Origin of the sequence: Thalassotalea sp. Y01 (assembly GCF_012932945.1) — a bacterium.
Taxonomy (GTDB): Bacteria; Pseudomonadota; Gammaproteobacteria; order Enterobacterales; family Alteromonadaceae; genus Thalassotalea_A.
The window spans coordinates 1-57,671 of the sequence record NZ_JABBXG010000005.1 but is presented as its reverse complement, the minus strand read 5'-3'; the positions used below and the strand labels follow the sequence as shown (position 1 = coordinate 57,671).

Annotated in this window: 44 protein-coding genes and 1 tRNA gene (1 of these 45 running past the window's edge); 16 read left to right on the top strand and 29 right to left on the bottom strand. The window is 42.7% G+C overall.

Features of this window, described 5'->3' with window-relative positions; genetic code table 11:
* Positions 1 to 527, top strand: the 3' portion of a protein-coding gene (locus HII16_RS08570; protein WP_169129301.1) for a succinylglutamate desuccinylase/aspartoacylase family protein. The gene continues 520 nt to the left of window position 1, outside the view; the window shows 527 of its 1,047 coding nt (coding positions 521-1,047); the start codon falls outside the window, past its left edge; its stop codon occupies positions 525 to 527.
* A 76-nt stretch (positions 528 to 603) separates the two neighbouring features.
* Here HII16_RS08570 and HII16_RS08565 read toward each other — a convergent pair whose 3' ends face one another.
* From HII16_RS08565 to HII16_RS08540, 6 genes are all read right to left on the bottom strand, one after another.
* The gene (locus tag HII16_RS08565) at positions 604 to 1,524 is read right to left on the bottom strand and encodes a prenyltransferase (protein ID WP_169129299.1); all 921 of its coding nucleotides are present in this window, start codon (positions 1,522 to 1,524) and stop codon (positions 604 to 606) included.
* Between the two features lie 129 nt (positions 1,525 to 1,653).
* Entirely contained in the window at positions 1,654 to 2,082 is a 429-nt protein-coding gene (locus HII16_RS08560; protein ID WP_169129749.1) for a potassium channel family protein, read from the bottom strand.
* Positions 2,083 to 2,124: 42 nt separating this feature from the next.
* On the bottom strand, positions 2,125 to 3,600 hold the full coding sequence (locus HII16_RS08555) for a HAMP domain-containing sensor histidine kinase (protein ID WP_169129297.1): 1,476 nt from the start codon (positions 3,598 to 3,600) through the stop codon (positions 2,125 to 2,127).
* Positions 3,597 to 4,316, bottom strand: a complete 720-nt coding sequence (locus HII16_RS08550; RefSeq protein ID WP_135437502.1) for a response regulator transcription factor — start codon at positions 4,314 to 4,316, stop codon at positions 3,597 to 3,599. Before HII16_RS08550 ends, HII16_RS08555 begins: the two co-directional genes overlap by 4 nt.
* 43 nt (positions 4,317 to 4,359) lie before the next feature.
* Complete coding sequence (locus HII16_RS08545; RefSeq protein WP_169129295.1) at positions 4,360 to 5,070, bottom strand: spondin domain-containing protein; 711 nt, start codon at positions 5,068 to 5,070, stop codon at positions 4,360 to 4,362.
* A gap of 12 nt (positions 5,071 to 5,082) precedes the next feature.
* The gene (locus HII16_RS08540; RefSeq protein ID WP_169129294.1) at positions 5,083 to 5,790 is read right to left on the bottom strand and encodes a spondin domain-containing protein; all 708 of its coding nucleotides are present in this window, start codon (positions 5,788 to 5,790) and stop codon (positions 5,083 to 5,085) included.
* Between the two features lie 285 nt (positions 5,791 to 6,075).
* Here HII16_RS08540 and HII16_RS08535 point away from each other — a divergent pair, with 285 nt between their 5' ends.
* On the top strand, positions 6,076 to 7,071 hold the full coding sequence (locus tag HII16_RS08535; protein ID WP_169129292.1) for a YhdH/YhfP family quinone oxidoreductase: 996 nt from the start codon (positions 6,076 to 6,078) through the stop codon (positions 7,069 to 7,071).
* Between the two features lie 148 nt (positions 7,072 to 7,219).
* Positions 7,220 to 9,523 (top strand): zinc-dependent metalloprotease family protein, encoded by a 2,304-nt coding sequence (locus HII16_RS08530; RefSeq protein ID WP_169129290.1) that lies wholly within the window; start codon positions 7,220 to 7,222, stop codon positions 9,521 to 9,523.
* Positions 9,524 to 9,636: 113 nt separating this feature from the next.
* Here the strand turns inward: HII16_RS08530 and HII16_RS08525 are convergent, their stop codons facing one another.
* The 8 genes from HII16_RS08525 to HII16_RS08490 form a co-directional block, all read right to left on the bottom strand.
* On the bottom strand, positions 9,637 to 9,864 hold the full coding sequence (locus HII16_RS08525) for a glutaredoxin family protein (RefSeq protein WP_169129288.1): 228 nt from the start codon (positions 9,862 to 9,864) through the stop codon (positions 9,637 to 9,639).
* 90 nt (positions 9,865 to 9,954) lie between these two features.
* Positions 9,955 to 10,164: a TIGR02450 family Trp-rich protein gene (locus HII16_RS08520; protein ID WP_169129286.1), complete on the bottom strand. Its 210-nt coding sequence runs from the start codon at positions 10,162 to 10,164 to the stop codon at positions 9,955 to 9,957.
* Positions 10,165 to 10,236: 72 nt separating this feature from the next.
* Positions 10,237 to 10,833 carry a protein-disulfide isomerase gene (locus HII16_RS08515; RefSeq protein ID WP_169129284.1) on the bottom strand — a complete coding sequence of 199 codons (597 nt, stop codon included), beginning with the start codon at positions 10,831 to 10,833 and terminating at the stop codon, positions 10,237 to 10,239.
* A gap of 353 nt (positions 10,834 to 11,186) precedes the next feature.
* Positions 11,187 to 12,617 carry an ADP-ribosylglycohydrolase family protein gene (locus tag HII16_RS08510; RefSeq protein ID WP_248289559.1) on the bottom strand — a complete coding sequence of 477 codons (1,431 nt, stop codon included), beginning with the start codon at positions 12,615 to 12,617 and terminating at the stop codon, positions 11,187 to 11,189.
* Between the two features lie 37 nt (positions 12,618 to 12,654).
* Positions 12,655 to 15,306, bottom strand: coding sequence for a glycoside hydrolase family 3 C-terminal domain-containing protein (locus HII16_RS08505; RefSeq protein ID WP_169129282.1), 2,652 nt, complete (start codon positions 15,304 to 15,306; stop codon positions 12,655 to 12,657).
* A gap of 8 nt (positions 15,307 to 15,314) precedes the next feature.
* Positions 15,315 to 16,100, bottom strand: coding sequence for a CBM9 family sugar-binding protein (locus HII16_RS08500; RefSeq protein WP_169129280.1), 786 nt, complete (start codon positions 16,098 to 16,100; stop codon positions 15,315 to 15,317).
* 48 nt (positions 16,101 to 16,148) lie between these two features.
* The gene (locus tag HII16_RS08495) at positions 16,149 to 18,533 is read right to left on the bottom strand and encodes an NdvB protein (RefSeq protein WP_169129278.1); all 2,385 of its coding nucleotides are present in this window, start codon (positions 18,531 to 18,533) and stop codon (positions 16,149 to 16,151) included.
* On the bottom strand, positions 18,526 to 19,935 hold the full coding sequence (locus HII16_RS08490; RefSeq protein WP_169129276.1) for an MFS transporter: 1,410 nt from the start codon (positions 19,933 to 19,935) through the stop codon (positions 18,526 to 18,528). The genes HII16_RS08495 and HII16_RS08490 overlap by 8 nt, the downstream gene beginning before the upstream one ends.
* Positions 19,936 to 20,501: 566 nt before the next feature.
* Between HII16_RS08490 and HII16_RS08485 the strand changes: the two genes are divergently transcribed.
* From HII16_RS08485 to HII16_RS08460, 6 genes are all read left to right on the top strand, one after another.
* Positions 20,502 to 23,531 (top strand): TonB-dependent receptor, encoded by a 3,030-nt coding sequence (locus HII16_RS08485; protein WP_169129274.1) that lies wholly within the window; start codon positions 20,502 to 20,504, stop codon positions 23,529 to 23,531.
* A 232-nt stretch (positions 23,532 to 23,763) separates the two neighbouring features.
* Complete coding sequence (locus HII16_RS08480; RefSeq protein ID WP_169129273.1) at positions 23,764 to 25,317, top strand: tryptophan halogenase family protein; 1,554 nt, start codon at positions 23,764 to 23,766, stop codon at positions 25,315 to 25,317.
* Between the two features lie 37 nt (positions 25,318 to 25,354).
* Positions 25,355 to 26,092: a SapC family protein gene (locus HII16_RS08475; protein WP_169129272.1), complete on the top strand. Its 738-nt coding sequence runs from the start codon at positions 25,355 to 25,357 to the stop codon at positions 26,090 to 26,092.
* Between the two features lie 27 nt (positions 26,093 to 26,119).
* A complete protein-coding gene (locus HII16_RS08470) occupies positions 26,120 to 27,136 on the top strand; it encodes a cupin-like domain-containing protein (RefSeq protein ID WP_169129271.1) in 1,017 nt (338 codons plus the stop codon).
* Positions 27,133 to 28,653 (top strand): tryptophan halogenase family protein, encoded by a 1,521-nt coding sequence (locus tag HII16_RS08465; protein WP_169129270.1) that lies wholly within the window; start codon positions 27,133 to 27,135, stop codon positions 28,651 to 28,653. The genes HII16_RS08470 and HII16_RS08465 overlap by 4 nt, the downstream gene beginning before the upstream one ends.
* Positions 28,654 to 28,693: 40 nt before the next feature.
* On the top strand, positions 28,694 to 29,404 hold the full coding sequence (locus HII16_RS08460; RefSeq protein ID WP_169129269.1) for a DUF6445 family protein: 711 nt from the start codon (positions 28,694 to 28,696) through the stop codon (positions 29,402 to 29,404).
* Between the two features lie 240 nt (positions 29,405 to 29,644).
* Here HII16_RS08460 and HII16_RS08455 read toward each other — a convergent pair whose 3' ends face one another.
* From HII16_RS08455 to HII16_RS08440, 4 genes are all read right to left on the bottom strand, one after another.
* Positions 29,645 to 32,527, bottom strand: coding sequence for a family 16 glycosylhydrolase (locus HII16_RS08455; RefSeq protein WP_169129268.1), 2,883 nt, complete (start codon positions 32,525 to 32,527; stop codon positions 29,645 to 29,647).
* 404 nt (positions 32,528 to 32,931) lie between these two features.
* Positions 32,932 to 34,002, bottom strand: a complete 1,071-nt coding sequence (locus HII16_RS08450) for a glycoside hydrolase family 16 protein (RefSeq protein ID WP_169129267.1) — start codon at positions 34,000 to 34,002, stop codon at positions 32,932 to 32,934.
* Positions 34,003 to 34,147: 145 nt separating this feature from the next.
* On the bottom strand, positions 34,148 to 36,736 hold the full coding sequence (locus HII16_RS08445) for an exo 1,3/1,4-beta-D-glucan glucohydrolase (protein WP_169129266.1): 2,589 nt from the start codon (positions 36,734 to 36,736) through the stop codon (positions 34,148 to 34,150).
* Between the two features lie 31 nt (positions 36,737 to 36,767).
* Entirely contained in the window at positions 36,768 to 38,024 is a 1,257-nt protein-coding gene (locus HII16_RS08440) for a sugar MFS transporter (RefSeq protein WP_169129265.1), read from the bottom strand.
* 233 nt (positions 38,025 to 38,257) lie between these two features.
* Between HII16_RS08440 and HII16_RS08435 the strand changes: the two genes are divergently transcribed.
* The 3 genes from HII16_RS08435 to HII16_RS08425 are packed head-to-tail and all read left to right on the top strand — an operon-like array spanning position 38,258 to position 42,024.
* Positions 38,258 to 39,586 (top strand): GH1 family beta-glucosidase, encoded by a 1,329-nt coding sequence (locus tag HII16_RS08435; protein ID WP_169129264.1) that lies wholly within the window; start codon positions 38,258 to 38,260, stop codon positions 39,584 to 39,586.
* A gap of 56 nt (positions 39,587 to 39,642) precedes the next feature.
* Entirely contained in the window at positions 39,643 to 40,968 is a 1,326-nt protein-coding gene (locus HII16_RS08430) for a glycoside-pentoside-hexuronide (GPH):cation symporter (RefSeq protein WP_169129263.1), read from the top strand.
* Positions 40,969 to 41,022: 54 nt separating this feature from the next.
* Positions 41,023 to 42,024 carry a LacI family DNA-binding transcriptional regulator gene (locus HII16_RS08425; protein ID WP_169129262.1) on the top strand — a complete coding sequence of 334 codons (1,002 nt, stop codon included), beginning with the start codon at positions 41,023 to 41,025 and terminating at the stop codon, positions 42,022 to 42,024.
* On the opposite strand, the gene HII16_RS08420 is transcribed toward HII16_RS08425, so the two are convergent.
* The 5 genes from HII16_RS08420 to HII16_RS08400 all read right to left on the bottom strand — a co-directional run bounded on the left by HII16_RS08420 (position 42,021) and on the right by HII16_RS08400 (position 47,427).
* Positions 42,021 to 42,515, bottom strand: coding sequence for a hypothetical protein (locus HII16_RS08420; RefSeq protein ID WP_169129261.1), 495 nt, complete (start codon positions 42,513 to 42,515; stop codon positions 42,021 to 42,023). The two genes, HII16_RS08425 and HII16_RS08420, sit on opposite strands and share 4 nt — an antisense overlap.
* Positions 42,516 to 42,787: 272 nt before the next feature.
* Positions 42,788 to 43,495: a GMP synthase gene (locus tag HII16_RS08415; RefSeq protein WP_169129260.1), complete on the bottom strand. Its 708-nt coding sequence runs from the start codon at positions 43,493 to 43,495 to the stop codon at positions 42,788 to 42,790.
* Entirely contained in the window at positions 43,495 to 44,649 is a 1,155-nt protein-coding gene (locus HII16_RS08410) for an iron-containing alcohol dehydrogenase (RefSeq protein WP_169129259.1), read from the bottom strand. The genes HII16_RS08415 and HII16_RS08410 overlap by 1 nt, the downstream gene beginning before the upstream one ends.
* Before the next feature lie 17 nt (positions 44,650 to 44,666).
* Complete coding sequence (locus HII16_RS08405) at positions 44,667 to 46,037, bottom strand: glutamine synthetase family protein (RefSeq protein WP_169129258.1); 1,371 nt, start codon at positions 46,035 to 46,037, stop codon at positions 44,667 to 44,669.
* Between the two features lie 10 nt (positions 46,038 to 46,047).
* Positions 46,048 to 47,427 carry an aldehyde dehydrogenase family protein gene (locus tag HII16_RS08400; RefSeq protein WP_169129257.1) on the bottom strand — a complete coding sequence of 460 codons (1,380 nt, stop codon included), beginning with the start codon at positions 47,425 to 47,427 and terminating at the stop codon, positions 46,048 to 46,050.
* A 174-nt stretch (positions 47,428 to 47,601) separates the two neighbouring features.
* On the opposite strand from HII16_RS08400, the gene HII16_RS08395 reads away from it, so the two are divergent.
* Positions 47,602 to 47,823: a hypothetical protein gene (locus HII16_RS08395; protein ID WP_135437535.1), complete on the top strand. Its 222-nt coding sequence runs from the start codon at positions 47,602 to 47,604 to the stop codon at positions 47,821 to 47,823.
* A gap of 109 nt (positions 47,824 to 47,932) precedes the next feature.
* On the opposite strand, the gene HII16_RS08390 is transcribed toward HII16_RS08395, so the two are convergent.
* From HII16_RS08390 to HII16_RS08375, 4 genes are all read right to left on the bottom strand, one after another.
* Entirely contained in the window at positions 47,933 to 49,300 is a 1,368-nt protein-coding gene (locus HII16_RS08390) for a S8 family serine peptidase (protein WP_169129256.1), read from the bottom strand.
* An 800-nt stretch (positions 49,301 to 50,100) separates the two neighbouring features.
* Positions 50,101 to 51,408 (bottom strand): MFS transporter, encoded by a 1,308-nt coding sequence (locus HII16_RS08385; RefSeq protein WP_248289574.1) that lies wholly within the window; start codon positions 51,406 to 51,408, stop codon positions 50,101 to 50,103.
* Positions 51,409 to 51,846: 438 nt separating this feature from the next.
* Complete coding sequence (locus HII16_RS08380) at positions 51,847 to 53,376, bottom strand: tetratricopeptide repeat protein (RefSeq protein WP_169129252.1); 1,530 nt, start codon at positions 53,374 to 53,376, stop codon at positions 51,847 to 51,849.
* On the bottom strand, positions 53,369 to 55,108 hold the full coding sequence (locus HII16_RS08375) for a hypothetical protein (RefSeq protein WP_169129250.1): 1,740 nt from the start codon (positions 55,106 to 55,108) through the stop codon (positions 53,369 to 53,371). The genes HII16_RS08380 and HII16_RS08375 overlap by 8 nt, the downstream gene beginning before the upstream one ends.
* A 318-nt stretch (positions 55,109 to 55,426) precedes the next feature.
* On the opposite strand from HII16_RS08375, the gene HII16_RS08370 reads away from it, so the two are divergent.
* From HII16_RS08370 to HII16_RS08360, 3 genes are read left to right on the top strand one after another with little or no spacing between them, the layout of a single operon-like run.
* A complete protein-coding gene (locus HII16_RS08370; RefSeq protein ID WP_169129248.1) occupies positions 55,427 to 55,837 on the top strand; it encodes a hypothetical protein in 411 nt (136 codons plus the stop codon).
* Positions 55,838 to 55,839: 2 nt separating this feature from the next.
* Complete coding sequence (locus tag HII16_RS08365) at positions 55,840 to 56,352, top strand: hypothetical protein (protein WP_169129246.1); 513 nt, start codon at positions 55,840 to 55,842, stop codon at positions 56,350 to 56,352.
* 16 nt (positions 56,353 to 56,368) lie between these two features.
* The gene (locus HII16_RS08360; RefSeq protein WP_169129244.1) at positions 56,369 to 56,641 is read left to right on the top strand and encodes a hypothetical protein; all 273 of its coding nucleotides are present in this window, start codon (positions 56,369 to 56,371) and stop codon (positions 56,639 to 56,641) included.
* A gap of 68 nt (positions 56,642 to 56,709) precedes the next feature.
* Here HII16_RS08360 and HII16_RS08355 read toward each other — a convergent pair whose 3' ends face one another.
* Both HII16_RS08355 and HII16_RS08350 read right to left on the bottom strand, forming a co-directional pair.
* Positions 56,710 to 56,991, bottom strand: a complete 282-nt coding sequence (locus HII16_RS08355; protein WP_169129242.1) for a hypothetical protein — start codon at positions 56,989 to 56,991, stop codon at positions 56,710 to 56,712.
* A 518-nt stretch (positions 56,992 to 57,509) separates the two neighbouring features.
* Positions 57,510 to 57,597: transfer RNA gene (locus HII16_RS08350), tRNA-Ser, on the bottom strand.
* Positions 57,598 to 57,671: the final 74 nt, after the last annotated feature.

Here is a 57,671-nt window from a genome sequence, read left to right as displayed (position 1 = left end):
TGGTTTTATCACAAATTCGTTTAGGCGCATTAATGGAGCAAGACTTTGGTTGTGAAGCCATCACCATTGAATGCGGTGGCGGTAAAGACAGTCAATCCCATGAAGTGGCCTATCTGGGTTTGTTAAAACTCGCCAATATCGACGATTTAAGTCAACAGCACCTACAAAATAATGTCACCACCTATTTAAACCCAATGCGCTTGCAGGTTAATGGTGATATCGAACTAAACTATGCGCAACACGATCTCGGCTTACCTGGAGTGACCTTGTGTGAGCACATTGAACAACACAATTTTGGGCAAATATTTCCTGAACAAATGTTAGGTTGGCTCGACAATAACGGTCTGGAAAATTTACGACTTCTGGATGCCAACGGTGTCAATGTGGTTGATAAGTATTTTCAATTACGCGGCAACCAACTATTACCCAAAACGTCTATTCACTTGTTCATGGCAACCAGAAATGAACGCATCGCACGCAATGATTGTTTGTTCTATTTGGTTACTCATGATAACCAATTAGCCTAAACTGGAAAGTTGTTAGAATTCGCAATAAGAACCGCTAGCAATAAATAGTAATAGACAGATAGGCTGACAGAAATGCTCAAGCAGGCGGCTTGGCCAACAACAAGCAAATCGCCAACATTAATGGCGTGACATTGGCAACTACCACATTTAAGCCTAAGGCTTTATCTAATGCCCGAGTATTGGCGCGCTCAATCACATAGCGGCGTAAATGACGCAGACATTCAACACCTGCCAGCAATGGTAACAAGGCAAGCAAGGTCATCCTTGGCAACCAAAGTTGGCGTGTCGCCCAGCAAATAAGGGCGGCAACGAAAACAATGAACAGCGCATAAATAATTACAGCCTTTTTAACACCAAAAGCAATGACCGCATGATGACGACCAAAGCGTTTATCAACACTGGCATCAGGTATTTGATTAACTAGTAATAAATTTGAGACCAGTAACGCGGTGACTATTGCTACAACCATACTCGCCGCATTGAGTTGTTGTGTTAAAGCCCAAAATGAGCCGCCCACCATCAGCAAACCAAAACCAATGCCCGGTGCCAGCAAGCATATTATCGGCAATTTATTAATGTATTTGGTATAGCTAATGATAATAATTAATCCGATTAGCCCAGGTATCAGTAATTGCCAGCCCAAGATGATGACGAAATACAACCCAATGGCGGCGCATAAGGTTAAATTAAACAGCGCTAATTTAAAAACAGCTGGTGCGGCGTCAGGACAGGCAGGTAAGGCACCACTGCCACCACTAAATGGCGTGCGCTCGGTATGTAAGTCGAGGCCGGATTGAAAATCTTGATATTCATTTAAGGTATTGACACTGATATGAGCTGCAAGAGCTGCAAGTAACACTAGGGCTAAATGCACATAGTGAATCTCGATTTGCTGCCAATAGCTAACAGCGTATGCCAGCAGCACACAAAACAAGGTGAGTGTTAAAAATGCAGGTCTGCAAGATTGCCATACGGCATAGATAATAGGTTGTCGCATGTGCAGTGAATGACCTTAATTAAAATATCTAATTTAAGATCTAATTTAAGATCTAAATTTACAAATCTAACTTTACAAACTTAAAAGTCACAGCTTAGCTATATTGGCGAAGCCCCCTAATCGATACTACTATGACTCAGTTTGCCAATAACGCTGCATCTCCAAAAATAAAAAGGATGCCGTCCAGGTAATCAATAATAGACCCGTTAATGATTCTACACCGGTATAAAATCGTATCGCCCCGTGAGGTTCGATATCACCAAAGCCGACGGTACTAAATGTGGTAAAAGAAAAGTATGTGCAGTCGAGCAAACTGCCATTAAAATTGCCTTTTAACGTACCAAAGGTCTCATCTTGCATCATAAAATAATAACCCAAGGCAAAAATCCATACTTGTACGCAATGGGCGAGCAGCGCACCAACCACGCCGACAACAATTTGATATTTATTGTTATAGTGCAAATAAGGCAATCGGCGAGATAATGACCTAAGCGCCTCATAATGCAATACGACGCAAGTAGCAACAACCACAGTCGTGACCAGTGACAGTACGATCATCAATTCTAACTCGTTGATTTAGGTACATATAGAATGGCTTTTTTATAGCGGTTTGGCAAGGGTTAAAACAAAACGAGTGCCCTTACCCAGCTCACTATACACTTTGATATCTATGCTCAACAATTTTAATAATCGCTTACTAATTGCTAGCCCTAAGCCGTTATGTTTGTGCTCATTATCAATGGCATTACTGGCCCGATAGCGAGGTTCAAAAATATAGGCGATTTCTTCCTTTTTAATGCCAGTACCGGTATCGATAACAGATACTTGCACATCATTGCCTAAATTTTCAACTTCAATGCTGATGGTGCCCCCAGCAAAGCTGTGCCGTAATGCGTTTTCAATCAAATTGGTGAGAATGCGATCCAACTTACCAATGTCGCTATGCACAGATAACTGACATTGTGGTGGCTCGATATGAATAGCAACGCTGTGTTTTTCCGCCTGCAAATGAAATTTAGCGGCAATGTCATGCAGTAACTCACCTATATTGAAGCTTTCCCAGTCCAGTGACACCTGACCGGTATCAAGATGAGCGAGTTCGAAAATTTGATCAATAAGCATATTAAGCTGCTTACTGTTGCGTAACACGATAGCCATGTATTCTTGGCGTTTGTCATCGGTTAATTGCTTATCTCGTATCGCCAAGGTCTCAATATAGCCTTGCATAGCCGTTAGCGGCGTGCGCAAATCATGGGATAAATGCGACAATAATTCGCGCCGTTGTTGATCATTGGCGGTGAGTTCTCGCAATTGATGATCAATTTTTTGCACCAATAACCTAAACTGACAGCCCAATTGTTGGATCTCGTTGTCGCTATCGCTTTGCCAATAACGTAGATCAATTTGCGAGCTGTCAAATGAGGCGGCAATGAGTTGGTCAATATCTCGATTCAAGCGACGTATTGGGCTGGTAACAAACCAAAACAACCCCAGCATCAACAACAGTAAAAACAGTAATGCGCTAATGCTTAGTACTAAATAGTCGGTAAATTTGCGCTGACTTCGGTCGGAATTGAAAATATTGTCATAGCGCTGCCCGGCGACAATGACATACAAATAGCCTTGCAGTGCAGCGCCATTAAATACCGGTGCCGCAGAAAAGATTTTTTTTCTTGATACGTGTCGAGGATCGTCACCAAGGATCGGTAAAGGTGCTTGATTTTTGGTGAGGTTAAGCAGTGGTTGTAAATCGATTGTTTGTCGTTTTATCAATGAATCATCGGCGGAGTGGATAACAATATTGCCGCCTTTGTCGACAAAATAGAATTCAAACGCTGGCCCTAAAACCATTTGTGTATGAAACAAGTTGGTTAACGCTTGTTTGTCGTAGATACCTTGTTGCAATAAAGGGTTGTCACGAGCAAGGTTAGCGGCAAGTGAGACATGTAAACGCTGTTGAGCTTCAAGCCGAAACTGTTGACCGGCACGCTCTGACCAAAGATAAAAAACACTGGCTATGGCAATAAATACCAAGCAAAGCGCTAGGCTCAATCTTTGATACAGTGATAATGTCATGCACTAACGCCTTGTCGATTAAATTTATAACCAACCCCCCAAACAGTCTGCACGATTTGTGGGTTGTTGATATCTTTCTCTAATTTATTACGCAAACGATTAATGTGAGAATTTACCGTATGCTCATAACCGGAGTGATGGTACCCCCAAACGGAGCTCAGTAACTGTGAACGTGAAAACACTTGATCAGGGTGCGATGCAAGATACAGCAACAAATCAAATTCTGTCGATGTTAGATCCAAGCGTTGCCCTGCTAAGGTCGTTTTATGAGTTAGCTGATTAATGTGTAAGTCGCCAAGTTGTAATTGCGACTCCACTGGCGCTTGCTGCTGACAAAATCCGGCAAGAAGATGCACACGACGCAACTGAGTGCGGACTCTCGCTTGTAATTCTCGTACACTAAACGGCTTAGTCATAAAGTCATCGGCGCCAAGTTCTAACCCTAACACGCGGTCCGTTTCGCTGCTTTTTGAGGTTAAAATCATAATCGCCTGCTCAGGCTTTTTGTCCCGCAATTGCCGACAAATATCAAGCCCAGACAGCTTCGGTAACATCACATCAAGGATCACCAACTGGTAATCGTTAGCCAAAGCCCTGTCCAAGCCCTCTTGCCCACAACGTTGATGTTCAACATCGATAGCAAGCTCGTGCAGTTGCATGGTCACCAGCTCTGCTAAATCATCGTCATCTTCTACTACCAGTACAGTATCTGTCATATGCGGCTCCTACCAAATGGCGAAGCCGCATAACAGCTGCTCGCTACTCAGTACGTGTGATGGTTACTCTCAACGTTGGGTTATCAAACCTGTGATCGAATGTTAATGCAGAAGCCATCAAGCCATCATCCATGGTGACAACTCCTGGGTGCATAGCAACGAAGTCGACGTCGTCACGAATCGCATTATAACCTTCTCCACCGCCAGCGGGTCCTGGAATGCTAGCGGCGGTTTCACTGTTTGCTTCTGTTCCTGCATCATATGAACCGCTAACTAAGGAAATACTTTCACCAACGTCAAGATCAGCGATCATTAAGCCGTTAACACCGGCAAAGGCATCATTGGTATTAACCAGCATGGTAGCCAATGAAATCTTTTGCGGTAACAAGGCACTGGTGGTGATAGTTATCTGTTGATTCATACCAGGCATTAGCATGCCTTCCCCGGCAGCACTGACGCTCACCACATCTAAATCCATGATCATGGCACCATCACCACTTTCGGCTAAGTTTTCCAATGCCATACTGGCACTCTCACCTACCGTCCATAATTGACCTTCATCGTGCAACACAACGGCCACTGGCGACATAGGTTGCGCGTAAGTTAAGTTAACCACATCTACTTGGTAACTGTAATTCGGGATGTTGGTTGATACAGCTGAGATGCTGTCATCACCGCTATCACCACCACAGGCGGTGAGTAACAATCCTGAACTGATCACCAGAGCCGCTAATTTGTCTATTTTAAAATTCATCACAACCTCCTATTACTTAACAACAACGGTTACTTTCGCAACTGGGTTAAGCCAGCGATGCACCGTGTAATCAAGATCACTTTTACCACCTTCAGTGTCACCATCACCCATATTGCCGCGATGAATATGCACATAGGTGTTTTCTTCACTCATGGTGACCCCTGTACCGCCAGTACCCGCAGCGCCACCAGGTGCGGCTGGAATACCCGGTGTACCAGGTGCACCACCACCGTTAACGATTTCATCGTTGGCTTCTGTACCCGCATCATAAGCGTTTAAAGTAAATGTATAGGTTCCTGGTTCACTTGGAATCATCCAACTGTCTAAACCGACAAAACCATCGTTACTTGGTAAAATCATCGCCGCTAATGACAAGTAATCATTACCTTCTGAGGTCGACATCATCGCCATCGCCGACATGCCTGGTGCTAATAAACCGGCAGCAGGGTTTTCAGCCACATCAGCGCCGATATTTGCGAGTACACTGGAAAGGCCAGAAATATCACCACCCTCTGCCATTGCTTGCAATTCAGCACTGGCCATGGTGCCTGTTTCAAAGACGTGTGCGTCACCACTATGAGCGGCAACGATAATTGGCGTGTAATAAATACCTTGCGTCGCATTGGTTATGGTCACTTCAATTTCAGCAGCTTGTGCCGTCATCGATAAAGTAGACATGGTCGCAATGGCAATTAGTTTATTTGGGCTTGTGAAATTCATTTTGCTTCCTCTTTGATTTACTAAGTTTTTTGTAATTTTCAAAATCAGTATGCAAAGCAAAGCTGTCAAATCGCTCACGAAATTATCACAAATTTATCACAAGAAACTGGCGAATTTTTGATGAAATTTTTTTCGAACTTGGCAGGTCTTGTGTTCCTTATCTGCCAGAATTTTTTGTTATTTATACTCAGCAAATTGCGCAAAAACACCTATCATCATTAAGGCATGCCTACGCTTAAGTAGATATCGTTTTTTGTAGCTATCGTTAGATATAAGGTAATCATTATGACGCAATCGTATCGAGCACTTTGGGTTGAGGAGCAAGCAGACGGCAGTTTTAGCCAACAAATAAAGCAACTCGACATGAGCAATCTTCCCGATGATGAGGTGCTCATCAAAGTGCATTATTCGTCACTAAACTACAAAGATGCAATGTCTGCGGCCGGTAACAAAGGGGTTACCCGACAATTCCCACACACCCCAGGTATCGATGCGGCTGGTACCATTGTTAACGATAAAACCAATCAATTTGCCAAAGACAGCAAGGTGCTGGTGTTTGGCTATGATCTTGGTATGAATACACCTGGCGGATTAGCACAATATATCTGTGTTCCGTCTAGCTGGGTTGTGCCTTGTCCTAACAATTTATCTTTATCTGATGCGATGATTTACGGTACCGGCGGCCTTACCGCAGCTTTATGCGTTGATAAATTATTGCTTATGGGCGCTAAGCCTGATGATGGTTCGGTTGCTGTAACTGGCGCAACGGGAGGCGTTGGCAGCGTTGCCATCGCGCTATTACATAAGCTCGGCTTTGACGTGGTCGCTTTTAGTGGCAAAACAGATAATAGCTACTTACAACAATTAGGAGCCAATGAAGTTGTTCATCGCGATCGACTCAATGATATAGGTGATAAGCCTATGGGCCGCGGCCTGTATGCCCACGGTATAGATACGTTAGGCGGCGACTATATGACAAACCTAATTAAGCAAATAAAACCCGGTGGCGGCGTTGCTGCCTGTGGTTTAGCAGCGTCCGCCACCTTTAGCTTAAACATGTTTCCGTTTATTACCCGTGGCGTATCCTTGTTAGGCGTCGACTCAGTAAATATTGCGCTTTCGAGAAAAGCGGATATGTGGCGCAAAATATCCGAGCAATATTACCTACCGGTTTTAGCGACACTATCCCAACAAATCACGTTGGATCAGGTGCCAGATATTTTACCTAAATTTTTTAAAGGTGAAATCACCGGGCGATACTTGGTGAACATTGGCGAGTGATCATTTTTAACAGCTAGTTTTGATCCATTAAATGACAAACCATTTGTCAAAATGGCAAGCATAACTGCTAATCATGGACTAAAATTTGTGGCATCGCTTGGCCATATAATAACAGTAATAGGGGTCGTAAGATTTCTATGGAGTTTTTATGTGGCTAAAAACCATACTGTTGATACTGTCAGGGATTTTCCTAGTATTATGCAGCTTTGCTTTAAGCAAAAATAGCTATGCGACCCCAGCACAGCTTGAACAACAGCAATCTACTCAGACGTCCGAATTACCAACAACGCAGACGACCAATTTGTGGCAGTTTGCTGCTCGCAACAAACAGCCCGACCATCTACAAATCGACGACTCCGAGCTAATCAACGAGCAAGACATAATAATCAACTTTAATATACAGGCGCTCACTGCCCTGCTCGTTGGTCAACAAATACGATTGCAAGTTAATCAACAGCGACACATCACTCTCACTGTAGACAGTAAAAAGCACAGTGAGAAACACGGCAAGCAAACATTATTTCTCAGCGCCAGTGATCACCATGAACATACACCAACCACCTTGTTTTTAAGCCATCACGATACCGCTAGCCAAGGTTGGTTAAGAACACCAACGCAAAGCCTGCGACTGTTGGCGCAAAATGGTGAGGGTAAATTGTTCGCCATCCATAGCATGCATAACGACGCGGACGATATTAGACCACACAAATACTTGCATAGTGATGATCTGCATGATCATGACAAAGCCCGTCAAATACAAAACAGAATTGCCGCGAACATGTCTTTAACAACGCCCCCACCAGAGTCGGAGATAGCCATACTTATGGTCTACACTGATGAGGTCGAAAACTACTTTTCCGGTCAGCAAGACTTACATTTTAGTCACCTTATCGAAGTTGCCAATCAAACATTTAGCAACAGCAAGGTAGATATCAAATTAACATTGGCCGCTAGCCATAAACTGAGTTATCAATTTGATGGCGATTTACAAACCGCATTGCGCGATGTGACCTACAACGATTTACAACAAAGAGAAAAACTCGAGCAAATCCGCTATGAAACGGCGGCGGATTTGGTGTTTTTTATCATTGGGCGCAGAACATCAAATGTTACCGGTTATGCGTGGGTAAATGGTGAGTATGGGGTGATCAGTGAAGATATTCGTTCCATGTATTCGGTAATGCATGTCAATGCCTCTGATTACGTGTTTGCCCATGAGATCGGCCATAATCTTGGCTTGCGACACTCCAGAATGCAATGGCCTTATGAAGGCTCCACCTTCGACTTTGCCTTGGGACATGGCGTTGACAAACGCTTTATCACGGTTATGGCGTATAACAGTGATTTCAAAACATCAAACCGCTTAGCTATATTCTCCAACCCCGAGTTATCTTGCTTAGGTTACCCTTGTGGTGTCGATCAATCTGATCAGCAACATGGTGCTGATGCCAGCTTTGCCCTTAATGTTATTCGAGATGATGTTGCCCAGTTTTATAATGAGCCGGTCAATCTGACCCGCAGCGAAACCTTGCTGACTAGTTTTCAGCATGCGCAACTTAAAGGCTGCATTCAAGCCAATATTGCCAGCCACTATTATATTGGCATGTTTAACAGTCTCAGTTGTGAGGCAAAACAAATTTCAAATCTAGATGATTTAAGTAACTTGTTTGCTCTGCGCACCTTAAATTTAAGCTACAACCAGATAAACGATATTGAGACGCTAGGCAAGCTTAAGCACTTAGTGTCATTAAACCTAAACAATAATCAAATAAGTGATGTCTCGCCGTTATTTAACCAACAAAAGCGATGGCTAAAATTATCATTACAAAATAATCCGGTCTATTGTTGGCAAGTGGACTATCTACAAAACTTTGAAGATGTTTATGCCATAGATTTACCCGTGGATTGCGACGATACCACCGAGTATGACGATTACGATATGGATGGCACAAGTAATCGAGACGAACTCAACAATAACACCAATCCAGCGTTAAATGCCCTCGGAGCAGGTGTTGCGCGCTTTGCAATTGCCAGTTACCAATTTAATGGTGGCGCTGGCGATGTCAGCGTTAAAGTTGAGCGTCGCGATGGCAATGTCGGTACCCTAGAGGTATCTGTTGCCGTCAATGATGGTGATAATAATGTGGTCAGTAATGAGGTTATTACATTGCAGCAACGAACATTAAGTTTTGCTCATGGACAGTTAGAGACAACACTGGATTTGCATATTGGTGAGCTGCAAAGCAGCAGTAAAACCTATCAATTAGTGTTAAATAGTAATGACAACTCCAGCAGCGCCAACGTGATCATCAGTAATGAGCAAGTTACCAGCGCCGAGCAAAGCTCATCTTCTAGTGGCGGAAGTGGCGGTTCTCTATATTGGTTAAGCGCTAGCTTGGGGTTATTAATGGTGATGGTAACAAGATGGCGAAAAGCATCTAGAAAGGCATGAACGCTTTATAGTATCGATTGCACAAGCTATTGCAAAAGCTATGTTAGAGCTGGTGTAAAATTGTTGCTAAAGCTGACGTTGTAGATGAGTTTGTAATTGTAGATAACAACCCATCAGGCTTTATACAAGCGATTAAATTGTTTAATTGAAAAACCATTGATAAATTGATCGCCTACTTTGACCACTGGTACACCACGAAAACCGAGTTGATTAAACTCTTTTTTGCCATTAGGCGTCGAAACATTACAAAGCCGATAATTGATGCCTAAATTGTCCAGATACTGCTTCGCCGTTTGACAATGCGGGCATTTATTCATGGTGTATAAGGTCACTCGTTTCACAATATTGTTACTCGTTCTCAGTATGTCTTCGCACAGCGTTCAAAACTAAACACCGACAATGACAATGAAAGTCCTCATTTAGACCAATAGTTAATGCCAGCCACTGCGCCATCTCGCGCTATCTTTTAGCTGACGCCAATCAATCTCATATTGGTTATTATTGATAACCGCCTGAATGAGGCACTCTATTACCTTAGCGTTTTCATCGTATGTGACTTTGGCAATAAAGAAATGGCGTTCCTTATTATTGACCTGCAGTTTTGTCCACTTGCTGTTTAGCAATTTTTTGGGAGAGATCATCGTATCACCTTATTTAGCAGATGATACGATACAAAGCTCAGTTTAGATGCATTGTGGCTGTTTAACTCTAAGTTAAAGCTCCATCTTAATGGCATCAATGATGGCTTCAGGTTTGGTCAAATACAGGTTGTGATTCAATAACACTAAATTATCATCCACAGCCAATAGTAACGCAGGAAATGCTTTGGTATTGATCACTTGTTGAATCTCATCAATTTCCGCTAACGCGTACTCGGCATCGCGCGTTAAGGTGTCTTTAAATACCTTACCTGGTGGTGACAATTTAAAGGTGTCACACAATGATTGAAAATCTTCTTTATCCAAAAACGGGTTATTGTCGACAAAGTGCTGCTGCTGTAGTGCACGTAAAATCGCAATTGCTTGGTGTGGCTGTTTATTTGCCGCCCAAGCCATAAAGTTAGCAGACATCAGCGAGTCTTTGCTGTCATCAGCGTATTGCAGATAATCCATACCAAAATCCGCTGCGCTCTGTTCAGCGACTTGTTGCGCCTGTTTTTTACCCGGACTGTCATTGCCATCAAAGTAAGCAATATGCCAAAGATGGATAGGCATATCAGCAAATGCCTTGTGAATTTGTTCAACCAGTGCCGATGATGCATAGCTCCATGGGCTATGGCTATCATATATAAAAAATAATTCTGCGTTCATTAATATTCAGCTATTGTCTAAAATTGTGGGGATTTTAAATAGTTTAGTCGAGAAATGCCAACAGGTATTGCAATATGCGATGACTATTTGCTGCAATCAAACTCGAACAACATCGCCAATAGCTATAATAACTAGGCAATAAGCTCAGCTCAAAATTAACGCCAGTCACAAATTGACAGCGGTAAAAATAAACAGAGACCAAACCTGCAAAGTTTCGCCTCTGTTGAGCTTTTTAATATGTTCGTTGGACATTAAGTTCGACACGAAACCCTAGATTAGGCTCTATACTAGGCTCGTAATTTTGTTTAGAACTAGGTGCCAAGTCATAATTCTAGGCGCGTGTGCTGCGTACTCTATTTAGTATTCAACGCCACAGGGATTTGCCATTTATTGGCATCGCTGCGCCCTTGCATTTTTTCTACGACAACCAAATCAATAATGCTTAACATGCGCTCTGCCATCAGCGCGAAACTGTCTTCACCATCTTTTGTCGGGGTATGGTCAGGAAAATTACGGCGGGTTCTATGTATCCAATAGGTATCTGATATATTGTCGCTTGCAAACGCCGATTTAACACCATCAATACCGTGCAAAAACCCCAATAAACCGCCCCATGTTGCCGTTGGGTTGTCAGAATCCCAGCCACTTAAACTGCCTATTTGAATGGTTCTTTTTATTTCGCCTTGACCATAAAACCAACTCACCAAGCTTGCCGCATAATTGATGCCCGCTTCAAATGGGTCTTTGTATTGATAACCATCAGCTTGCTCTATTTGATAGCGCTGATACACCGCATCTCGAGTTGCTTCCCAATTTTGTTTATCTGGATTATTGCGATAATGGGCCAATACAAAGTCAAACATTTTCGCCGGATAGTCATTATCCTTAAGATGTTTTCGTGCCTGAGTTGCTAACCAAATGCCTTGCTCAGCGATGGGTAAGCCTTTATCTACGCTGCTTGCCAGGGAATGCATTACCACATAAAAGTTGGCAATTTGCTCAGACTCATGATTGGCCGCGACGCGTATAGGTAAGTAGGCTATATCTTTGGCAACAGCGACATTAACCGGTGCCAACAAACCGAAAAATTCGGTGGTTAACTGGGCATCGATCATCATGTATTTGGCATTATTTTTAGGTTCACTGGTTTCTGGTGGCAACATGCCTTGTGCCATTAAAATACGGGCGCGCTCATTTGATTCCCATAAAAAGTTTTCTTTTACTGGCTCTGAATCAGCAAATTTTTTAAACAACGGCGCGTCATCTTCGGAATAGGTATGCTTGAGCCAACCTTGCTTGATTTGCTCAGCGGTTAACTTAGCTGTTTGTAACTGATGATGAAGGTGCAAATAGATGTATTCAATATCGGTATCATCATCTGCGCCCCACGGCACTCCTTCATGCTCTAAGTAAAAGTCGATAACATCGCTATGTGGAACACCTTCGCCCCACATCGCCGGTAAATCTTTGCTGCCCCAGTCTTGGTCGGTATAAAACGGCATGGTCTCTGGTGTACCGACTTTATCCATTTCAGTGATCAAACCGGTCCAATTGGCAATGCTTTGCCCTAACCAAAAACCTTGCAGTCGCTGCTGATAAGCTTGCTTATCGATTTCGACAAACGCAACCGGTTGGCTACCTTGCTCATCCTCTGTTTGCGCTGCAACAACTTGCGTATCGTCAGTCCCTCCTTGCAAAGACTTATCCTCTTTTGCATGCTCAGAGCAGCCAAGCAGAGCAAAACACATCAGCATAGTGTTTAAACCTTGTGTAGATTTATTCATCGTATTTGCTCCTAATTTGGCTGTACGCACTTGTTGATCACTTATTTGCACGATCATATTGAAATGCTTCGGTTAAGCGTATATCTACTAACGAGGCACCTAAATGCACCTTAAACTGGCCAGTCTCGGCCTTCCAGTCATTATCCTCGACACTCCAAAATGATAAATCACGTTGGCTCAACACCATGGAGACTTGTTTGCTTTCGCCGGGCTGTAAAAATACTTTAGCAAAACCTTTAAGCTCTTTAATTGGGCGCTCAACACTGGCTACAACATCCTGCAAATACAATTGCACCACTTCAGCCCCCGCACGCTTACCGGTGTTTTTAACATCGACGGAGACTTGATATAGGCCATCAGAATCATCATCGGAAGCATACTCGCCTTTGCTTATTTCGATGTTTTCAAAGATAAAATCAGTGTAGGACAAACCATGACCGAACACGAACTCTGGCTCAATAGCTTGTTGCTCAAACCAGCGATAACCGATAAATACACCTTCTTTATATAATGATTCGGTGGCATTGTAATCATTCAGTGCAATTGCGGCGGTATCTTGCAATCGTTTTGGTAAGGTAATAGGCATTTTGCCACTTGGATTAACATCACCAAATATTACATCAGCAAAGGCATTACCGGCCTCAAGGCCACCGTACCACCCCCACACAAGTGCGTTAGCTTGCTCGACCCATGGCATCTCAACCGCAGAGCCAGCGACCATAAATACCACGGTATTCTGGTTGGCTTGAAGCAGATTACTGATCACTTCGTCTTGCGAGCCCGGTAGTTTCATATCTGGGCGGTCAATAGCTTCTCGGTCATCGCCATGGCTTAAGCCACCAAAATAGATCACCGCATCGGCTTTTGCTGCAGCAGCAGTATATTCAGTCTTGTCGACAAACAATGCACCTGGTGCATCCCAACCAAGCACGAATTCACCATTACCTTGATAACTAATGGCAAATTTATGATTTTTATCGGCACTTAAATTAACGCTAATACTGGCTGTTTTCTTACTGTCAGAGTCCAGCTCTAAAACCGTATCACCATCTATGTTAACGCTTATTTGCCCTTGATACTCCAGTTTTAACAGGTGCTCGCCACTTTCAAATGGTTTCACCTCAGCGTCCATCTCAATATACTCGCTGGCATTGTCAGAGCGACTTTTATAGCTGGCATTAATGATCCAAGACTCTTCTAATAGCTCTGACTTAGATGCATCACTGTATCGTTTGTAGGTCCAAGCTGGAGTACCAGTCCAATGTTTCGAGGCAATATAATCGGCAGCAATTGGTGCCAAAGAACTCGAACGAGCGCGCATCACCTCGATATTAACCTTGTCACCCAAATAGTTTTTAAGCCCTTGCAGTGGCGTGATTTCATATAACGACTTAACCTCTGAAGAACCGCCGCCTAAGCCATGGATACGATCCGCATTAGGACCGAGTACTAGGACGTTTTTAATGTCTTTACTCAATGGTAAAATGTTACCGTTATTTTTTAGCAACACCACGCCTTGACTGGCAATATGTCGCGCCGCTTGTTGATGCGCTTTGGTATTGCGACTGCCTGGTAAACGTTGCTCATCCCACATACCGACTCGATGCATCAAACGTAAGACGCGTCTGACTTTGTCATCAACAACCGACTCAGAAATTTTACCGTCTTTTAGCATTTGCAAAAACGGCTGCGCCAAAAAGTAGTCGTCATAGGACTCAACATTGGTACCCATTTCTAAATCCAAACCATTAACCGCAGCCTCATAGGTATTGATATCGACGTTCCAATCGGTGAGTAATACGCCGTCAAAGCCCCAATCGCCTTTTAAGATGTCTACCACCAGATGTTTCGATTGGTTGGCATTGGTGCCATAGTATTGGTTGTATGCGCCCATAACGGAATACACACCGCCTTGCTTAACCGCCGCTTCAAAGGCCGGTAAATACACTTCACGTAAAGTACGCTCATCCGGTTTGGCATTAACACCAATACGGTTTAATTCTTGGGTATTGAGCGCATAATGTTTTGCATTGGCGGCAACATCTTGCGATTGAATGCCTTTAACTTCAGGTACGACAAGACTGGCGGCAAGAAAAGGGTCTTCCCCCATGTATTCAAAATTACGACCGTATAACGGCAAGCGCGCCAAGTTTACACCTGGACCTAAAATGATATCTTTCCCGCGATGCCGCGCTTCTGCTCCTAACACGCTGCCATGTAGGTGCGCCATTTCCGGATCAAAGCTGGCTGCAACCGTGGTTAAATGTGGCAAATAAGTAGCATGATCATCGTCCCAGCCTGCGGCATTCCAGGTGTCGCGTTCGTGTTGATATCGAACACCATGTGGGCCATCAGATAACCACAATTCAGGGATACCCAAACGTTCAATGGCGTTGACGTGGAACTTGCCACTGGCATGCACCAAAGACACCTTTTCTTCTAGTGTCAATTTTGCCAACAACAGTTCAACGTCTTGCTCTACCTTGGCTAATCTTGTTTGTTTGACTTGCTGATAATCCGCGCTATCAATGCTTTGTACTTTTGTTTGCACCGCTTGTTGATTTTTCTCGATTTGTTCGTTTTGTTCTGTCGACTGCTTACACGCCGATAAACCAGCAAGTACGAATATTGATGTCGCACCACATGTTATCGCTCGGCTTAATATCGAATGTTTGATAGTGTTTTTCATGATCTGTTTTAGTTACCTTTAACCAACGTTAACCGAGAAAATACATCGGCGGTTTTATAGCCTAAATTTTTATCGCCTGCGATTGGCGTAATCGTCGTGGAGCCGAGAAAGTGTTCTCTAACTTTACTGCCGTCATTGTCACAATAGGCGAGCATAAAGCCCAACACTTTACCTTCTTGCAAGCTGACCCGCGAAATCTGCCACTTGTCGAGCGGTTTGTTATGATCAAATGAATCATTATGAATTTCTAACGCCACTTCCCAGATGATGCCATTAGGTCGTTTATCATCACGACGCCACTGGCTTTTGACATGAGAATTTAAGGCTAAAAATTCCGGCTCACCGCTTTCCAATTGACCGCCGATGTCAATCGCTTGATTATCTAAGGCAATATGATAGGCAAATGCATTATAGTCAAAGGTATGGGGACCACCGGACGCGTCTTCATCAATAAACACTTCTAATGCGTCATCATCCCAATAGAAAAATAGCGGGTCGGCGTATTGATCAAACAGCACGTCGTCGCTCATCTCTACCAACAAGTACACATATTTTTCGTCCCAAGCGACCTTAAATCGCCCAGAAAAATCATCGCTTTTAGGGTAATTGCCAATCATGTCTTGATCCAATGGATACCAATGCCCCTGCTGCCATACAGGATCATCCGCGTCAGCATTTATATTAACCGCTTGCTCGCTATATGGGGCTGTAAATGATTGTTTTTCAGATTTCTGCCAGCTTAAACTTTGCCAACTAATGGTCACTAATAACACAAGTACAATGGCACGCAACACGGCCTTTCTCCTTACATTGACAAAACATTGATAAATTATGTTTCGGCTTTACGGTCTCGGTATTTCAATATCCAACATATAATGTTTCCCTGCCTCTATCGCCCTAAAAACATTGCTATTTAATAATACATTATTAATATGAACTCGTGTTTTCTTTACCTCAGAGCGGCGAATATTAAAGGTGAAATAAGCCCCTCTAAAATTTCGAGAACCACTGCACAAATTCCAACCTTGCGGTAAATTAGGATCGATACGCAAACCATCGCCCTCACCTTTTAAACCACAAATATGCTCGATAATACAACGATACACCCATGCGATAGTGCCAGTGTTTATTAATTGGCTTGAACGCCCTGTGTATTCTGGGTGCAATAAATAGGCACCGCGGTAGTAGTTGGGAATAAAATTAGGTAACTGTCCACGGATAAGCGCATCGTTTTCATCGGGGATCATTTTTCGCAATACATCATACGCCATACTCGCTTCGCCTATTTGCAATAAACTATAGGCGTAAAAAGCACTGGCATGATTATAAATGGAACCATTCTCAGCACTCCCCGGGAATTTTTGTGTAATGCGTCCAATGTCGTCACGCATACCGGTATAGGCTGGAGCCAGCATCATCACCCCATAAGGCGTGTGCAATCGTTGCATCACTTCATGCAGCAAGGTAAAGCGTTTTGCTGGTGTTGCCGCACCAGATAAGATAGCAAAGCTTTGCGGGTTCAGATAAATGCTGCCTTCAACATCGTTTTTGCAACCAAAAATAACATCATCATCGGTTTTGCCTCGAGCATACCAACCGCCATCCCAAAATACTTTATTAACCGCCTTATTTATTGCCTGACTAGCGTATTCAAACTCGGCCAACTTACTGCTTGGGTATTCAGGCAGGTAGGTTTTACAGATATAACACCATGTTTTAATCGCATAACTTGTTGCAAGTGACAACCATGCCGATACCCCTTTACCCTTATACCCCACCATATTCATCGGGTCGCACCAATCGCCTTGAGCAATATAACTCAATCCTTGGTCGTCAGTAGCATCAAGTAGGTATTGCATCGCTAGTTCAACATGCTCTGCAAAACTGACGCTTTCGGCGGAATCGCCAAACGCCAAGTGCTGCTGCAGAATATCGCTATCATTGGTTTCATCGAGGTAAACCTGCAGCGTCAATGGCAACCAAACACAATGGTCTGCATGCGGTACCTGATTAATGTATTTCAATGTCGCATTTTGCTCGATTAAAATACCATCGGGCATACGACCATCGCGGTGTTGTTGGCTCACCGCATGCAATAACGCTTTGCGAGTTTGCTCTGCGTTAATAAAAGCAATACCTATACTGTCTTGCAAGTAATTACGCGTTTGTGGGTCGGTGGTTAATCGTTGGCATTGATCATGATAAAAAATCTGTCTTGGCAGCCAGCTATTAACAAACTGATTTAACGCGTCATCCGGGCTATCGATAACAAAATGTTGTTGTGCTTGCTGTTGATAGACTTGATAGCGCTCGCTGGCTTTACTAAAACCATCGGGAGCATCAATGTATTTGGCTTTGATCGCCTCGATTTCATCTGCATCCTTGGCTGGCCCAAACACCATCTTTACCGAAAAAACCTGTTTTTCATTAAGAACTTGTCGATATTGCAAGCAAGCCAAAGGAGTTTCATATATGGCTTCATCATTGGCTAATCGGGCTTTTTTTAAGGCGTCCGGCATCGATAAATGGCCATCGCCTTCAAATTTTTGTTGATTGGCACAATAGCCATATGGCTTTTTCGATGTTAACAGATAGGTTTTGTCTTTAAGCTCTTGATTAACAAAGTAATCATCAACCTTTTGGTAAGGGGTAATAGACGTAGCGACGATGCCTTCTAATTCGTCTGTGTATTGTGCTTGTTGATTCATCCAGCTCATATAGCCGATTGAAAAATAAGGGTAAATGCTTATTCTACGGGTTTTCTTCCCTAAGTTTTTCACCTCTAAGGTATACAGTTCACAAATATCTTCGCTGTCGATTTGTAAGGTCAGTAATACTTCGATACCGGATAAACGGTAGCACCACTGAATCGATGACATGCCTTGTCGAAATCGGTAAAACTTGGCCTTTTGTCGACACGGTTGGTGCGGTGCCGAAAAGATTTCGCCAGTGTCTTCGTCTTTGATATAGACAAAACGGCCAGGTGCGTGGGCAAAGTACGGCATTTCCGGTTGCATAAAGGTCGTGGCTTCAATATTTGGAGCGCGAGAATATTTGCCAGGTTCAGGTTGCATAAACTGCGCCTGCAAATAACCTTGGCAATTTGCCTGAACACTTAACTTTGGGTTAAACAAATAGGCCGATGCTAACGGCATTACCGTTGCATCTCGCAAGTTAATCGACGCTTGCTTTTGCTGAGATTGGAAATCAAAGTTCACTTTAGCCATGTTGATTGCCTTCTCCAGCTAGGGGAATTGAGGAGTTATTATTGTCCATCGGGTTATTGTCGTTCGCCTTTCTCGTTTTTAGTTGTTGCTGGATATCCGTTAGCCGTTTTTCTGTGAGTGGGTAAATTTTGATTAATACTACCGACAGTAAGGCAAATCCCCCGGGGATCACCGTCATCAGCAACACAATACCGGCTTGCGATTCACTGCTTTGCTGTTGGTTGGCGACGTAGCCAAGGGATGCCAGTAGATAACCAATTAGCGCCCCCGCCAAAGCGCCGCCCAGTTTTTGTGAAAATGCCGCAGCAGAAAATATCATTGCGGTTGCACGACGGCCGTTTTTCCATTCAGAATAATCTGCGGAATCGGCGTACATTGAAAACACCAATGGCGATTTAGGCCCCAAACAAAAACCAATAATAATCTGGCAGCCATACATGAGACCGATGGCGTCTTTTGGAATAAAATAGAAAGCCACCGAAAATGCGCTAACTAAGGTCATTAAAATCAACAACAACACTTTTTTATCAAGATAGCGGCACATAAAAGGCGTCGCAGCTGCCCCGCAGGCCAATGCCAATAGGTAAGCCATAGAAAAGCTACCGATGAGATCTTCTCGTTCGACAAAATACTTAAAGTAAAAGGTACCGGTACTGGCTCGTAATGAAATGGTCATCATGATGATAAGCGCCAAAGCAAACAACACCAGCCAAGGCTTGTTGGAGCCCAGATCACGAATATCTTGCCAGACACTGCTGTGTTGGTTCTGTGGTGGTGCTATGCGCTCACGACAACTCTGAAATGTGAACCAAAATAATATTGCAGCGATGACACCGTATAACGCCATCGTTAATTGCCAGCCCAGTGCCTCATCTCCACCGCCAAACATAACAACCAACTCAGGAGTGATATAAGCAACCAAAGAACCACCAGAAAACGCACCGATAAAACGAAAACTTGTCAGCGATGTTCTGTCTTTACTGTCATCGGTAATAACACCAAGCAACGCACCATAAGGAACGTTAATAAAGGTATAGGCTAACATCATGAATATATACGTTGCATACGCCCAAACCACTTTACCTGAATCTGAGACATCAGGAACGGTGAAGGTTAATACCCCGGCTGCAGCGATAGGTAAGATGCCCCACAGCAAATACGGTTTAAATTTCCCCCAGCGCGTTTGAGTCCTATCGGCGATTGCGCCCATGACAGGGTCAGAAAAGGCATCAATTAAGCGGGTAACCAACATCATGGTTCCCACAGTTGCTGCCGGCAACCCAAACACATCGGTATAAAAAATAAAGAGGAATACATCGAATACGCGCCAATAAAAGTTGGAAGCAACATCGCCTAACGCATATCCGGCTTTTTCATTGAATGATAATTTTGTGGTACTCAAGCTAGATCCTTTTTAATGTCATAGCTCTTAAAATATTGCTGTTTTGGCCATCGCCAGAGCAATCGAGCAAAGGAATTATTATTGTTATTTATGTGACTTCTAACCGGCTAATTGATCTTCAACTTTATATAGCAGGTACCACCAAAGTCTATTTTTTAAGCACTTTTTACTGACATTTAAGTCACCCCATGTAAGCGCTTTCACAAAAATATACGTTCTCAGGTAAAATATTGCAAGAGTAGCGATTACGTTTTAGTTACAACTGTGCAATATTTGTCTGCCCCTCAAAAAAACACTGTAGACCTTTAAAAATAACAAAAAGACACGTCTGGCGAGGCACTTAGTTAATATTCCAGAACCTCAATGTAGGCTAATAACCGTCTAGGTTTGCGCAATTTGTAACCAACTTGTAAAAAAATAGTTGATCTACTATCTTAATTATTCTAATTTAGTGTAAGCGCTTTCAAATTTATTACCCTATCCAAAAGCGAGATTGGAAACACTAAATGTAAGCGCTTACAAAAATAATCATTACAAATGATAATAAATTAACCGAGGGAAATTTAATGAAGTCTTACAAGTTCAACAAAACAAAGTTGGCCTCTAGCCTTTCTTTGATTTTGGGTGCTTCTGTTGTACTTCCTGCACATGGGGAAGAAGAATCAGCCGTAGAGGAAGACGTAGAAGTTATTGAGGTCACGGGTATCCGTGGCTCACTAACCAAAGCAATGGATATCAAACGTTCAAGTTCTGGTATCGTTGAAGCCATCAATGCCGAAGATATCGGTAAGTTCCCAGACTCTAACCTTGCAGAATCATTACAACGTATCTCTGGTGTCGCGATTGACCGTGACAACGGCGAAGGTAGTCAAGTTTCTGTTCGTGGTTTTGGTCCGGATCGTAACCTAGTATTGTTAAATGGTCGTCAATTGCCAACCACAACAGGTGGACGTTCATTTGATTTTGATAACATCGCGTCTGAGCTTGTATCAGGTGCCGAAGTATACAAAACAAGTGACGCATCTATTGCAACTGGTGGTATTGGTGCAACTATTAACATCCTTACTCACCGTCCTTTGAACAAGCCTGGTATGACGGCTACATTCGCGGTTAAAGGTATGGATGATACGTCTGCTGACGATGGTGATATCACACCAGAATTTTCGGGTTTGTATTCAAACACTTTTATGGATGACAAGTTCGGTATTTCAATTTCTGGTAGCTATTCAGAGCGTGAAAGTGGTAATCAACAAGCACAAGTTGGTACAGGCTGGCGCACATTCCCTGCACGTATTAACCAAGATTGGAGTGGCTCAAACGCTGGTTGGGGTGGTGTTCCTTACGAGAACCAAGTAAACCGTCCAGATCCAGCTGGTGATGCAAACTACTCTGTACCGCAAACAACTATTTATCGTTTTGAAGAACAACAACGTGAGCGTGTTAACGGTCAGTTAGTGTTGCAATACGCACCAAATGACAACATGACATTTACTCTTGATTACACTCATATGAACAACGAAGTTGATCGTCAGTTCAATGAAGTGTCTGCTTGGTTTACATTCGCTCCTTCAGAGAACGTTTGGACCGATGGCGATGTTTCTTCGCCTTTATTCTACGAAGAAGATTACGCTGCTAATGGTATCGGTAACCAAGATTTATCTATGGCAACGTCAAGTTCTGCGACTAAAGCAGAGTCAGATTCGATTGGTTTTAATTTCGAATGGCAAGTGACGGACAGCTTGTGGTTAGAAGTGGATCATCACTCTTCTGACGCTGAAGAAACGCCAAATAGCCCATACGGTAGCTCAAACGTGCTATCAACTGCCGCATTTGTTCGTCAACAAGCGGCAACTGACTTTACCCGCGACCTGCCTATCTTGGCGGTACGTGGTTCAAGTACAGTTACTAAAGCCGATTACCTTGTTACCGGTTCATTCTTCCGTAACGACGATAATCGCGCAGAAATCGATCAAACCCAATTTAACGGTAAGTTAGAGCTTGACGAATTTGGTAGCATTGATTTTGGTGCTAGCTACATGAAAGCTGAAAAACACAACCGCGCCGTTCAAGTTCAACGTAACGACTGGGGTGGTGTTGGTGCTGCTGGTGACTTAGCGGATATCGCAGGTGCCACTGAAGGTGTGCACAGCAAGTTTGATGACGTAGACGGTGGTGACTTTAAAGATCATCCAAACGGTCCTGACGATTATGAAATTGTTGACTACTACTTTGCCTGGGATTTTGATGATCTGCGTAGTTATGCTGAAGCAAATTACACACCAGACAGCCTTAGTGGCCTAGTTGGCGATTGTGGTACTCAATTCTGTGCTTCAACAGATTATGCGGCCGATACTGACCGTTTCGTTGAAGAAGAAGTAACGGCATTCTACTTACAATGGAACTACGAAGGTGAAATCGGTGATATGCCATACGATATTCACATCGGTGTTCGTTACGAAGAAACCGAAGTTGATTCGAAATCTGTGGTACCTGTATACGATGGTGCTAATTGGGAAGGTGATACTGAGATTGTACTACAACAATCTGGTCAAGAAGCGCTTAGCCGTTCCGGTGAGTACGATCACACCTTACCTAATATCAACTTTAACCTAGAAGTTACTGAAGAGATTATCTTCCGTGCAGCCTACAGTGAAACCATTGGTCGACCTTGGTATGGCGACATCCAAGGTGGTACAACCGTTGGTACACAGTTTAACAAAGGTGGCGCAAGCGGTAGCTCGGGTAACCCAAGCCTAGAACCACTTGAATCAGATAACTATGACCTTTCACTTGAATGGTACTACGATGAGTCAAGTTATGCGGCGATCGGTTACTTTAGAAAAGACGTAACCAACTGGATCACCAATGGTCAAATAAGAGAAAACTTATTTAACATTGATAACCCAGTAGATGGTCCTAAATACAATGAAGCTGTCGCCGCTGTTGGTGGTGACGCAGGTCAGCAACGTCAATGGATTTACGACAACTACGGCGATCGCCCTGAAGTGTACATGCAAGACGGTAAACTTATCATTGAAGGTGTTGAAGAAGACAACGAAGTTGAATTCTTAATCAACGTTCCGGTAAATGATAGCGTTGAAAATGAATTTGACGGTTTCGAATTCGCTGTTCAACACGTTTTCTGGGATACCGGTTTCGGTATGTTTGCTAACTACACTATGGTTGATGCTGGTGACGATTACGACAACCGTATCATTACCGGTGGTGATTACGACAATACCGATGTATATGGTTCAAATGACCAAGTACAAGAAGGTATTTCTGATACTGCCAACCTTGTACTTTTCTATGAAAACTACGGTATTTCAGCACGTTTAGCGTATAACTGGCGTGATGATTACTTAGAAAGTAAAGGTAATGACACCGGTGCTAACCCAACATTCGTTGAAGAGTACGAGCAAATCGACTTTAACGTCAGCTATGAATTTGCCAACATTGAAGGTCTAGCGGTCTTCTTCGAAGGTATTAACATTACTGATGAGTATCGTCGTAAGCACGGTCGTAGCAAGTACCAAGTAATGAACGTAACCCAACAGGGTGCGCGTTACAGCTTAGGTGCACGTTACACCTTCTAAACGAATCGTTTAGGTAATAAATGAAAGCCGCAGGAGACTCTCCCCTTCTCGCGGCTTTCATTTCCTCTAAAGCAATATTTTTATAACAAAAATTTTACTAAAGTGTTCGATTTTAGTGCCCTAATAGAGACAATTTCCTAGCTAGGTATATTGTCACTGGATTGGCAACTTTAAAGTCGATATAGTGACAAAGACGTCGAGTGCTTTACTAAGGTTTTTAATAAAAGGCAGTATGAACCAATCTATTAAACATATCGTCATTATTGGCGGCGGCAGCGCCGGTTGGCTAAGTGCTGGAATTATCGCTAGTGAGCATAAAACCGCAGCTGACAGTGGCGTGCAAATTACCCTAGTTGAATCACCTGATGTGCAAACCATTGGTGTTGGCGAAGGCACTTGGCCGTCGATGCGTCAGACCTTAAAAAAAATGGGTATTAGCGAGACCGAATTTGTGCTCAATTGTGACGCCAGCTTTAAGCAAGCGTCGGAATTTCGCAACTGGACACATGGTAATGGTGATAGCTACTTTCATCCTTTTACTATGCCCGCGGGTTTTCATGAAACGAACATTGCCGATTTTTGGCAACAACACCGACAGCAAGTCAGTTTTGCCGATGCCACCACCAGTCAAAGTCATATTTGTCGCAATGGCTTAGCGCCAAAGCAAATTTCGACCCCTGAGTACTCGTTTAACGTCAATTACGGTTATCACCTTGATGCTGGTAAATTCTCAACCTTTTTACAAAAGCATTGTTGTAGCAAACTGGGCGTAAGTCATGTGCTTGATCATGTTGTCAAAATAAATAGCCATGAAAATGGTGACATTAAGTCGGTATCAACGCGACAACATGGCGATATCGAAGCAGATTTATTTATTGATTGTACTGGCTTTAAATCCTTGTTACTTGGTGAGCATTACGGCATTGATTTTATCAGTCAAAAGCATGTATTGTTTAACGATAGAGCCCTTGCGGTACAAGTGCCTTATGCAAACGATAACGAACCGATTGCATCACATACGATATCAACCGCGCAAAGTTGTGGCTGGATTTGGGATATCGGCCTACCGTCAAGACGCGGTATTGGCCATGTCTATTCAAGTGCGCACATCAGTGACGATGCCGCTGCTGCGCAGCTGCGCGAGTATATTCGCCCTGCGCTTGGCAATAAAGCAGACGATGTTGCCTTACGCCATATTAAGATAAACCCAGGTTATCGACAAAAATTTTGGCATAAAAACTGTGTCGCTATAGGTATGTCTGCGGGTTTTATTGAGCCTTTAGAAGCCTCCGCTCTTGCGTTAATTGAACTGTCGGCGAAGATGATTGCTGAGCAACTGCCCGCCAATAGACAGGTTATGGATATTACCGCGAAACGTTTTAATACCAAGTTCAATCATCGTTGGCTGCGCATTATTGAGTTTTTAAAACTGCATTATATTTTGTCACAACGAGACGACAGTCAATATTGGCGAGATAACCGCAGTGCAAAATCGATACCAGAGCACCTGCAAGAATTAATGCAACTGTGGCAATACCAGTCACCTTATGGTTATGATAGTGATCACAGTGATGATTTGTTCCCTGCAGCCAGCTTTCAATTTGTGTTATATGGCATGGGCTTTGAAACACAATTACCAAATAGACAAAAACGCCATGACAAAAGTGACATGGCAAATACGTTTTTTAACGACAATATAAAACAAACACAGCAACTGATGCGTTCCTTAGGAAGCAATCGAGAGCTAATTAACAAAATTAAGAAGTACGGTTTCGCCAAACTCTAATTATTAAGAAAACCGTCAATTTTACTGGGAGAACACCATGGCAAATCACGCCCTATTAAATAACGTTGAGCACAAAGACATCAAAGTTATCACCAAACGCAGCGCTCAATATGGCGACAACATGTGGTATTCAATGACTTTCCCGCAAGAATTTCGCAGTGCCCAAGCATACTACCCTATTTTCTTTACTAAAGATCCTGGCACGGGTAAATTCATTTGTGCCGCATTATTCGGTTTTGCCGAGCAAGAAAACTTATTCTTAAACGACGATGGCTGGCACGCGCGTTATATTCCTATTTCGGTATTACGCCATCCATTTTTGATTGCCCGCCAAACTGTTGAAGTGGATGGTCAAGAGCAAGAGAAACGCATGTTGACCATTGATATGGATAACCCACGAGTAAACAGCGAAGAGGGTGAAGAGTTATTCCTTGAGTTTGGTGGTAATAGCGAATACCTAGACCGCATGGCAAGCATTATGGAAGCGCTGCACTTTGGCGCGCTCGATGGCATGAAATTCTGTGAGCGCTTGGTTGAGCTAAACCTGATTGAACCATTCACTCTCGATGTAACGCTAAACGATCAAAGCAAGCATCAAATGCTTGGTTTTTATACCATTAGCGAAGAAAAGCTAAATGATTTGGACGTCAGTGTATTGCAAGAATTAAAAGAAAAAGGTTACTTACAAGCCATCTATATGCAAATCGCTTCGCAAAGTAATATCAACAACTTGCTTGATAAGAAAAATGCGCAGGTCGCTGCAACGGCCGTGTAAACCGAATGGGCGTAAATAGGCGTAGTTATGCTGGACATTAAAACCCAGGTAAAACAAATAGCAGGCGTTACTCCAGAGGCGATACCTGACTCGGTTATCGCCTCAACGGTACCGCTTATATTAAAAGGCTTTGCTTTAGATTGGCCTATCGTTAAAGCGGGTTTAAAATCGAATCAAGCGGCGTGTGACTATCTACGCCAATTGTATCAAGGCAAACCCGTTAACGCCTGTTACGGCGATCCGAACACCAAGGGTCGAGTGTTTTACAATGACAACGTCGATGGTTTTAATTATCGCGCAGCAAAAATTGATTTAAATCCGGTACTCGACAAACTTTTAGAGCATGCTGATAACCCAGAACCACCGACTATGTATGTTGGCTCAACCGAGGTAACCAACTTTTTACCCGGCTTTAAAGAGCAACATAGCGTCAGCATTGATGAACACAAGCCGCTAACCAGTATTTGGATAGGTAACCGTTCGAAAGTTGCGGCGCACTATGATTTTCCATTGAACTTGGCCTGTAATGTCGTCGGCAAACGTCGTTTCACCCTATTTCCGCCAGAACAAGTTAAAAACCTTTATACCGGGCCAATGGAATTCGCACCAGGTGGCCAAGATATTTGCATGGTCGATTTTGACACCCCCGACTTTGACAAGTATCCAAATTTCAAACAGGCAATAGCGCACGCTCAAGTCGCTGAGCTAGAGCCTGGTGATGCGTTATTTATGCCAAGTATGTGGTGGCATCATGTGCAAGGTTTAGACAGCCTTAATATATTGGTAACCCACTGGTGGCGTGATACGCCAGCTTATATGGGGCGACCTCATAATGCCTTGTTAATGGCCATGTTAAGTTTACGCAACTTACCTTATGAGCAACGCCAAGCTTGGAAAAATATTTTTGAACATTACATCTTTGACCATGACGAGCAAGACACTGCGCACTTACCTGAAGCGGCGCAAGGCATGCTAAAAACGCCAATGGACGAATTAACCGCACGTAAAATTCGTGCTGAACTGATTGAGAAGTTAAAACGATGAATAACAAACCCGTTAAAAATGTCGTTATTGCCGGCGGTGGTACCGCTGGTTGGATGGCTGCAGCGTCAATGGCTAAGTTGTTGGGCAAAGCGATAAATATCACCCTGGTTGAGTCGGACCAAATACCAACTGTCGGTGTTGGTGAAGCGACCATCCCTACCCTGCACTTATTGCATAATTTGCTTGGCATTAATGAAGCAGAGTTTATGGCGGCAACCAATGCCACCTTTAAACTAGGTATTTCGTTTGAAAATTGGCGCGATGTAGGCAAAGACTACATTCACTCATTCGGTCATCTTGGCCACGATTGTTGGGCCTGTGGTTTTCAACATTTCTGGTTAAAAGGTTTACAAAAAGGTTTAGTTAGCGAGATTGGCGACTATTGTCCTGAGCACCTTGGTAGCCGTGAAGGCCGCTTTGCGGTTATGGCTAAGCAAGATCTTAACCACGCCTATCACCTTGATGCCGGATTATACGCCAAGTTTTTACAAAAAATAGCCTATCAACACGGCTGTCAGCGTATTGAAGGAAAAATAGACAAGGTTAACCTGTGCTCTGAATCCGGTAACATTACCTCGCTCGATTTAGACAATGGCAAGCATGTCGAAGGTGATTTATTCATCGATTGTACCGGTTTTAGAGGTTTGTTAATTGAAGATGCATTGCACACTGGCTATGACGATTGGAGTCACATGTTGCCATGTGATAGCGCCGTTGCTGTGCAAACAAAAACCGTAGGTAGACCAGTCGCTTATACCCGTTCCATAGCCCGTGAGTCGGGTTGGCAGTGGCGTATTCCGTTGCAAAATCGCACCGGTAATGGTTTGGTATTCTGCTCGAAATACATGAGTGATGAAGAAGCGATTCAAGCCTTACTTGATAACATCGAAGGCGAGCCAATTAATCAGCCTCGAGTGATCAAATACAAAACCGGCACCCGCCGTAAACACTGGAATAAAAACTGTATTGCCATTGGTTTATCGGCTGGTTTTATCGAGCCTTTAGAGTCAACCGGTATTCATTTATTCCAACGCGCCGTAGTGCGTTTAATGCAAATATTCCCGCACACCGGTATCAATCAGGCCGATGTCGACGAATTTAACCAGCAATCGTCTGATGAAATGCTCGATATTCGTGACTTCATTATTTTGCATTACCATTTAACCGATCGCCGTGATACACCGTTTTGGCGCTACTGTGCCGACATGGACATTACCGATTCATTAAGACACCGTATGGAGTTGTTTAGACAATCCGGCCGCGTCTTTAAAAAGGCGGAAGAGTTGTTTGGTGAATCATCTTGGGTGCAAGTTATGATGGGGCAAGGCTTAACGCCGGAGCAGTATCACCCAATTGTCGATATGATGGGCGATGAAGAATTGAAAGGCTTTTTGGACAAAATTAAACAGCACACCGCGAAAAAAGTCGCAAACTGGCCTGATCATTGGGATTTTATTAATCACTATTGTCCGTCAAAGTCGGCTGATGATGACGATAAAATGGCGAAAACTGGCTAGCCGTCAAGTTAAACACGACTTTTTGTACAAGGTTTAATTAATGAAGTCTGACTACCAAATCAGAGAGGGGTTTACCGCCAACGTTATACATGTTGGCAATGAACAAACCCCAGTATTGATCATCGATGACTTTTTAATGTCGATTGAGGCATTGAAACAGTGCGCATACAACGATGTAGATTTTAAACAAGATCAATATTCGTTTTACCCAGGTTGTCGTACCCGCTTACCTGATGAGTATGCCAATACCTGTCTCAATTTCTTATTGGGCGGTATTCGTAAAATTTATCAGCTACAAGGTAACGTCAAACCTCACCCCTATAATTTATATTACTCATTGATCACTTTAGCTGAACAAGACTTAGTGCCATTGCAGCGTATTCCACATTTTGATACCAACTATCATTACCATTTTGCCATATTGCACTATCTCGATGATAAACCTCATGGCGGTACAGGCTTATTTCGTCACAAACAAACCGGATTTGAACGCATCAATGAACAACGCAAGCAAACCTATTTCGATTCATTACAACATCATTTTGACGCGCATGGTGAACCTGAAGCGAAGTATTGTATCGAATCAAATGAGCTATTCGAGCTGTACCATCAAATCGATTATAAACCGAATCGGTTAGTGATCTATCCTGGTAATCTATTGCACTCAACTATTGTTAATACTGAAACCGACGTTAGTGCGGATCCCAAACAGGGCCGATTAACCGCCAATATGTTTGTTGATTTTAAATAACCAAGGTGCCCGACTTCTGCTCATCATACCGCTCTGTTCGCTAACTTATTCGCTAACTTATTCGCTAACTTATTCGCTAACTTATTCGCCAACTCACTCGTTAACCTATTGATTTTTATTAAGTAAAGGGTTAACTCTGATTTTTAGACATAAAAAAGCCGGTAGCAATACCGGCTTTTTATTATTCATAGCAATTAAAACATACTTGAAGGGCTGAACAAGACTCAGCCCATATCGATATTAGTTTGCTTTGAATACGATGTTATCAATTTGATAACTGGCACCGTTGGCCTTGCTCCAGCTCGGGAATACCAGAATGATCTTCACATTAGTTAAATCAAGTGAACCACTTTCCAATACCGAGAATGGGAAAGTGAAATGCTGCCACTCACCTAATGTTGGATCTACACCTTCATTGCTTTGCGATAGCATGATCTCAGTAAACTGAGACGCCTGATTGCTTTCAAGTTTCAATAACCAGTCAGCAGTATCATCAGTAGGCGCAGAAATCATCTTAAGGTCAAATTCTAGCGTACCGTTAGCCAAACCTGATACATCAATACCAGCTTCACCAAGAACACCAGAGACCGTAGGAGCGCCGGCAAAATCAATTTGCATCACGTTACCGTACTCCGCATCAACTTGAGCAGAAATCGTTGCACCACCACAGCAATCCCAGAAAGACCAATTAGGATCGGTTTCTTCAGAGAAGATAACCACATCGCCTTCGGCTACCGGTGGCTCTACTGGAGGCTCAACAACAGCACCTGTTGAGCGTTCCCAACGAATGTTGTCGACCATTAAGGTTACATTCTTTTGGTCGCCCCATGTAGGATAGATGACTAGACCTGTGTTTACTGATGTAATGTCTAAGCCTTGGCTTACCAATTGGCTTACTGGTACACGAATAGTTTCCCAAACGCCATCAGCAACAACACCAAGTACTTGGTCGCCTGTTGTACAAGGAAATACACAGTCAATTTTATAACTGATACCACTTGTCGTTTCAGCATAATCAACCACTTTTAGGTCGTATACTAAATCGCCTTCACTGAACGCACTTAAATCAACAGGTTGTGCAGATTGGATGTATAGCAACCCATCGGCATCACCACCGCCAAAGCTAATTTGCAAGACGTTACCACGACCTTGTTCTTCAACAGATTGCCATTGAACAAAACCGGTTGTTCCGTCAAAGTAATCACGACTGATAGCTGTATCCCAAGCACCAATACCGTTAGTCCACACTTCAGCATTCACATCATCAACGTAAACATCTAATGTCTCGGTATCAACACTGACCGCAGGTGGTGCAATACCACAACCGTCGATATCTTTATGACCACATTTTAAAACAACATTATCAAGCATAACGCGTGCTGCGCCACTAAACTCAATAATGAATGGGTTCAACACTTCATTGGTATTAAGTGCTGCTTCACCAGGCATAGCAAGGATATCGTTAACTTTTACAGACAGTGTTTGCCACATATCTTTTTCTAGATCGGCAACGTTTAGCGCAACGTAACCCAATGCCGGCCAACCCGAATCCATTTTGATTAAGATTTGACTGTCATCAGGGGTAACCGCACCATCGATAAACAGGTCAAATTTCAGTTCACCAGCGTGTAGACGCCAAGGCTCAGAAGAGTTACCCATACCAAACAATGACATAGTTTCGCCATCGGTAGCGTTGATCAAAACGTTACCTTTATCGCTGGTGTTGATTTCAATGACTTTACCGCGATCACCGCCTAAATCAGGCATGGTTAACGCGATAGCACCACCGTTATCCCAACCTACGACCGTTTGCAGACTGCGCTCTAGTGCTTCACCAGATATATCCCAGCTCAGCTTATCTTCACCATCGGTAAATAACGGATATTCAGCAACAAAGAAGTTTTGTGCTGCAGGTAGTATTACGTCAGGGTTCACATTGGCAGCACAACCAGTACCTGTTACAGGATCGTCTTCACATTCATAAACACGCACATAGTCCACCATTAGCGCAGATGGGAATTCGGTATCCTCATCAGGCGAGCCCGGTAAATTACCGCCAACAGCAAGGTTCAATAGGACATGGAATGGTTGATTAAATGGTGCGGCACTATCACCGACGTAACCAGTCTCTTGATCTTTGTAGTAGTAACTCCACCAAGCATCAGATGTGATCGTTGCATAATGCAAGTCATCCATATACCAACGGATTTCATCTTGCTCCCACTCAACTGCGTACACATGATAATCATCAAGCACTGGCTGGCCAGCTGAAGCACTTGTGAATACGTTTAAAGGCCAAGCCATACCAAAGTGTACAGTACCATGGGCATCATTATTATTGTCTTCAGTCGCACTGAACACTTCCAAAATATCGATTTCGCCACCACTAGCCCAACCACCGTACTGGCTGTCGGTTGGCAACATCCAAAACGCTGGCCAAAAGCCTTGACCCGCAGGAACCTTGATACGCGCTTCAATACGACCGTATTGAACATCAACTTTACCATCGCTGCGCATACGGCCAGAGGTATAGTTATAGCCACCAGCCGCTTCTTGTTTTGCGGTGATCACCAAATTACCGTCACTAACAGTAATGTTGTCTTGCTGGTACCACTGCAATTCATTATTACCCCAACCAACTAAACCATATTGAGATCCATCACCGGTTTCAATATTCCAGTTTTCCATGTTGAGGCTAGTGCCATCAAACTCGTCGCTCCAGACCATGACCCAGTCACCGGCGCCTTCGGCAACGACAATTGTAAATTCTTGGGTAGCTGTTTTGGTTCCATCTGTAACCGAAACAACAACAGTATATTCACCAACATCCCCTTCAGATGGCATGCCAGATATGGTGTTAGTCGCTTCATCAAACATTAACCAGTCTGGCATCCCAGAAACCGTAACGGTTAAGTCTGAAGAATCTACGTCCTCGACACTAATCGTGTAGCTATACATTTTCCCTTCAGTGGCTTCAACAACCGCTAAGCTGGTAAATGTAGGTGCTTGTTTGCCGACAACTTCGTCAACATCCGCATTAACTGATTCACCTACACAGCCAGACAAGCCGAAAAAGCTTGCACCAACAATGGCGGATATCATGCTTATCTTCGATTTTCTCATAGTTTCTCTCTTATGTTTTTTCAAAACAGCTCTCCCTCACAATGTAAGCGCTTACACCCTAACCCCTTAAAAAACACTGATTTACAAGGGGTTTCATCGACTTACTAATTATGTTTATAGTCATGAAATCCCAATACAGTGTTTTGTGCTGCTTACCCTTAACTCTTAGCCTTTAAAATAAGCAAGGAAATGTAAGCGCTTACATTAAAAACCCTTAAAAAACACTGGTTTAGAAAGCTATTTTCAGGGTGATTCCTAAATGGCTACTAGCAGCAGTGTTTAATTAAGCATTATTTCTTTAAAAACAACGATTAAAATCTAATCGTCAACAATAAAGATGGCACATTTTAAAACAAATATCTAACACTTTTTTAACCCATATTAGAATTAAATTACTTTACTACTTATTTCACTAGGGTGGCCGATTCACTCTTTGTCGCGCAGCCTTGTCCCGTGTTAATATCTAGGGAGCATTGATAGACTCGAACATAATCTATAGCAAATCGCTGGGGAAATACCGACGCATCGATGCCAGTTTCATTAACCTTTTCTGGCCATGCACCACCTACCGCAAAATTAATCAGCAGGTGAAATCTTTCATTAAATGGCGCATCACTGCTGCGTTTCTGCCATTGACCGCTTTCATCTTTAAATTTGCTGTACCAGTGCTCAGAGGTTTGCGTCGCATAATGAATATCATCAATGTACCAACGTATCTCACCTTGTTCCCATTCGATCGCATAGGTATGAAAACCATCGCTAGGGCTTTGTTTGTTGCTGAGTTTCACACCGGTTCCCGTGTAGACGTTGTCAGGCCACATAGCGCCATAATGCAATGTGCCATGCACTCGTGTCTCAAGCGCACCTGAAGCGTCGCTAGGCGCATCAGAAGCAGCCCCTAGATTGACCGCTTCCATGATATCAATTTCACCAGAGCTGGCCCAAGTGCCGTATAGCCAATCTGTTGGCAGCATCCAGATAGCAGGCCAAGTGCCCTGTCCTTTTGGCAGATGAGCACGGATTTCAAAACGACCGTATCGCCAGTCACCTTTATTTTTGCTGCGTAACCGCGCAGATGTGTAGGGTAAGGTTCGAGTGTCTGTTGTTGAGTACTGTTTGTCGTCGTCATGCTTAGCAGGCCCCTGAAACTCCTCCTTTAACGCCTGAATAATCAACATATCGTTTTCAATAAAGGCATTTTTAGCACGCTTGGTATAGCATTGCTTTTCATCATTACCGCCACCATGACAATTGACTTCAAATGACCATTTTTGTAAATTAATTTGCTCGCCAGAAAACTCGTCTTGCCAAACCAACTGCCAGTGTTCACTTTTAGCTTTGGCGTTATCATTGGACAGTACTTTAACGGTTTTCGCTGACGCGGTTTCCAGATTCGCGGCGAAAGCACCATGATTTACTAAGCAAGTTAATGCCAATATCACGGCTAATGATTTTGTCTGTTTATGTTGTTGCATAGTTATTCCTGATGCCTTCGATGTTATGGAGCCTTTATTATTTATCGCTGTTTGCATGGCATTTGTCCATAAAAAAACCCTTGAGAATGCACTCAAGGGTTTGATACGTTTAGCAATGTAAATCAGTTCATTACAACGCTTTACTCTATTGACAGCTTAGTGTTGCTGAGGCGACGGCATTCGGAACCAGCTTAATCTCGCTAAGACCTAGCTCCATGGTGCCATCTGTGGTTAACTCAAACGGTGTATGTAAATCCGCAAAACTCATACCTGCCTGTTTGAAACACTGTAAATCAACGGTAATTTTTTCCCAGCTATTCGGTGCCAGCTCATTGATTTGTTCGGTGATGTCGATACGACCTGCACACTCGGGCTCACCTTCGCCTTCACACAACATGCTCAGCATAACTTTACCACTTGGGCGTTGCATCACATTGGCTTCAAAGCTCAGTACCGCGCTAACTTCAAGTTGAGAACGCAAATCTTCACGGAAACTACCAAAGCTGCTAATACGAACACCGGCATTTTCGCTGCCATCAAAGCTTAATTTACGCGCATCTTCCTGTACGACTTTATCAATCGTACGGTAGCTTAATGCACCAACTTGATGAGTATTCGAGGTAATTGACAGCAATTCCTCACCAGACATTAATGTCATCAACCATGGTTTGTGCATTTGCCCTGTAAACAGTTTCAACTCTGCGGCTTTGCTTAGATCAACCTTCACCGTGTCTTCTAAATCGTCAGCCAAGACATTTTCGTCACCGTACTGCAAACCAAAGCCATACGGTAATAATGGGCTGTATTCTGCATCATGACGGTTTACCGTGGTTTGATCAGGAGCTTTAGGCCATGAGAACGATAACTTACCAACAAAGTCGTTTTGCACACTGCCATCAGCGTTAGCCAAAATCACTTCAGCAACACCATCACCTTCAGAGCCTGGCAACCATGCTGCAACAAACGCATCCGATGCATTTAGCTCAGCGTTAACCCACATAGGGCGGCCACTGATAAATACAGCTACCACCGGTATGCCTTGCTGTTGTAACGATGTTAGCAATGCCAAATCGGATTTTTCACCGCGTTGATAGTCTAGATTGTCACGATCACCATGACCTTCTGCGTATGGGTCTTCACCAAATACAACAATAGCGACATCGGGCTTTTCGCTAAAACTACCATCAGCACTCAAAGTGACTTTGCCACCAGCTTCACTAACTTGTTCGTTAATGCCATCATAAATTGATGTGCCACCAGGGAAATCATCGTTGGTGTTGTTGGTACCTTGCCAGGTAATTGTCCAACCACCGGATTGTTTACCAATGTTGTCAGCACCATCACCGGCCATCAAAATATGTTGTTTCGGTGATAAAGGTAAGATATTGCCTTTATTTTTCAGCAAAACCAAAGACTCTCGCACCGCTTGACGGGCAACATCACGATGCTCTTTTGCGCCAATCAACTCGGTTTTACCCGAGAAAGGACGTTTTGCAGGGCTTGGCTTTTCAAATAAGCCGGCGCGAATCTTAACGCGTAAAATTCGCGCAACTGCATCATCAATACGACTCATGGCGATTTCACCAGAATTGACCTGAGCAATGGTATTTTCATACAAAGGCTTCCATGCGGCTGTAGGTACCATAAAGATATCTAAACCGGCATTTACCGCTTGTGCACAGCTTTCATTTGTACAGCCTTTAACTTGACCGTGACCATTCCAGTCACCGACGACAAAACCATCAAAGCCCATTTGCGTTTTTAACACATCAGTAAGCAGATACTTACTGCCATGGTTTTTCTCACCATGCCAACTATTAAACGAGGCCATCACCGACTGTGATCCAGCGCTTAAGCCACCGACATAACCTTGGGCATGAATATCAAACAATTCTTGCTCGCTGGCGATATTATCGCCTTGATCGTCACCCTTTTCGGTTCCGCCGTCACCGATAAAATGCTTAACGGTGGAAATAACACGTTTGTCACTTAAGAAGTCACCATCGGCATGGCCTTGCAAACCTTTAACAATGGCAGCAGAGTAATCACGAACGATGTCGGGATCTTCCGAGTAGCCTTCATAGGTACGTCCCCAACGATCATCACGCACAACGGCAACCGTTGGCGCAAATACCCAGTCAATACCGGTAACCATAACTTCAGTGGCCGTTATCGCTGCTATTTTTTCAATAAGATCAGAATTGTTCGCCGCACCAAGACCGATGTTGTGTGGAAACAAGGTTGCACCAACAACATTGTTGTGACCATGCACCGCATCCGTACCCCACATGGTTGGGATATTTGAGCCATCAACGCTATCATCGATAGATGCCTGATACATGTCCTCGGCAAGTTTTATCCAGTCTTGTGGTGTTGACTGTTTATTGTTATTTGGAAACGCACCACCACCATTTAGATACGAGCCAAAGCCATACTTACGCATATCTTCAATGGTGATATCACGAATTTCAGGCTGGATCATTTGCGCTACTTTTTGTTCTAGCGTCATTGTCGCCAAAATATCGCTAACACGCTTTTCAATAGCGTCGTCTTGCTTTACGGCAATATCCAGTTTCGGCCAGATGTCTAAATTTCTGCTCGTTTCATCAGCGGCAACAGGTGCTTTTACTTTTGCTTCTTCTGGTGCTGCGGATTGACTTGCCTTTTGACCGCACCCGGCAACAACCATAGCCAGCGTGGTAGACAATGCAATTTTGCTAATTTTTGTGTTCATAGTTTCTTTTCCTAAGATAATGAATCTTTGCTTAGACATTTTTTGGCACAGAGCCTTTCAAACCGTAGTAGGCAATAAATGCGTAACAGATAACCGGTAAGAAGAAAGACATTTGCACGCCCATCGAATCTGCTAAAAAGCCCTGAATAACAGGAATGATGGCACCACCAACAATCGCCAAACATAAAATACCAGACCCTTGCGAGGTATGACGACCCAAGCCGGTTACCGCTAATGAGAAAATTGTTGGGAACATTATCGAGTTACACAGACCAACCAATAAAATCGACCACATTGCGACATTACCTTCAGTCATCATGGTCACCACAATTAACACCATCGCTGCAACAGCATTAAATGCTAAGGCTTTACCTGCAGCAATTTTCTGCATTGCTAGGCCACCAATAAAGCGCCCTACCATAGCGCCCCCCCAGTAATAGGCGATGTATTTCGCCGCAGCGGCCTCGGTTTCAAGACCTTCAATATTTAGTTCATGGAAGTAGTTAACCAAAAAGCTACCAATGGCTACTTCGGCACCAACGTAGACAAAGATACCGACAGCACCTAATACAAGATGCGAGTACCCCCAAGCACTACCGACTTGCTTTGATGTTTTTTCATGGGCTTGTTGCTCTTCAATATGTGGTAACTTTAACCAAGCGAAAATAGCAGCAAGAACCAATAACATGGCCGCTAGCATAACATACGGCATTTGCACTGCCGCCGCTTTTTCTTGTGCAGTAGCCATCGCACCCGCAGCTTCATTTAAGATAAGGTAAGCACCAAAAAATGGCGCGACAGTAGTACCTAAAGAGTTAAAGGCTTGGGTCAGTGTCAAACGTGAAGAGGCGGTTTCGGAGCGACCTAAACAGCTAACATATGGGTTCGCTGATACTTGCAAAATAGTGATACCAGAGGCCAACACAAACAACGCAAACAAGAATACCGGATAACTGTGCATTGATGCCGCTGGGTAAAATAACAAACAACCGATAGCAGCAATAATTAATCCGGTTACGATACCGCGTTGGAAACCGACTTTTTTAACTAACGAACCAGCCGGTAACGAGACAATAAAATAAGCCCCAAAAAAACAAAACTGCACTAGCATGGCTTGTGCGTATGACAGGTCAAAAATGCCTTTTAGGTGAGGGATCAATATGTCATTTAGACAAGTGATAAACCCCCACATAAAGAAAAGTGATGTTAGTGATGTTAAAGCAAAACGGTAATCGACATTTACACCGTTATTACTTTGTACAGAACCCGTAGGAAGCGACGAGGCCATAGTATCTCCTGATTTTTAATGTGCTATATTATTATTATGCGCTATTGTAGTTGAATCACTGAAAAAATTTAGTTGATTTACAATTCAATAAACAATAATCTTAGCTTATTCATGTAAGCGCTTTCACACTATTAAAGTAAATTTCCATGGTATAATCAACCAATTTTGAAAGCGCTTTCAAAAAAGTTCACAAAATTCCATAAATGGATGAGTCAAAAAAGGTATTGCCAAACATGACCAAGCTTCAATTACCAAGCAATTCTAAAATGCTGGATAAGTCATTTACATACGGTGTTGCAACCGCTTCTTTTCAAATTGAAGGTGGCAAAGAACATCGATTAGATTGTATCTGGGATACCTTTTGTAACACCGACGGAAAAATTGCCGATAGCTCGAACGGCGAAGTAGCTTGTGACCATTACAATTTATGGCAAGATGACGTCGCCTTGATTGACTCTTTAGGCGTTGATGCCTATCGCCTTTCTATTTCATGGCCACGTGTTATGCTTCAAGATGGCACCTTGAATCAAGACGGTGTCGACTATTACCTAAACATTATTAATGCACTCAATGACCGTAACATTAAAGTTTATGTCACCTTATATCATTGGGACTTACCACAATACCTAGAAGACACCGGTGGTTGGTTAAATCGCCAAACCGCTTATGCTTTTGCCCACTACGTCGACCTGATCAGCAAGGCATTCAAAGGCAAAGTACATTCTTACGCAACCTTAAATGAACCATTTTGTTCATCGTATTTAGGCTACGAAATTGGCGTTCATGCGCCAGGTATCGTCGGTAAAGAGTACGGTCGTAAAAGTGCGCACCACTTATTGTTAGCGCACGGTTTAGCGATGCAAGTATTGAAAGAAAACACGCCAGAGACCATGAATGGTATCGTGTTAAACTTCACGCCATGCTATCCAGCAAGCAACAGTGAAGCGGATTTGTATGCAACCGACTTCGCCGACCAATACTTTAATCAGTGGTATATCAAACCAATCTTTGATAAATGCTATCCTGATATCATCAAAGATTTACCAACCGAGCATCAACCTGATATTCAATCCGGTGATATGGAGATTATCGCTCAGAGCATTGATTTTCTTGGTATCAATTTTTACACCCGCGCCATTTATAAGGCACATCCAGATGACATATACGAGCAACTACCTGCTCCAGCGCCATTAACCGATATTGGCTGGGAAATTTATCCTAAGGCGTTTTCAGAGTTGTTGGTGTCACTGGATAGTAAATATCAATTACCGCCAGTCTATATCACTGAAAACGGTGCAGCAATGGACGATAGCATTGACCAAGGTGTCGTTAATGATGACGATCGCTTGAGTTATTACCAACAACACTTAAATGCCGTTAACGATGCCATAGAACAAGGTGTCGATATTCAAGGCTACTTTGCTTGGAGCTTAATGGACAACTTTGAATGGGCTGAAGGTTACTTAAAACGCTTTGGTATTGTTTATGTTGATTATGAAACGCAGAAAAGAACCATTAAAAAAAGTGGTTTGGCCTATAAAGAGTTGATTAGCAATCGCTAATCAACTTATTGTATAGATAATACGCAATCGCGTTTCCCGTTGTAAGAGAAGTTGTCATGATCAGTGTAAAAGAAAAAATTGCCTATGGCTTAGGTGATACCGCAAGCAACATCATTTTCCAAACCGTAATGATGTTTTTAATGTTGTACTATACCGATGTCGTTGGTCTAGATCCGGCGACCGTTGGTACCATGTTTTTAGCGGTACGTATATTTGATGCCATCACCGATCCATTGATGGGTAATATTGCCGATAAAACCCGCACTCGTTGGGGCCATTTCCGCCCTTACCTTTTATGGTTAGCCTTACCGTTTGCGATTATCAGTATTGTCACCTTTACCACGCCAGAATTAGAAGGTACAGCTAAAATCGTTTATGCCTTCAGTACCTATGTATTACTTATGGTGGCGTATACGGCGATAAATATTCCTTACTGTGCGCTTGGCGGGGTGATAACCGCTGACGCTAAAGAACGTGTTTCAGTGCAATCTTACCGATTTGTGTTTGGTATGCTAGGTGGTGTTATCGTTGCCGGTTGCACCATGCCAATGGTTGAGTATTTTGGTCAAGGTGATAACGCCAAAGGTTACCAATACGCAATGACCATTATGAGCTTAATGGGTTTGGTGATGTTTCTGCTTTGTTTTGCCGGTACCAAAGAGCGCATCGAGCAGCCAAAAGAGCAGCAAGTTTCCTTTAAAGAAAGCTTAGCGTCACTTTGGAAAAATGATCAATGGCGCATATTGTGTTTAGCTGCCATGTTCTTATTAACGGGCCAAGTACTGCGATTCACCCTCGCTGTGTACTACGTTAAATACTTCCTTGGCCGAGAAGATCTAATCACCTCATTTATGACCTTAGGTGTGGTTGCGAGTATGATTGGTTGTGCGCTTGCCCAACCATTAGCCAAACGAGTGTGTAAAATCAAAGCATACATTTGGCTACAAACTATTTCTGCCATCATCTGTGTATTGAGTTTCTTTATCGCACCGGATCAGACCGTACTAGCGTTTGTGGCATTTATCTTGTGGAAGTTCTTCCTTGATATGGCTACCCCCTTGCTATGGTCAAAAATGGCTGACACCATTGACTACGGACACAAGAAAACCGGTATTCGTATAACAGGCATGGTATACTCTGGAGTCATCTTCTTTATTAAGATGGGCGTTGCCTTAGGTGGTGCTATTGCCGGTTGGTTGTTGGCTTATTACAACTATCAGCCTGATGCTGCACAAACCGAAGCAACCAAACAAGGTATCTTAATTTCATTTACCGTGTTCCCTGCTATTGGCTCATTTGTTGTTGCCTGGGTAATGCGCAAATACACATTAGATACTGAACAAGTGGTAAAAATTCAAAGTGAATTAACTAGCACTAGTTAATATATTGTTACTAGGGTATGATTTGGCAATTTTAATGAACAATAATCGTTAGATATGGCAACAATTTACGAAGTCTCTAAATTGGCAGGTGTGTCTTTGGCAACCGTATCACGGGTTATGAACAATAACGCCAAAGTCAGTGATCGTACCCGCGCAAAAGTCCTTAAAGCAATGGAAGAGTTAGGCTACAGACCTAACTCTATTGCCCAATCTCTTGCATCAAACCGTACCAACAGTATTGGGGTATTGGTTGCCGAATTACACGGCCCATTCTTTGGTTCTATGATGTCCGGTATCGAAGCGGAATGTCGTGCGGCCGGAAAGCACGTTATCATCACCACCGGCCACAGTGATGAAGAGCGTGAAAAAGAAGGCATTGAGTTTTTAATCAGCCGTAACTGTGACGCCATTATTGTGCACAGTGAAGCCTTGTCAGACGAATACCTGATCAAGCTGAGCCAAGGTAAAACGCCGATTTATCTGGTTAGCCGTTATATTGAAGGCATGCAAGATAAATGCATCAGCCTAGATAACTATCAAGGTGGTTATATCGCCACGAAAGCCCTGATAGACAATGGTCATAAAGACATTGCTTATATTGCTGGCCCGTTATTTAAAGGTGACTCTAGCGAACGTTTGAAAGGCCATAAGCAAGCGCTACAAGACAACCAACTAGAATTTGATGAAAATCTGTTTTATGTGGGTGACTTTCGTGAAACCGGTGGCGCCGATGGACTTAAATTCTTTAGAGATAAAGGCTTTACCTTTTCAGCGGTAATTTGCGCCAATGATGAAATGGCATCAGGTGCAATGAAATACGCTCGAGAGCATGGTTACGATTTACCTAATGACTTATCGATTATCGGTTTTGATAACGTCATTTTTACCAACTACCTTTACCCTCGCCTAACGACGGTTAACAACCCTGTAGATGAAATGGGCCATATGGCTGCGCGCATGGTTTTACATGATGTGTACAAACAAAAAACCCTATCAATCCAGCGTGTGTTTGAACCAACACTGGTTAATAGGGATTCTATCAGCGTAAAGGATTAACGCTTTTCGTTACTCGCTTCAATCTGTGCGGTTTTCACTTCGATAACTTTATAAATATCAGGTAAAGCCGCCAAGATATATTCAATGGATTGATTTTGACTTGCTGCACCGGCTATTTCAGCATCACTTGCTAAGCAAACAAAATTCTTAATATCGTATTCTTTTTGTTGGTTTAACTGCAATAACGTCTGTAAATCCGATTCAAAATTAGATAAATCTTCCCGCGCAGTGACGGCATCTTGCAAACCTTTGCGTTCAAGGTATTGGTATTTCTTTTCAATTTGCTCAACAACCACAGTATGCCATTTTGATTCAAATATTTGCCTCTCTGGATCGCCCCATACAAAGTTTTTAGCTCTCGCGCTAATTTCAAGTATTTCTGAATCATTACACGGCGGTGGACCGGCCTCTTCCAATCCGCTGGAACAGGCTGACAAGAATAGACCGCTTGTTAACAACGCCACTATGCCAATTTTGTTTCGATAATCCATTCTTTATCCTTGAATTCATTGATATTTTCAAAGTATAGATCAGTGCTAAATTTTTGCTTTGTGAAATTATTAAGCATGCAATAAGCGCAATAATAAAAATATATTTCCCCATGCTGTAACTATTTACGGATAGTAAACGTATTCGCAGTTAACCCCAACTTAGGGTTGGTGAGTCAGCGTCTGCTGACTGTTGTTCACCTGACAATTAAACTCTCTATAAGCAAATACGTGCCACAAATATAAAAAGTTACATTACCTGGTAAATAAATTGTCTAGCATCCATTGCCTACAAACCTAAGCATCCAAGATACAATGACCTGAGTATCAAGCGTTTGCTCAAAAGTATCACTCGCCCGTTGGCGTATATCTAGCGGGATAATATTTTGTCGAAACTGCATTAATGCCTTTGCGTATTGCCGGGTAAATTCAGGGTGACCTTGCAATCCCAAAAAGTTATTGCCAATTTGAAACATAGAGATTTCACAGTGTTCATTACAAGCCAACAGTTCGCCATTTGGCGGTAAAGATAACACTTGATCTCGATGCGATAACAACATGGAAAAGTCGCGTAACTCTGGCGTCATCCACGGCTTTTGATTGACGACTCGGCTTTTTTTTATACCCACCCCCCAACCTTTTCCCGATAATTCAACATCAGCACCTAGTGCATGGGCTATCATCTGATGGCCAAAACAAATACCAATAAATTTTTTCTGGGCGGCAAACAACTGCCTAACAAATAGCGTAAATTCTATAATCCAATCATGCTTATCATAAACCGAAGAGGCTGAGCCTGAACTAAGAAAAGCATCAAATTGATCGATATCTTGCGGGTATTGCCCTGCTTGTATATCAAATACCGTTAACCTTACCTCAGGTGCATGCTTAGCGAACATGGCTTGGAACATTTCAGGGTAATCCCCACTGACATGCACTAGCTCCGGTTTTACATGGTCACAAAGTAATAAGGCAATACGCATTACAAAGCCTTCGCGTATACAGCATATAAATCATCACGACTGACGGAGACCATATTGCTATGATGACAAGGGTCATCGAACGCCTTATCGGCAAGCATAGCGATATCTTGCTCACTGATACCGTGTTGCGATAAACCAAATGTAATCCCCAATTGTGTGAACCACTGCAAACAGCACTGTGATAATCTGTCAGCATCAATATTGTATTGATAAAATAGCTGTTTAATAGCAGAAATTTTCTCTTTCTGCTCACTATTGAGTTCGCCGTGCTGCTCGATGAATTCTAATGAAAATGGCAATAACAAGGCATTGGCTAAGCCATGATGGGTATTAAACTCTGCTGACAGCGGGTGCGCTAAAGAGTGCGTCATTCCTAACCCTTTTTGAAATGCCGTTGCCCCCATGGTGGCTGCCATTTGCATTTGTCCTCTGGCGTTAATATTATCGCCCTGCTCGACGCAGGTAGCGAGGTATTGCAAACACAATCGCATGCCTTCAAGTGCAATGCCATCTGCCATGGGGTGAAATCCCGGGGCAAAATACGCTTCCAAACAATGTGTAAACGCATCAATGCCGGTAGCTGCGGTAATGTGAGCGGGCAAATCAATGGTTAACTCCGGTGCCAATACGGCGATATCTGGCATCAACTGCGGCGCAAATATAATGGTTTTTTGGCCACTTTCGCGCAAAATAATCACCCCAGAACGACCGACTTCACTGCCCGTACCTGCTGTTGTAGGTATGGCATAAAGCGCTGGCATGTCATTAACAATGAGTTTATCACCACCGATGGCATCATCGTATTGCGCTAAAGGTCCGGGGTGGGTGCTGGCGACTTTAATAACTTTTGCCACATCCATAGGGCTACCGCCACCAAGCGCTATCAAGCAATCACAATGATGCAGAATAAACGCTTGGCTGCCAAGCTCAACATCTTGCTCTATTGGGTTGGGATGCACATCATCAAACACCACGACATCGACGCCCTGAGATTGGATTACCTGACTAACCTTATTGGCGATACCTAGTTCAGTTAAGGTTTTGTCGGTTACCAATAACGCCTTTTTGTGTTGTTTCTGCTTAAGCGTTGTCGCCAAGCTTTGTAATGCCTGCTCGCCAAAATAAATAATGGTCGGAAAATTAAATTGCTGCATGGTGTCGTTATACCCAGTTAGATAATTTCAAAATAACGCTGCATTTGCCAGTCGGTAACTTGGCGTTCATATTCACGCACTTCCCACATCCTTGTCGCATAAAAGTGGCGGAAGAAATCTTCACCGAACACCTGAGTCAACTCTTCACAGCGCTGAAAGTCTCTCGCCGCATCACGTAAATTCGTCGCTAACTGTAATTCATCCGGTAACTCATCTTCTTGCTCATAGGCATTACCTATAAGTGCATTGGTTGGTTTTAATTGTTGCTCGATACCAAGCAAACCCGCGCTGATAACCGCCGAGGCAACTAAGTAAGGATTGGCATCTGCCGAGCCGAGTCGAAATTCGACGCGCTGACTTTTTGCATTGTTACCAATAACACGCAATGCCGTAGTTCGGTTTTCAACGCCCCACGTTGCTGCGGTTGGAGCCCAAAAACCTTTGATTAAACGCGTATATGAATTGATGGTTGGTGCACACATAGCCAGCAATGGCTTTAAGTATTTTTGTTGGCCGGCAATATAGTGACGCATGGTGTCGCTGATATGATGCTCTGCCCTCTCCTGATAGAACAAGCTGTCACCGGTAGTCGCGTCATAAAGCGATTGATGCACATGGCCACTTTGCCCAGGATAATCCATAGAGCATTTGGCCATGAATGTCGCCATAAGATCCTGCTTTTGGAAAAAGCTTTTGCTAAAGGTTTTAAATAAGGTTGCTTTATCTGCCATATTTAACGCCGAATCGTAGCCGATTGCCGCTTCCCAGACACCGGGGCCGGTTTCACAATGCAGGCCTTCTAAAGCAAAATCCATCTGTTCACAATATTCAAGAAATTGGTGATACATGTCAGCTTTAGCGTTGGCGCGCAACAACGAATAGCCGAAGTTGCCTTGGGTATAATGATTGAGATTTTGATAATTTTTCTCACGTACCGTTTCTGGGGTTTCGTTGAAAATAAAAAACTCATATTCAAATGCGAGCTTGACATCAATATTCATTGAATTGGCTTTCGTTAATACCCGTTTTAACAAACTGCGTGGACAAATCGGGTGTTCACCGCCATCTTTGGTGTTGAACTCGACCAAATAAAAAGGGATATTGTGCTCATCAGGTAAGCGGCGCTCGGTGCTTAAATCAATTTTATACAAGGCATCAGGAAATCCAGTGTGCCAACCGGTGAACTCGACGTTATCATAGAGCTGGTCATCCATATCCCAGCCAAGTACACAATCACAAAAACCGGCACCGTTGCTGAGAATGGTCGCAAATTTGTCGATGCTGACATACTTACCACGATGCACACCATCGATATCGGTAAAGGCTAGCTTGACCCACTTGATGTTTTCATCGCGAAGCTGCTTTATTTTTGCTTCTATTGTTGTCATACGCGGCTCCCTATGATTTATTGAAATTTTTCGCTTTGCGCCTTGTCAGCCCGTAAAAGCCAAACTTTGACAGGCCAGAACCAATACCACTTTGCTTGCATCCAGTCCAAGGCAATGCCGGTGCAAGATAATCGCATCGATTTTGAAACACAGTGCCAACATCGACAGCATCAGCAAATTCTGCAACTTTGTCTTGATCGTGACTGTATATTGCTGCGGTTAAGCCATAGACATTGTCATTAATTAAGGTGATAGCTTGTTGCATATTTTGCACCGACATAACCGGCAAAATCGGACCAAAGTTTTCTTCTTGCATCACCAACATCTGATTTGTGACATGCTTTAATAGGGTTGGATTAAAAAACGTCGCGCCATTAATGCTGGTACTTTCGCCGCCAATAACAATTTCAGCACCTAAACTAAGCGCATTTTGTATTTGTTGATCCATAGCCTCTGCAGCACTCGCGCTAGCAAGAGGCCCCATATCCGTGGTTTCATCCATGGGATCACCCAACCGGTATTTGGCAATAAGGTTGTTACAGGCGTCAATAAACTGTGAATAAAGACTATGGTGCACATAAACGCGTTCGATACCGCAACAAGATTGCCCGGCGTTATACATAGCACCATCAACCAAGCTCGCAGCGACTTGGTCAACGTCGATGCCTTCGTCGACATAGGCAGCGTCTTTACCGCCCAGCTCTAAGTGACAATGATTAAATTGTTTAGCGCTGTGTTGATAGACTTTTTCGCCTGCGGCAACCGAGCCGGTAAACACCACATGGTTGATGTTCGACTGCGCCATAACATTGGCTAAGACACTATGCTCAGCAACACAATGCAACAACAGCTCTTCATGACCGCTAATCAGACCAAATGCGCGTTGAAAATGCTGGCCTATGACGATGGTATTTGAGGCGTGCTTCAATAGCACCGTATTGCCTGCTAATAAGGCGGTCAAAACACCATTTATGGCAATCAATAATGGGTAATTCCATGCGGCTACGATCAACACGACGCCAAAAGGCGCGTGACTAATAATCTGCGCCTGCTTGGAATCGGCACTAATGATTTCATCTGCAAGAAACGTCTCAGCATTATCGAGTAGATAATTAGCGCGCTCAAAAAAACCATTTAGTTCATTTTTAGATTGCGCTAATGGTTTACCCATCGCCTCGGTAATATCTTTGGCAATAGCATCTCGGTTTACATCAAAGTATTGACAGGCATGTCGCAAAATCTCGACACGTTCCGCGACGGGGGTATTTTTCCAACCTAAAAAACGTTTCTGCAAACGACGGATGTTGTCATCAATTTGCTCTACGCTTTGCTGTGGGTAATGCGCAATTATGTCGCCCGTGTATGGATTGCGGCTGCTAGTTATTGGCATGGCTTATTGGTTTCCTAACGTCATCGCCATAAAGCGACAATAAATTATTATTAAATCAGTACGTTAAATATGCTTATAACTCAAGCCTAGATTGAAAAATCGAATAGTTCAAAGTTCTACACGATCTGCAAAAAAAACTATACTTTTATAAAGGCCATTGACAGGAAGATAATCGTGGATGTACAACTGCTGGTAACACAAACAGACTTTAGTATTCCTAACCTTGAAAATGAGATGAACTGCGTCGGTGTCAACTACCGTATCGATTACATAGAAATGCACCCTGAACTGGTAGAGCAATACAATATAAAACATTCGCCTAATGTATTGGTGGATGGCAAGCTTGTCTTTCGATACCAACCAAGCATCAATGAATTGAAGCAGTATTTTAGGTAATCACCAAGCTCATTGTTCGAGCGATAGGTTTTGATTCACCCATAAAAAAAGATTTGGCATAGCCAAATCTTTTTATTTGTAAAACTTACTTTAGGAATGAGGTAGTGTGTTAGTAACCCGTACTGACTCGACCATTACCATGAACCGCGTCTTTACCTGGTTGACCTAAATCATCCGCGCGTCTTTGCATTTCGGCTTTAACTTTAGCTGGGTGCATTTGGCCCCCATTTTCGCCAACAATGAGAGCTGCTACACCTGCAGCATGCGGTGCTGCCATACTTGTGCCAATCGACCAGTAATACCAAATGCCGTTATAATCACTGCCGACGCTGAAAACGAAGTCCCATACATAACAAACTCGCACTGCACCACCAACCGCACAACCACTAAACGCCAGTTCCGGGTTAGTTTCGATCAATTCATAATCACCACCAGGGGCTGAAAAGTCGATACCACTGCGGCCATAGTTAGTATAGATAGCTTGGGTATCTAAGTCAGTTGTAGGATCATACCCCCAGCCTTCAGGGCCGGTTGCAGAAATGGATATCGCATGTGGCATATCGGCAGGGAACACGACCATGCTCTTGTCTGCATTTAAGTCTCGACCATCATTACCGGCAGCAACTATAACGGTGATACCTTTTTTGTAGGCGTAAGCAACGGCTCGGTTCATTACCACGCGTAATGACGCCACTAAACTCGCGTCAACACCGAGGCCTTGTGGAATATCGGCACCAAGACTCATATTAATAACGTCAACTTCACCAAAATCGGCGGCAAAAATAATACCTTCTAGTATGTCTTCAAACGAACCAGTACCATTATTACCAAGCACTTTAACTAACACTAATTCTGCTTCAGGCGCGACACCAATAGTGCCAAAGGCATTGTCTGCAGCGGCAATGGTGCCTGCTACATGCATACCATGACTAAAGATTCCGTCAGGATCATCTTCATTTGGACCATATTCGATGCCCTCGCCCGTCATATCGGCGGCACCGACAACATTGTCTGCAATATCAGGATGGTTAACGCTGAAACCGCCATCTAAAACAGCAACACGTGCGCCTTTACCGCGCACACCAGCTTCCCATGCTTCAGGCGCATTGACCGCATCATGGCCCCATTGACGATCAAAGAAGGAATCATCATCACTAGTATTGGGTGGGTTTGCAGCTTGAACTGAAATACGCTCACTGGGTGTTGTCATTTGTACTTTGATATTAGGTACGACAGCCATGACACCGGTCATTTTTGCTGCCTGCTTAGGGCTCGCCTCGATAACAATCACACCGGCTTCTGCGATGACATTAGTAACACGCGCACCTATTTTATTGGCTTGCTTAGTCATATTTTTCATCGTCGATTTATTGGCACCGTTACCGATGACAAGATAAGATTCTGCGGATGCAGAATTGGCGATAAAACAGAGACTTGCTATTGATATTAAGATAAAATTTCGGAGTTGGTTATTCATATTTTATGTACTCTCATAGGTTTCGAATCCAACCTGCGACGAGCAAATATTGCGCCAATAAAAATATTGTTAAACAATTCAACACGTTAGATTTCACAAAATCAAATAATACCAGTTAAATGTAAAATAAGCTGACATAAAAATCGATTCAAGCGATTGAAAATAAAAAGATTTTAAACTCAATTTGATAAAGTAAACGCAATACATTTCTCAACAATATTGAAACTTATGGTTAGCTGGAATAAAAATCCAACTAGCCATGCATAAAATGAAAAATATTGGAATTAAATAGAACCCAGTTTAAATATCAAAATAAGTGGATTTAATATCACCGTTATGGTTCATTAGACGTTGGCCACTGCTTGCGGCTCTGTCGGGATTAATATTACTGGTCTCTCTGTTTCATGGGATGCAAGAGCCCTATACCAACTTAGGTAACATAACCGCCACCTCATTGACTATCATGCTATCAACAATCTCGTTTGCCATATTCACTGTTGTGGCGATTTATTACAGTTTCAAGCTAAATGGCTGTAACGTTAAAGCCTCAACCTATTGGTATTACACAACCTGCTCAACGGTTCACTTTATCGTCGTATGCTACTTCATGTATTTTGGCGTAATAGGTATACAAGTATGGGCTAAACCGACAACAAGCCGATGTTAGATTGAATGATTTAAATACCTAGATAGCTTTTGAAATCAAAACTAAGCCAGTTTTCACTGGATGCCCTTAACGTCCTTAGTCTTGATTTCACGTATTTCGAATACCTAAAGAATGGTTCAAATATAATGTCAGCCTAGTTGATTTTTGGTGCAGGTTCCCCATCGACAATAGGGTCATTTTCTTCGATTATTTGCACCACATCAGGAGCCTTGGTTGGGAAGCGGACAAACCAGAGCACAATTGACAGTACAACGAAGACACTCGCCAAAATAAAATACATGAGATACGGCACGCCCATATTATCTGTCGTCGCTGCAATTGAACTACCTAGTGGGCGCCCTACATTTGATGCCGCCATATAAAGCGTGAACTGCGTTGCCGCAACACGTGGGTTGCAAAGTCGCATTGCGATTGGAATAAAGGCTACGATTAGCATCGTCGCAAAAAATTCAATCTGCCAGAAATAAGCGGTAAGAAGTGAAACGTTTGACCAATGATTGTGCGCAAAACCAAAGCTAAACGCACACACACTGACCAGTACACACATGATCAAGGCGGCACGTTGCGCACCTATTTTTGCCACAGCTCGACCGCCTAACGCAAGAGCAAATATACCAGAGGCAAACTGGGCGGCTGAGATGGTATTGGTATAACTTGTCTGAGTCCAACCACCGAGGTTGGTTGCAAGGCCAGGATGATAGGCCTCAGCGATACCACTTGGCATGGTTCGGACACAGAAAATAGCAAGCGCAACCAGACTTATCGGCGCAAGCATGGCTTTCCAGCTATTGTTCAGAAGTGGCTTCCAAGCCTTGATTTGTATATGAACATTGCGCGGATGCGCGTCACCGTCACTCCAAGGAAACCGCCTTTCACCTTCACGTTCGTAAATAAAAACCCCAAAAACAACGACGCTTGCGACAAAAACAGCTGCGGTCAGATACCCTGCCATAGGTCCATAACTTGCGATTAGTTGACCACCGAAAAAAGTGAACACTGAAATACCTAATACTTGCCCACCAAACATGATACCAGCAGCTTTGCCACGCTCATCTTCAGGCATAATATCAACGGTAAGACTGTCAATGGAAACGTCCTGAAACGCGGTTCCTGAATTGACAAGAAAAGCCAGCATAGACAGTAGCCAAATTTCTTTCGCCCCAGGAGAAAGTATCGCAGCGAGTATGAGCATTACGACAATTGTCGACTGGGCGCCGATTATCCAAATACGCCTGCGCCCCATCGGCAAATAAGTGTACCGATCCATTATGAAACCGAGAAAGAACTTTAGCGTCCAAGGTAGGATAGACGCGCTGACTACACCCGCAACGGCGGCAGTAGAGGCACCATTGGCAGCAAGCCAAGCCGGGATTGCATAGAAAAAAAGTCCAACAGGGATACCTTGGGTAAAATAGAATAAAAATACCGTTAAAAGACGCAATTTTGCGCTTCGTTCAAGGATGAGAATGAGCAACCTCCGAAAGAACTCGTATATAGGACTATATACGCTAGATCCGTTTAAGTCTAAAACAGCTATGTCTGTTACAAGCTATGTATCCCTTTGTATTTGCAATATACCCTGTATTTTCCCTTGCTGGCACTTGGTGTGAAAATTTGTTCCTGACAAATTTTTTGAACTCTCTTCTCGAGTTCTCACCTCTTTCGTTAAGCCATAAAAAAACCCGACTTTCGTCGGGTTCATTTTATATGGCGGTGACGGAGAGATTCGAATCCTAGAACCCAACATTAAGGTAACGTTTTTATTGGGCTTTACGGGTATTTACAGGTAATTAAAGGACAATTTTTTGGGGGAAATTTCCCAAAAAGTTCCCAGCTAAAGTTGAGCAAATAACCTCCAATTTCACCTTAGCCGAATGTTTTATGACTTCGGCCTATAAAAATACTTCGAGATTAGATTAGGTGAATCCAATAGCTCAGATAATTTCCGCCCCATTTCAAGGATATCGTCATAGGGCGTTCCATCTGGCTTAAAATTAAAATACAACTCAGGATCGCCTTCGTACCCCATGCGCCTTTGTATCTGAGGAAAAACTCGCAGCCATTTTTGACTATTTTTCAAGACTTTCCTTTTGAAACGGCTTTTAAGATTGGCTCTATACAAACTTACACAAATTTGAAGCGCCTTCTCCATGAACTCAGGGTTATTATGCCCTTCTTCAGCCAAAATTTCTGAAAAGTCAATGCGCACTTCCAGATCACTTGGAAAAGTTGTTACATGCTCTTCATATCGAGTAATCACAGTGTGAATTGGTAAACTAGATTTGTCATAATACTTTAACAATGCACGACTTGACTGCAAATGCCTTAAGTTTTTGGCTTTCTCAAGTAAATCTAAAGCAGTTTCCTCTGAGTTTGAGTACTTATCGCCTTCATCTCCATTCAAAATAACATTTGCCAACTCAAAAAGGCCATCAGGAAACCCACATTCAGCAGACTTCCTTAGGTGTCTTAAATACTTTTCATGCGATTTTTCAACGTTATTTCCCTTTTTATATTCTTGTGCAAGCACAAGGTGGGATAAACCACTTCCCTGATGGCAAGCCTTTTCTGCAAACTCAATGGCGATTTGCATATCATCTGATACGCTGCTTTCTTGCTCTACAAGCACCAACCATGCAAAATAAGCTTGAGCTTCGACTAAATCATTCGTTGCAGCGTTATAAAGATAATCAATTCCTTTTTCAATATCTTTTTGGCGGTAAACACCTTCATACAGAACCCTACCATACACAAACATCGCATCAATATGGTGCTCCAATGCGGCTTCCTCGATAAAATCTACGGCCCGTTGTAAATGCCTTTTATCGATATACGGAGACTCTTTCGTCTTTCGGAGTTTTTCATTGTACTTGTTGAAAAGGGCTACCCCTAATTTGTATTTTGCGTCCCTGTCATTATTGACTAAAGCGTCGTAACACCAGTTTTTAATTGGGGATTCAATTTCCATTTCGAACACATAGTCATTCATTTTTCCACTACTTGCCAAAACGACATCTTGAATGAAATTGCAAAAAATTTTCAAAGTACGTAAAGCTAGTTCAACACATTGAGTCTGGTTAAAATGTGGCTCTCCCTCTCGATAATGCGCATATTTATTTGCAGCTTCTCTAATATCATGCATCTGAGTAATAATTTCCCGACGATATAAATCGTGCTTTTCTATTAGCGTTATTTTGTCGCAAAGGTTTAAGCCAACAACATCGATGCTATGTTCTTCAGCTAGTTTTTCTGTAAAGTATTCTAATAATTTTCGGGTAATGACTAGCGTTTCAATTGGAGCGTCCAAATAAAGGTTTTTCGCCCTTTCATACTCTTCACCAAAACCTACATCGCCAATTAAGGTTGCGTAGTCGTGAATAAATTGAACGTCATTTAACCTATTATCCATTATTTACCTCCTTGTCTGTTTCTAATTCATAACAGACTCTAAATCCTGTTTTTAATTCCTTGTAAGCACCTGTTGAATCCAATGGGCAACCAGCATAAACATCATTGCCATGAAAACTGCGTAAGCAGCCACTTCGAATCGAGTACTCTTCTCTAAGCCACTCAGCAAAGTTTGACGAAAGAATAAATTCTAGACTTCCTAATGACGTTTTTTTGAGAGAAGTAGGAAACAATTTCGCATTCCAGCCTTTCTCAGCAGGAATTAACTCTGACTTTATCGGCCGAACACTTGGCAATACTGCGGTATTTTCACGGATTTCTTTGTACTCAGCCATAGACAACAACCTGAATGGCACATTTATCTTTTTTTCGAGCCAAGAGACATACACTAATGCATCATACCAAGTACAACTTACTGGAAGACTCAAATCCTGGTCTTGATTATCTATTTCCAACTGATTATCAATAGCTGAGTTTCTATAACCAAAATATTCAGCATTTTCTTTTTGAAATTCTGCAAAATCCTCAATCGATATCAAATTCGATATGTTCAAGTTTTTATCTTTAAGAGGTACGGTTGTAAAACCAGGTAATCTTAAGTTTGAACGTTTCGTTTTTTTAGGGGTATAGACTTCATTCTCTACGTAGAATGCTTCTAGAATATCTGAATCGTGCCAATTTCGAGAATTACTACCGGAGTTGTAGTATAGAATTTCCGCATTGTGCTCATCCAGCTCTCGACATCCCTCATATTCAAAATAAAGCCATCTTTCAAAATGATATTTATCGATGAATGAAGGTAGGTCTAATAGTTTCACTTTACCGTCGTGAAACTCATGCTTGAAACCTTTGCCACGCATATTTCGATATAGAAAATCATATTCACCATTCCTTCCCTTTAAGAATATTAATCTCTCGTTAAATGGGATTACCTCAATCCAGCCTTTAGTACTTTTCCGCAGTCGAGAGCTAAATACATCCACTAATTCAGCAAGAGCTTTCGCGTGCTGCTCTTTGTCATGAAAGTCATTCTGATAGTATTGCTGACACTCATGACCATAAATCGAAGGTTCGACTAGTGTGTCACCCAGTATATTGAAAGCAGCATTGCAATACGGTAAATATGCCCCTAATACTGCGTCTTCAATCGTTCGGTTTGAAAAGTCATTAAACTGAGACGACGGCAATCTTAGCTCTTTGTTAGACTTTGCAACTTTCAAATTGTGATATACATTAGGCGGAAGAATATCAAGGGTCGATTTGAGTCCAAGTTTGCGCAATAAATCATTGCATTCCTGCCCCCCTTCTCCCAGCATGACCAGCCTATTGCCATCTGATAAAGTAGTGCTGAACGGAAAGTCATACCCGGTGAATAACTTTTCAGGCAACCTTGCTGAATTGAAAAATAACCGCTCACTAATTTGCTGCCGATTTAGAGGAGTTAGTGGCAATGACCAACCTTTATTCCGAAAACGACATAAATCTGCTCTAGTTTTTAACCCATGCTTTGATAAGAAAGGTAAAAGTTGCGACTTGTAAAGTTTTTCGTAGCTAGCAAACCCTTCGCTAAACCCCAACGATTTGGCGATATGATTCAATTTAGTGGAATGGCTTATTTTTTCTCTATCAGTTTTAGTGCGTTTCGCAGAGTTCTTGATACTCTCAGGGTGCAGCTCTGTTATCTCTGCAATATGGAAGTTTTTAAATAATAAATAAGAATTGGTAGGTTTCACTTTTCATTTAGCTCTTTATACGCGCCAACACATTGCTACTTCCTATTGGCAATGAACAAAATGATTAAGTAAAAAGTTAATAAGGTAAATATGGTTTACAGATCTTATTTTTGGTTGCTTTGTTTGAAGGAAGTAGAATCCAACCACAGGTATGCCCAACCCTTAATTCAAACTAATGGATTGGGTTTTAGATGTCAATAATAAAATTAGCATTGCCTCACTAGACCAAGCTATCCTAGCCGTGTTTTTTTATTTCAGAAAATAAGTTACTGTTGATCTCCACCTGTAACATTAAGATTTTATCAACGGAGGATGAAATTGACCGCACAGATTTCGGAAAGAATTCACCTAAATGGTAAAGACCTATCGCTATTGAGCACCCCTTTATGTGATTATTTTGCACTAGCTAAAATTGAAAGCCCATTTAAGGGCAATTGCACTGCGCTTTGGCGGGGTTATATAGGAAGCTGGGAAGTCATCGATAACAGGCTTTATCTGGTATCTGTTGAGGCTGGCTTTGATGACGATAACAAAACATCGTTAGCTGATATTTTCCCTGGGTTTAGCAATCGAGTATTTGCCCACTGGTATTCAGGCGAGCTGCGAATTCCAATTGGTAACCAGTTGAATTATCAGCATATCGGTTTTGCTTCCACATACGAAAAAGAATTGTTTTTAGAGCTGGACTCGGGCGTCGTTGTAAATGAAAGGATTGAAAAGAACAAATGATAATGGATATTTTACTGGGCTACGTGCTTATCGGTTTAGTGATCTCATTAATTTATACCGTCTATTACCGAATAATTAAAACTCCCGCGAACGATAAATTATTTAGCCATGAACCGTTAAAAACCTTATTAATATTACCAGTGGCATTAACGTTCACATCCATCGCCTGGCCCTACTTTATTTATCTTAAAATTGAGGAACACAATCGCCCCCTGCCTGTTAAATTTGCTGTGGAGTATGAAGACCTGAGTACTCCATCATCTGTGCCAGATGTTGAAAAGCTGCACATCATAGATGATCCTTTAAGCGCAGTACCGCCCTTACCTTTTGGGTTCTTGCATCATACCTGGTCCCAATTTTTAAAAGTTATTGATACAAATAACGGCATATATCCATTTGAAAAAGTCGATAAAAGTAACGTGTCATTTCCTCAAATCAAAAAAGGTTATGCCGGCATCGACAAACAGAAAAATGTTACGTTCACATTCATCTATTGCTCAAAGAGTGCTCGCTGACGCAGGAAAAGATTTCGTGACTAAAAAACTGGGAATATTTACGCTTATACTAGCCGCTATATTGATGGGAATTTTTGCACTCCTTGCCCACCGTATCGATCACATTTGGCCAATGTACGTGGTTCTCTATGTGTATATTTGCTTAACGACCGCCGTTATACAAATTGATGAAAATTATAAGACACAGCCCCCGGAAAAGCCGTATACCTTATTAACCATCTACATTCTAACAACGCCAAAATTCATAGTAACAGAAGCGGTTTCAGCTATTAAAAAGAAGCTTGGTTAATTTTTCCTAGTGAAGTAAATGCAGTGCTTGCTTTACCATACTAGTTGAAAGCCTGCTTACCTTCTTGTTTAATCATCATAATCTGGTTGAATGTTATAGTGCGCACTGGGTTCGCCAATAAACGTCCCCACAGGTTTATCATAACCTTCGTCCAAAATAGAAATAGATACGGCTACGCAGTGATTTTTCATGATATTCTGAGCTAGATTTTTTCTATCATGGCAATAATGAACACCTTTATCGCATTCACTGCAATATTTGACGTCAGGATCATCCGTCTTAGCTAGGTCACTCCACTTTTGACTGCACTGCTTGCCGTACACACAATTACGGATCTTTGGTTTCGGCATATTTCAATACTGCTCGAATCACAAGTTATTTCCTAAAAGTTAGCCTAACTATTGGATTTGGCAATTGTGAATTGATGTAACTACTGTGTTTACACCTCTTAAATTTAACGAAACAAGTCAATTTAAGTTTTTCTTTCAATGAGGTAATAAAGTTCGCAGTAAGATCCAATTTCATAGAGATCAGGGAAATCAAATTTTAAGAAATTCAGATTTTGGCTCTGGTAAACCATTGGCTAGACATCCTTGTGATTGGACCGTGTTTACAACCTCTAAAATTAAAAATAACAACTGAGTGTGATATTAAAATTTAGCAGTCCCCAAAAAGATATCAAGGCAATATCAAGAGGTTAGGTGATTAACCCGATTAGAGTTGATGCAATACTCGCAACGTTTAATTCTCGAATCACGGACGAATTACGTACGAATACCAGATATTTCCACGATATATTTCAGATACTTAGCCTTTTGCACAAAAGACCAATAAAGCATGATAAGTTATTGATATATAAAGAAAAAGATGGCGGTGACGGAGAGATTCGAACTCTCGATACGTTGCCGTATACACACTTTCCAGGCGTGCTCCTTCAGCCACTCGGACACGTCACCTAATTCTAATTTTGGAAGAGTTTTTATAAAGTGTTTCTTTTCACTTTTAGTGATTTGGCTGAGCACGCCAGGCG

Excerpts from the sequence above, each read along its gene's own strand:
- HII16_RS08540 (WP_169129294.1), bottom strand. The coding sequence starts at position 5,790 with ATGAATTTCACAAGCCCAAATAAACTAATTGCCATTGCGACCATGTCT.
- HII16_RS08400 (WP_169129257.1), bottom strand. The coding sequence starts at position 47,427 with ATGCCAATAACTAGCAGCCGCAATCCATACACGGGCGACATAATTGCG.
- HII16_RS08355 (WP_169129242.1), bottom strand. The coding sequence starts at position 56,991 with ATGCCGAAACCAAAGATCCGTAATTGTGTGTACGGCAAGCAGTGCAGT.
- HII16_RS08520 (WP_169129286.1), bottom strand. The coding sequence starts at position 10,164 with ATGATCTCTCCCAAAAAATTGCTAAACAGCAAGTGGACAAAACTGCAG.
- HII16_RS08465 (WP_169129270.1), top strand. The coding sequence starts at position 27,133 with ATGAATAACAAACCCGTTAAAAATGTCGTTATTGCCGGCGGTGGTACC.
- HII16_RS08480 (WP_169129273.1), top strand. The coding sequence starts at position 23,764 with ATGAACCAATCTATTAAACATATCGTCATTATTGGCGGCGGCAGCGCC.
- HII16_RS08415 (WP_169129260.1), bottom strand. The coding sequence starts at position 43,495 with ATGCGTATTGCCTTATTACTTTGTGACCATGTAAAACCGGAGCTAGTG.
- HII16_RS08495 (WP_169129278.1), bottom strand. The coding sequence starts at position 18,533 with ATGGCTAAAGTGAACTTTGATTTCCAATCTCAGCAAAAGCAAGCGTCG.
- HII16_RS08365 (WP_169129246.1), top strand. The coding sequence starts at position 55,840 with ATGGATATTTTACTGGGCTACGTGCTTATCGGTTTAGTGATCTCATTA.
- HII16_RS08445 (WP_169129266.1), bottom strand. The coding sequence starts at position 36,736 with ATGAACACAAAAATTAGCAAAATTGCATTGTCTACCACGCTGGCTATG.
- HII16_RS08440 (WP_169129265.1), bottom strand. The coding sequence starts at position 38,024 with ATGGCCTCGTCGCTTCCTACGGGTTCTGTACAAAGTAATAACGGTGTA.
- HII16_RS08530 (WP_169129290.1), top strand. The coding sequence starts at position 7,220 with ATGTGGCTAAAAACCATACTGTTGATACTGTCAGGGATTTTCCTAGTA.
- HII16_RS08455 (WP_169129268.1), bottom strand. The coding sequence starts at position 32,527 with ATGAGAAAATCGAAGATAAGCATGATATCCGCCATTGTTGGTGCAAGC.
- HII16_RS08435 (WP_169129264.1), top strand. The coding sequence starts at position 38,258 with ATGACCAAGCTTCAATTACCAAGCAATTCTAAAATGCTGGATAAGTCA.
- HII16_RS08460 (WP_169129269.1), top strand. The coding sequence starts at position 28,694 with ATGAAGTCTGACTACCAAATCAGAGAGGGGTTTACCGCCAACGTTATA.
- HII16_RS08425 (WP_169129262.1), top strand. The coding sequence starts at position 41,023 with ATGGCAACAATTTACGAAGTCTCTAAATTGGCAGGTGTGTCTTTGGCA.
- HII16_RS08380 (WP_169129252.1), bottom strand. The coding sequence starts at position 53,376 with ATGGATAATAGGTTAAATGACGTTCAATTTATTCACGACTACGCAACC.
- HII16_RS08410 (WP_169129259.1), bottom strand. The coding sequence starts at position 44,649 with ATGCAGCAATTTAATTTTCCGACCATTATTTATTTTGGCGAGCAGGCA.
- HII16_RS08515 (WP_169129284.1), bottom strand. The coding sequence starts at position 10,833 with ATGAACGCAGAATTATTTTTTATATATGATAGCCATAGCCCATGGAGC.
- HII16_RS08430 (WP_169129263.1), top strand. The coding sequence starts at position 39,643 with ATGATCAGTGTAAAAGAAAAAATTGCCTATGGCTTAGGTGATACCGCA.
- HII16_RS08390 (WP_169129256.1), bottom strand. The coding sequence starts at position 49,300 with ATGAATAACCAACTCCGAAATTTTATCTTAATATCAATAGCAAGTCTC.
- HII16_RS08545 (WP_169129295.1), bottom strand. The coding sequence starts at position 5,070 with ATGAATTTTAAAATAGACAAATTAGCGGCTCTGGTGATCAGTTCAGGA.
- HII16_RS08550 (WP_135437502.1), bottom strand. The coding sequence starts at position 4,316 with ATGACAGATACTGTACTGGTAGTAGAAGATGACGATGATTTAGCAGAG.
- HII16_RS08505 (WP_169129282.1), bottom strand. The coding sequence starts at position 15,306 with ATGAAAAACACTATCAAACATTCGATATTAAGCCGAGCGATAACATGT.
- HII16_RS08470 (WP_169129271.1), top strand. The coding sequence starts at position 26,120 with ATGCTGGACATTAAAACCCAGGTAAAACAAATAGCAGGCGTTACTCCA.
- HII16_RS08450 (WP_169129267.1), bottom strand. The coding sequence starts at position 34,002 with ATGCAACAACATAAACAGACAAAATCATTAGCCGTGATATTGGCATTA.
- HII16_RS08485 (WP_169129274.1), top strand. The coding sequence starts at position 20,502 with ATGAAGTCTTACAAGTTCAACAAAACAAAGTTGGCCTCTAGCCTTTCT.
- HII16_RS08565 (WP_169129299.1), bottom strand. The coding sequence starts at position 1,524 with ATGCGACAACCTATTATCTATGCCGTATGGCAATCTTGCAGACCTGCA.
- HII16_RS08535 (WP_169129292.1), top strand. The coding sequence starts at position 6,076 with ATGACGCAATCGTATCGAGCACTTTGGGTTGAGGAGCAAGCAGACGGC.
- HII16_RS08555 (WP_169129297.1), bottom strand. The coding sequence starts at position 3,600 with ATGACATTATCACTGTATCAAAGATTGAGCCTAGCGCTTTGCTTGGTA.
- HII16_RS08560 (WP_169129749.1), bottom strand. The coding sequence starts at position 2,082 with ATGATCGTACTGTCACTGGTCACGACTGTGGTTGTTGCTACTTGCGTC.
- HII16_RS08420 (WP_169129261.1), bottom strand. The coding sequence starts at position 42,515 with ATGGATTATCGAAACAAAATTGGCATAGTGGCGTTGTTAACAAGCGGT.
- HII16_RS08405 (WP_169129258.1), bottom strand. The coding sequence starts at position 46,037 with ATGACAACAATAGAAGCAAAAATAAAGCAGCTTCGCGATGAAAACATC.
- HII16_RS08475 (WP_169129272.1), top strand. The coding sequence starts at position 25,355 with ATGGCAAATCACGCCCTATTAAATAACGTTGAGCACAAAGACATCAAA.
- HII16_RS08510 (WP_248289559.1), bottom strand. The coding sequence starts at position 12,617 with ATGAATAAATCTACACAAGGTTTAAACACTATGCTGATGTGTTTTGCT.